Origin of the sequence: Gordonia phosphorivorans, from assembly GCF_042432625.1 — a bacterium.
Classification (GTDB): Bacteria; Actinomycetota; Actinomycetes; order Mycobacteriales; family Mycobacteriaceae; genus Gordonia; species Gordonia phosphorivorans.
Genome location: NZ_JBHLWV010000012.1, coordinates 1 through 56,352, shown reverse-complemented (window position 1 = coordinate 56,352; position 56,352 = coordinate 1). Strand labels below are relative to the sequence as shown.

59 protein-coding genes (1 of these 59 only partly in view) are annotated in these 56,352 nt (G+C 69.1%); 16 read left to right on the top strand and 43 right to left on the bottom strand.

Translation table 11 applies throughout. From position 1 onward, the window contains the following. Positions 1-266 carry the 5' portion of an FtsK/SpoIIIE domain-containing protein gene (locus tag ACFFJD_RS03820; protein WP_382361186.1) on the bottom strand. It extends 2,752 nt beyond the left edge of the window, so the window shows 266 of its 3,018 coding nt (coding positions 1-266); its start codon is at positions 264-266; its stop codon lies off the left edge, out of view. Positions 267-304: 38 nt separating this feature from the next. On the opposite strand from ACFFJD_RS03820, the gene ACFFJD_RS03815 reads away from it, so the two are divergent. The 4 genes from ACFFJD_RS03815 to ACFFJD_RS03800 all read left to right on the top strand — a co-directional run bounded on the left by ACFFJD_RS03815 (position 305) and on the right by ACFFJD_RS03800 (position 3,282). Beyond that, the gene (locus ACFFJD_RS03815; RefSeq protein ID WP_382361183.1) at positions 305-712 is read left to right on the top strand and encodes a phage holin family protein; all 408 of its coding nucleotides are present in this window, start codon (positions 305-307) and stop codon (positions 710-712) included. 99 nt (positions 713-811) lie between these two features. Continuing rightward, positions 812-1,642, top strand: coding sequence for a formate dehydrogenase accessory sulfurtransferase FdhD (fdhD, locus tag ACFFJD_RS03810; protein WP_382361180.1), 831 nt, complete (start codon positions 812-814; stop codon positions 1,640-1,642). A 10-nt stretch (positions 1,643-1,652) separates the two neighbouring features. Further along, a complete protein-coding gene (gene dtd, locus ACFFJD_RS03805; RefSeq protein WP_382361177.1) occupies positions 1,653-2,102 on the top strand; it encodes a D-aminoacyl-tRNA deacylase in 450 nt (149 codons plus the stop codon). A 1-nt stretch (position 2,103) separates the two neighbouring features. Then, a complete protein-coding gene (locus tag ACFFJD_RS03800; RefSeq protein WP_382361174.1) occupies positions 2,104-3,282 on the top strand; it encodes a glycosyltransferase 87 family protein in 1,179 nt (392 codons plus the stop codon). On the opposite strand, the gene map is transcribed toward ACFFJD_RS03800, so the two are convergent. The 9 genes from map to rpsH form a co-directional block, all read right to left on the bottom strand. Beyond that, a complete protein-coding gene (map, locus tag ACFFJD_RS03795) occupies positions 3,266-4,003 on the bottom strand; it encodes a type I methionyl aminopeptidase (RefSeq protein ID WP_382361172.1) in 738 nt (245 codons plus the stop codon). The two genes, ACFFJD_RS03800 and map, sit on opposite strands and share 17 nt — an antisense overlap. A 59-nt stretch (positions 4,004-4,062) precedes the next feature. After that, complete coding sequence (locus tag ACFFJD_RS03790) at positions 4,063-4,608, bottom strand: adenylate kinase (protein WP_382361169.1); 546 nt, start codon at positions 4,606-4,608, stop codon at positions 4,063-4,065. Next, positions 4,605-5,936: a preprotein translocase subunit SecY gene (gene secY / locus ACFFJD_RS03785; protein ID WP_382361167.1), complete on the bottom strand. Its 1,332-nt coding sequence runs from the start codon at positions 5,934-5,936 to the stop codon at positions 4,605-4,607. Before secY ends, ACFFJD_RS03790 begins: the two co-directional genes overlap by 4 nt. Before the next feature lie 218 nt (positions 5,937-6,154). Continuing rightward, positions 6,155-6,598, bottom strand: coding sequence for a 50S ribosomal protein L15 (gene rplO / locus ACFFJD_RS03780; RefSeq protein WP_382361164.1), 444 nt, complete (start codon positions 6,596-6,598; stop codon positions 6,155-6,157). Then, a complete protein-coding gene (gene rpmD / locus ACFFJD_RS03775; protein ID WP_246991849.1) occupies positions 6,595-6,780 on the bottom strand; it encodes a 50S ribosomal protein L30 in 186 nt (61 codons plus the stop codon). Before rpmD ends, rplO begins: the two co-directional genes overlap by 4 nt. Positions 6,781-6,783: 3 nt before the next feature. After that, entirely contained in the window at positions 6,784-7,443 is a 660-nt protein-coding gene (gene rpsE, locus ACFFJD_RS03770; protein ID WP_382361161.1) for a 30S ribosomal protein S5, read from the bottom strand. A 43-nt stretch (positions 7,444-7,486) separates the two neighbouring features. After that, complete coding sequence (rplR, locus tag ACFFJD_RS03765) at positions 7,487-7,882, bottom strand: 50S ribosomal protein L18 (RefSeq protein WP_382361158.1); 396 nt, start codon at positions 7,880-7,882, stop codon at positions 7,487-7,489. A 3-nt stretch (positions 7,883-7,885) separates the two neighbouring features. After that, entirely contained in the window at positions 7,886-8,422 is a 537-nt protein-coding gene (rplF, locus tag ACFFJD_RS03760) for a 50S ribosomal protein L6 (protein WP_382361155.1), read from the bottom strand. Between the two features lie 15 nt (positions 8,423-8,437). Continuing rightward, a complete protein-coding gene (rpsH, locus tag ACFFJD_RS03755; RefSeq protein WP_382361152.1) occupies positions 8,438-8,836 on the bottom strand; it encodes a 30S ribosomal protein S8 in 399 nt (132 codons plus the stop codon). 514 nt (positions 8,837-9,350) lie between these two features. On the opposite strand from rpsH, the gene ACFFJD_RS03750 reads away from it, so the two are divergent. Further along, positions 9,351-12,935: a cadherin-like domain-containing protein gene (locus tag ACFFJD_RS03750; protein ID WP_382361149.1), complete on the top strand. Its 3,585-nt coding sequence runs from the start codon at positions 9,351-9,353 to the stop codon at positions 12,933-12,935. 14 nt (positions 12,936-12,949) lie between these two features. On the opposite strand, the gene ACFFJD_RS03745 is transcribed toward ACFFJD_RS03750, so the two are convergent. Further along, positions 12,950-13,975 (bottom strand): tellurite resistance/C4-dicarboxylate transporter family protein, encoded by a 1,026-nt coding sequence (locus ACFFJD_RS03745; RefSeq protein WP_382361146.1) that lies wholly within the window; start codon positions 13,973-13,975, stop codon positions 12,950-12,952. A gap of 119 nt (positions 13,976-14,094) precedes the next feature. Between ACFFJD_RS03745 and ACFFJD_RS03740 the strand changes: the two genes are divergently transcribed. The 8 genes from ACFFJD_RS03740 to ACFFJD_RS03705 are packed head-to-tail and all read left to right on the top strand — an operon-like array spanning position 14,095 to position 25,324. Beyond that, entirely contained in the window at positions 14,095-17,820 is a 3,726-nt protein-coding gene (locus ACFFJD_RS03740; RefSeq protein ID WP_382361143.1) for a nitrate reductase subunit alpha, read from the top strand. Continuing rightward, on the top strand, positions 17,820-19,481 hold the full coding sequence (gene narH, locus ACFFJD_RS03735; RefSeq protein ID WP_382361140.1) for a nitrate reductase subunit beta: 1,662 nt from the start codon (positions 17,820-17,822) through the stop codon (positions 19,479-19,481). Before ACFFJD_RS03740 ends, narH begins: the two co-directional genes overlap by 1 nt. Beyond that, positions 19,481-20,188 carry a nitrate reductase molybdenum cofactor assembly chaperone gene (gene narJ / locus ACFFJD_RS03730; RefSeq protein ID WP_382361137.1) on the top strand — a complete coding sequence of 236 codons (708 nt, stop codon included), beginning with the start codon at positions 19,481-19,483 and terminating at the stop codon, positions 20,186-20,188. Before narH ends, narJ begins: the two co-directional genes overlap by 1 nt. 7 nt (positions 20,189-20,195) lie before the next feature. After that, on the top strand, positions 20,196-20,948 hold the full coding sequence (gene narI, locus ACFFJD_RS03725) for a respiratory nitrate reductase subunit gamma (RefSeq protein WP_382361134.1): 753 nt from the start codon (positions 20,196-20,198) through the stop codon (positions 20,946-20,948). After that, complete coding sequence (locus ACFFJD_RS03720; RefSeq protein WP_382361131.1) at positions 20,945-22,180, top strand: MFS transporter; 1,236 nt, start codon at positions 20,945-20,947, stop codon at positions 22,178-22,180. The genes narI and ACFFJD_RS03720 overlap by 4 nt, the downstream gene beginning before the upstream one ends. Then, complete coding sequence (locus ACFFJD_RS03715) at positions 22,177-22,509, top strand: cupin domain-containing protein (RefSeq protein WP_382361128.1); 333 nt, start codon at positions 22,177-22,179, stop codon at positions 22,507-22,509. Before ACFFJD_RS03720 ends, ACFFJD_RS03715 begins: the two co-directional genes overlap by 4 nt. Before the next feature lie 23 nt (positions 22,510-22,532). Continuing rightward, complete coding sequence (locus ACFFJD_RS03710; protein WP_382361125.1) at positions 22,533-25,058, top strand: hypothetical protein; 2,526 nt, start codon at positions 22,533-22,535, stop codon at positions 25,056-25,058. A gap of 29 nt (positions 25,059-25,087) precedes the next feature. Further along, positions 25,088-25,324, top strand: coding sequence for a DUF5652 family protein (locus tag ACFFJD_RS03705; protein ID WP_382361122.1), 237 nt, complete (start codon positions 25,088-25,090; stop codon positions 25,322-25,324). Between the two features lie 25 nt (positions 25,325-25,349). Here ACFFJD_RS03705 and ppsA read toward each other — a convergent pair whose 3' ends face one another. The 10 genes from ppsA to ACFFJD_RS03655 all read right to left on the bottom strand — a co-directional run bounded on the left by ppsA (position 25,350) and on the right by ACFFJD_RS03655 (position 35,439). Beyond that, positions 25,350-27,668: a phosphoenolpyruvate synthase gene (ppsA, locus tag ACFFJD_RS03700; RefSeq protein WP_382361119.1), complete on the bottom strand. Its 2,319-nt coding sequence runs from the start codon at positions 27,666-27,668 to the stop codon at positions 25,350-25,352. Positions 27,669-27,776: 108 nt separating this feature from the next. Next, positions 27,777-28,196 (bottom strand): hypothetical protein, encoded by a 420-nt coding sequence (locus tag ACFFJD_RS03695; RefSeq protein ID WP_382361116.1) that lies wholly within the window; start codon positions 28,194-28,196, stop codon positions 27,777-27,779. Positions 28,197-28,308: 112 nt separating this feature from the next. Beyond that, entirely contained in the window at positions 28,309-29,307 is a 999-nt protein-coding gene (gene nadE / locus ACFFJD_RS03690) for an NAD(+) synthase (protein ID WP_382361113.1), read from the bottom strand. Then, positions 29,304-31,307 (bottom strand): asparagine synthase (glutamine-hydrolyzing), encoded by a 2,004-nt coding sequence (gene asnB / locus ACFFJD_RS03685; protein WP_382361110.1) that lies wholly within the window; start codon positions 31,305-31,307, stop codon positions 29,304-29,306. Before asnB ends, nadE begins: the two co-directional genes overlap by 4 nt. Beyond that, entirely contained in the window at positions 31,307-31,537 is a 231-nt protein-coding gene (locus ACFFJD_RS03680) for a hypothetical protein (RefSeq protein ID WP_382361107.1), read from the bottom strand. The genes asnB and ACFFJD_RS03680 overlap by 1 nt, the downstream gene beginning before the upstream one ends. Beyond that, entirely contained in the window at positions 31,534-31,926 is a 393-nt protein-coding gene (acpS, locus tag ACFFJD_RS03675) for a holo-ACP synthase (protein WP_382361104.1), read from the bottom strand. Before acpS ends, ACFFJD_RS03680 begins: the two co-directional genes overlap by 4 nt. Then, entirely contained in the window at positions 31,923-33,500 is a 1,578-nt protein-coding gene (locus tag ACFFJD_RS03670) for a class I adenylate-forming enzyme family protein (RefSeq protein ID WP_382361101.1), read from the bottom strand. Before ACFFJD_RS03670 ends, acpS begins: the two co-directional genes overlap by 4 nt. A gap of 2 nt (positions 33,501-33,502) precedes the next feature. Continuing rightward, complete coding sequence (locus ACFFJD_RS03665; RefSeq protein WP_382361098.1) at positions 33,503-33,754, bottom strand: acyl carrier protein; 252 nt, start codon at positions 33,752-33,754, stop codon at positions 33,503-33,505. Between the two features lie 6 nt (positions 33,755-33,760). Beyond that, the gene (locus tag ACFFJD_RS03660) at positions 33,761-34,981 is read right to left on the bottom strand and encodes a glycosyltransferase (protein ID WP_382361095.1); all 1,221 of its coding nucleotides are present in this window, start codon (positions 34,979-34,981) and stop codon (positions 33,761-33,763) included. Next, positions 34,978-35,439, bottom strand: coding sequence for an acyltransferase (locus ACFFJD_RS03655; protein ID WP_382361092.1), 462 nt, complete (start codon positions 35,437-35,439; stop codon positions 34,978-34,980). The genes ACFFJD_RS03660 and ACFFJD_RS03655 overlap by 4 nt, the downstream gene beginning before the upstream one ends. A 410-nt stretch (positions 35,440-35,849) precedes the next feature. Between ACFFJD_RS03655 and ACFFJD_RS03650 the strand changes: the two genes are divergently transcribed. Further along, positions 35,850-37,316 carry a glycoside hydrolase family 71 protein gene (locus ACFFJD_RS03650; protein ID WP_382361089.1) on the top strand — a complete coding sequence of 489 codons (1,467 nt, stop codon included), beginning with the start codon at positions 35,850-35,852 and terminating at the stop codon, positions 37,314-37,316. Positions 37,317-37,340: 24 nt separating this feature from the next. Here the strand turns inward: ACFFJD_RS03650 and ACFFJD_RS03645 are convergent, their stop codons facing one another. The 16 genes from ACFFJD_RS03645 to ACFFJD_RS03570 form a co-directional block, all read right to left on the bottom strand. Continuing rightward, positions 37,341-38,456, bottom strand: coding sequence for a YveK family protein (locus ACFFJD_RS03645; protein ID WP_382361086.1), 1,116 nt, complete (start codon positions 38,454-38,456; stop codon positions 37,341-37,343). Further along, complete coding sequence (locus tag ACFFJD_RS03640) at positions 38,447-39,685, bottom strand: YveK family protein (protein WP_382361083.1); 1,239 nt, start codon at positions 39,683-39,685, stop codon at positions 38,447-38,449. Before ACFFJD_RS03640 ends, ACFFJD_RS03645 begins: the two co-directional genes overlap by 10 nt. Next, positions 39,682-40,398, bottom strand: a complete 717-nt coding sequence (locus tag ACFFJD_RS03635; protein ID WP_382361081.1) for an SGNH/GDSL hydrolase family protein — start codon at positions 40,396-40,398, stop codon at positions 39,682-39,684. Before ACFFJD_RS03635 ends, ACFFJD_RS03640 begins: the two co-directional genes overlap by 4 nt. Beyond that, the gene (locus ACFFJD_RS03630; RefSeq protein ID WP_382361078.1) at positions 40,395-41,960 is read right to left on the bottom strand and encodes an oligosaccharide repeat unit polymerase; all 1,566 of its coding nucleotides are present in this window, start codon (positions 41,958-41,960) and stop codon (positions 40,395-40,397) included. The genes ACFFJD_RS03635 and ACFFJD_RS03630 overlap by 4 nt, the downstream gene beginning before the upstream one ends. Continuing rightward, entirely contained in the window at positions 41,957-42,832 is an 876-nt protein-coding gene (locus tag ACFFJD_RS03625) for an MATE family efflux transporter (protein WP_382361075.1), read from the bottom strand. The genes ACFFJD_RS03630 and ACFFJD_RS03625 overlap by 4 nt, the downstream gene beginning before the upstream one ends. A gap of 3 nt (positions 42,833-42,835) precedes the next feature. Next, positions 42,836-43,234: an MATE family efflux transporter gene (locus ACFFJD_RS03620; RefSeq protein WP_382361072.1), complete on the bottom strand. Its 399-nt coding sequence runs from the start codon at positions 43,232-43,234 to the stop codon at positions 42,836-42,838. After that, positions 43,224-44,006 carry a hypothetical protein gene (locus ACFFJD_RS03615; RefSeq protein ID WP_382361069.1) on the bottom strand — a complete coding sequence of 261 codons (783 nt, stop codon included), beginning with the start codon at positions 44,004-44,006 and terminating at the stop codon, positions 43,224-43,226. The genes ACFFJD_RS03620 and ACFFJD_RS03615 overlap by 11 nt, the downstream gene beginning before the upstream one ends. Before the next feature lie 8 nt (positions 44,007-44,014). Continuing rightward, positions 44,015-44,848, bottom strand: coding sequence for a hypothetical protein (locus ACFFJD_RS03610; protein WP_382361066.1), 834 nt, complete (start codon positions 44,846-44,848; stop codon positions 44,015-44,017). 97 nt (positions 44,849-44,945) lie between these two features. Beyond that, the gene (locus tag ACFFJD_RS03605) at positions 44,946-45,131 is read right to left on the bottom strand and encodes a type Z 30S ribosomal protein S14 (protein WP_105943221.1); all 186 of its coding nucleotides are present in this window, start codon (positions 45,129-45,131) and stop codon (positions 44,946-44,948) included. Between the two features lies 1 nt (position 45,132). Beyond that, positions 45,133-45,711, bottom strand: coding sequence for a 50S ribosomal protein L5 (gene rplE / locus ACFFJD_RS03600; protein WP_246991903.1), 579 nt, complete (start codon positions 45,709-45,711; stop codon positions 45,133-45,135). Between the two features lies 1 nt (position 45,712). Beyond that, a complete protein-coding gene (gene rplX, locus ACFFJD_RS03595; protein WP_382361062.1) occupies positions 45,713-46,030 on the bottom strand; it encodes a 50S ribosomal protein L24 in 318 nt (105 codons plus the stop codon). Between the two features lie 3 nt (positions 46,031-46,033). Beyond that, positions 46,034-46,402: a 50S ribosomal protein L14 gene (gene rplN / locus ACFFJD_RS03590; protein WP_382361059.1), complete on the bottom strand. Its 369-nt coding sequence runs from the start codon at positions 46,400-46,402 to the stop codon at positions 46,034-46,036. A 214-nt stretch (positions 46,403-46,616) separates the two neighbouring features. Continuing rightward, the gene (locus tag ACFFJD_RS03585) at positions 46,617-46,901 is read right to left on the bottom strand and encodes a response regulator transcription factor (RefSeq protein ID WP_382361619.1); all 285 of its coding nucleotides are present in this window, start codon (positions 46,899-46,901) and stop codon (positions 46,617-46,619) included. A gap of 134 nt (positions 46,902-47,035) precedes the next feature. After that, positions 47,036-48,118 (bottom strand): DUF8320 family protein, encoded by a 1,083-nt coding sequence (locus tag ACFFJD_RS03580; RefSeq protein ID WP_382361056.1) that lies wholly within the window; start codon positions 48,116-48,118, stop codon positions 47,036-47,038. Then, complete coding sequence (locus tag ACFFJD_RS03575; RefSeq protein WP_382361053.1) at positions 48,115-49,383, bottom strand: sensor histidine kinase; 1,269 nt, start codon at positions 49,381-49,383, stop codon at positions 48,115-48,117. Before ACFFJD_RS03575 ends, ACFFJD_RS03580 begins: the two co-directional genes overlap by 4 nt. Continuing rightward, entirely contained in the window at positions 49,367-50,053 is a 687-nt protein-coding gene (locus ACFFJD_RS03570) for a DNA-binding response regulator (protein WP_382361050.1), read from the bottom strand. Before ACFFJD_RS03570 ends, ACFFJD_RS03575 begins: the two co-directional genes overlap by 17 nt. 150 nt (positions 50,054-50,203) lie before the next feature. Between ACFFJD_RS03570 and ACFFJD_RS03565 the strand changes: the two genes are divergently transcribed. Together ACFFJD_RS03565 and ACFFJD_RS03560 are read left to right on the top strand one after the other, a co-directional pair. After that, positions 50,204-50,968, top strand: coding sequence for an acetoacetate decarboxylase family protein (locus tag ACFFJD_RS03565; RefSeq protein WP_382361047.1), 765 nt, complete (start codon positions 50,204-50,206; stop codon positions 50,966-50,968). A 63-nt stretch (positions 50,969-51,031) separates the two neighbouring features. Continuing rightward, on the top strand, positions 51,032-51,544 hold the full coding sequence (locus ACFFJD_RS03560; protein WP_382361044.1) for an MTB12 C-terminal domain-containing protein: 513 nt from the start codon (positions 51,032-51,034) through the stop codon (positions 51,542-51,544). Between the two features lie 29 nt (positions 51,545-51,573). Here ACFFJD_RS03560 and ACFFJD_RS03555 read toward each other — a convergent pair whose 3' ends face one another. The 6 genes from ACFFJD_RS03555 to ACFFJD_RS03530 all read right to left on the bottom strand — a co-directional run. Beyond that, a complete protein-coding gene (locus tag ACFFJD_RS03555; RefSeq protein WP_382361041.1) occupies positions 51,574-52,632 on the bottom strand; it encodes a hypothetical protein in 1,059 nt (352 codons plus the stop codon). Between the two features lie 14 nt (positions 52,633-52,646). Then, on the bottom strand, positions 52,647-53,909 hold the full coding sequence (locus tag ACFFJD_RS03550) for a sensor histidine kinase (protein ID WP_382361038.1): 1,263 nt from the start codon (positions 53,907-53,909) through the stop codon (positions 52,647-52,649). A gap of 295 nt (positions 53,910-54,204) precedes the next feature. After that, the gene (locus ACFFJD_RS03545) at positions 54,205-54,507 is read right to left on the bottom strand and encodes a hypothetical protein (RefSeq protein ID WP_382361035.1); all 303 of its coding nucleotides are present in this window, start codon (positions 54,505-54,507) and stop codon (positions 54,205-54,207) included. Between the two features lie 176 nt (positions 54,508-54,683). Continuing rightward, on the bottom strand, positions 54,684-54,917 hold the full coding sequence (locus tag ACFFJD_RS03540) for an MbtH family protein (RefSeq protein ID WP_382361033.1): 234 nt from the start codon (positions 54,915-54,917) through the stop codon (positions 54,684-54,686). Between the two features lie 45 nt (positions 54,918-54,962). Next, positions 54,963-55,934 (bottom strand): alpha/beta hydrolase, encoded by a 972-nt coding sequence (locus ACFFJD_RS03535; RefSeq protein ID WP_382361030.1) that lies wholly within the window; start codon positions 55,932-55,934, stop codon positions 54,963-54,965. 123 nt (positions 55,935-56,057) lie between these two features. Beyond that, positions 56,058-56,352, bottom strand: a 295-nt coding sequence (locus ACFFJD_RS03530) for a hypothetical protein (RefSeq protein WP_382361028.1), incomplete at its 5' end; no start/stop codon positions are given.

Here is a 56,352-nt window from a genome sequence, read left to right as displayed (position 1 = left end):
GCCCCCGACGTCGGCGATGAGTGAGTGCCCTCAACGCTGGAATACTGCTGCGCGGCCCTGGGCTGCTGCCCCGGAAACGGCGGGCCAGCAGGACCCTCGGAGTACACCCGGCGGATCCCGCGGGACGGTGGCTGCTGCCAACTCATTGCGGGACTCCTCCGGAGAAATCGACAAAATCTTTGCAAGAGTAACCACCGGGATGGATGCTGGGCTATCCCCCATTCGGGGGAAAACAGACTATGCTCGCACTTGCTCGCAACGACCAATCGCCGCCGACCGACCAAGCCTTTGACAGACTGACGCTATGCGTTCCTTCATTCTCCGCACGTTGCTGACCGCGTTCGCCCTCTGGGTGGCGGTGCAGTTGGTTCCCGGCCTCGACTTCGATTTCGGCTCCCTCACCAACTGGTGGGCCAAGTTCGGCGTGGTCCTGCTGATCGCCGTGGTCTTCGGACTGGTCAACGCCATCGTCAAACCGATCGTGCAGATCTTGTCGATTCCGCTCTACATCCTCACGCTGGGCCTGATACACATCATCATCAACGCCTTCATGCTCGAGTTGACCGCCTGGATCACCAACAACCTGACCCACTGGGGACTGCAGGTGGAGGACTTCTTCTGGGCCGCGATCTTCGGGTCCCTGGTGATCTCGGCCGTCAGTTGGCTGGCCGCCGTGCTGCTGCCGGACAAGGTGGAGAATCTGTACAGCTAACGCGGAAGCTGCCGGCGTGGCCGTGCCCCCGCTCGGTCGCAGCGTGAGCAGGCTCGACCTCAACGAGCCCACGCGGCCACCCGCGTAGGATCGCCTGCGATGGGACGAATCACCGCACGACGCCGCGTTCTTCGCGTGCGCCGCGACGGCACCGCCGCGGCACGCGCCGACCTGCTGGCCGTCGAAGAGCCGCTGGAGGTCCGGGTCGACGGCCGCCCGCTGTCGGTCACCATGCGCACCCCCGGGGACGACCTCGAACTGTGCCTGGGCTTCCTGGTGGCCGAGGGCATTCTCGCGGCCGACAGCGACGTCGTCTCCGCCGCCCACAGCAGCGGTTCCGCGGTGGACGTCCGCCTCGCCGAGCACCTCCCGCCGCTGCCGGAAGATCTGTCCCGCCGCGTCACCACCACCAGCGCCTGCGGCCTGTGCGGTAAGACCAGCCTGGCCGCGGTGCACACCACCTCCCGGTTTCGGACCGACACCGATCCGATCCGGGTCGACGCCCAGTTCCTACTCGACCTGCCGGACCGGTTGCGCGAGCGACAGACCGCCTTCGACAAGACCGGCGGTCTGCACGCCGCCGGACTCTTCGACGCGCGCACCGGCGAGCTGTTGACGGTGCGCGAGGACGTCGGCCGCCACAACGCCGTGGACAAGGTCGTCGGCTGGGCACTCACCCAGCAGCGCCTACCGCTGTCGGGCACCGTGCTGCAGGTTTCCGGCCGCGCGAGCTACGAACTGGTCCTCAAGGCCGCGATGGCCGGGATCCCGGTGCTCTCGGCCGTGTCGGCGCCGTCGTCGATGGCCGCCGAACTGGCCGTCGACCACGGCATCACACTGGCCGGCTTCACCCGTGGGGACTCGATGGTCCTGTATTCGAGGGAGGACCGGGTCCTGCTCGAGCACTCCCCCGCCCGGCCGCCCCGGTAGCCTCATCGGGGTGCGAGCGGTCATACAGCGAGTCAGTGCCGGGTCGGTCACCGTCGACGGCGAATGCATCGGGGTCCTGAGCCTGGACGACGGTCGGCTCGGCCTGGTGGCGTTGATCGGGGTGACTCACGACGACGGACCGGCGCAGGCCGCCAAGCTCGCCGACAAGATCTGGGGTCTGCGGATCTTCGACGGCGACGGCGGCCCCGAACGCTCGGCGGCCGACCTGAACGCACCGATCCTGGTGATCAGTCAGTTCACCCTGTACGCCAACACCGACAAGGGCCGCCGCCCCAGCTGGAACGCGGCCGCGCCCGGTCCGGTGGCCGAGCCGCTCGTCGCCACACTGGTCGACGAGCTCCGCAGTCGCGGCGCCACCGTGGCCACCGGCCGCTTCGGCGCCGACATGAAGGTCGCCCTGGTCAACGACGGCCCGGTGACCCTCGTGCTCGAGGTCTGAGGTGACCGCTTCGCGCGGCAGGCTGCTGGTGGCGGCCGCCGCCGCGGCACTCCTGGCGTCGTTGCTGCTCGGCGTGATCGTCGGCTTCGGGCACGGCCACATCGATCTGGACGTCTATCGGGCCGGAGCGCAGGCATTGCTCGACGACGTGGACCTGTACGCGGCCTGGTTCCCGGTGCGCGACATCTATCTGCCGTTCACCTATCCCCCGCTGGCCGCCGTGGTCTTCGCCCCGTTCGCGATGCTGCCGGCCGCCACGGCGGCGGTCGTCATGACGAGCCTGTCGCTGCTGGCGCTGGCCGGCACCGTCTGGCTGGTCCTCAGCCGGCTGCGCCCGACACTCGATCGCACCGTCGCGCTCGGCCTGACGCTGCTCGGCACCGCCGGGGCCGTCCAGCTGGAACCGGTGGCCGAGACCCTCGGCTTCGGTCAGGTGAACCTGATCCTGATGTTCCTGGTGACCGCCGACCTGCTGGTCGACGCCCCGTGGTGGCCGCGCGGACTGCTGATCGGGCTGGCGGCGGCGGTGAAACTCACGCCGGCTGCCTTCGGCCTGTACTTCCTGCTCGCCCGCGATCTTCGGGCGGCGCTCACGCTGGTCGTGACGGCCGCGGGAGCGACCGCGGTGGGCTTCGCCCTGGCGTGGAGCGATTCGCTGCAGTACTGGTTCGGCGGGGTGCTCAGCGGCACCGACCGCATCGGGACGCCGTACTTCTCCTCCAACCAGTCGTGGAAGGGGGTGCTGGCCCGAGTGGCGCCGGACGCCTCCACCGCGCTCTGGCTGATCGGCGCTGTGCTGGCGGTGGTGTCCGCCGCCGTGCTGATGGCCCGACTGCTCCGCGCCGGACGGGCGCCGGAGGCGATGATCGTGAACGCGCTCGCGGTGCTGGTCTGCAGCCCGGTGTCGTGGTCGCACCACTGGGTGTGGATCGTGCCCGCGCTGGTGATCGCGATCGACGCGGCCGTCCGCGGTCCGCACCGGGTGGTGCGCACCGCCGTGACGGCCGCGGTCGCGGTGATCTTCGCCATCGGCCCGCATTGGCAGGTACCGCACCGCGGGCCCGAACTCGACTGGTCGTGGTGGCAGCACCCGATCGGCGACGCCTACTGGCTGATCGCGGTGGCCGTGCTGCTGGCCGGGGTGGCGTGTTACCGCCCGACGGTCACGGCCGCAGCGTGAGAATGCGCGGACCGTCCTCGGTCACCGCGACGGTGTGCTCCCAGTGCGAGGCCCGGGTGCCGTCGTCGGTCACCACGGTCCAGTCGTCGTCGAGGATCGAGGTGTCCGGCCCGCCGAGGGTCAGCATCGGCTCGATGGCGAGGGTGGAACCGATCGCGAGCAGTTCCTTGCCGCGGCCGGGGTTGTCCTCGTTGGCCACGAACGGATCCATGTGCATTTCCCGACCGATGCCGTGGCCGCCGTAGCCCTCGACGATGCCGAAGGAACGACCGAACCGCTTCTCGGCGGCCCGGGTCCCGGCTTCGATGGCCTTGGACACGTCGTTGACGGTGGCCTCGGCGATCATCGCGGCGATGCCCGCCTCCAGCGACATCCGGGTGGCTTCGTTGAGCTCTTCGTCGGCCTTCGACAGCGGGCCCACACCGAAGCTCCACGCGGAGTCGCCGTGCCAACCGTCGAGGATGGCGCCGCAGTCCACCGAGACCAGGTCACCGGGGGCCAGCACCACCGACTTCGCCGGGATGCCGTGCACCACCACCTCGTTGACGGAGCTGCAGATGGAGCCCGGGAACCCGTGGTAACCCTTGAACGAGGGGACGGCGCCAGCCTCACGAATGATCGTCTCGGCGATCTCGTCCAGCTCGGCGGTGCTCACCCCGGGTTTGGCGGCGTCCCGGCAGGCGACCAGCGCGGTACCGACGATGGCACCGGCGGCCGCCATCGCGTCCAGCTCGCCGGGCGAGCGGAACGGGACGACCTTCCGTTTACGAAACCGGACCACTACTTACCGAGCTTGCTCAGCACCTGGCTGTGCACGGCCGTCACTTCGCCCATGCCGTCGATCTCGGTGATCGAACCGGCATAGTGGGTGAGCAACGGTGCGGTCTCCTCGGCGTAGACCTTCATGCGGTTGCGGATCACGTCCTCGGTGTCGTCGGCGCGACCGCGGGCGAGCATGCGCTCGACCACCGCGTCCTCGTCCACCACGAACGACAGCACGCCGTCGAGCTGCAAGCTGGCATCGGCGAGGATGTCGGCCAGTGCCTCGGCCTGCTCCACCGAGCGGGGGAAGCCGTCGAGGATGAAGCCCTTGGCCGCGTCCGGCTCGCTGAGACGCTCGCGCACCATGTTGACGGTGATCTCCGGCGGCACCAGGTTGCCCGCGTCGAGGTACTTCTTGGCCTCGAGACCGATCGGGGTGCCCTGGGAGATGTTCGCGCGGAAGAGATCACCGGTGGAGATGTGCGGAATGCCCAGTGCTTCGGACAGCAGCTCTGCCTGAGTGCCCTTGCCTGCTCCGGGAGGACCGAGAATGACGAGTCTCACTTGAGGAATCCTTCGTATTTGCGTTGCATCAGCTGGCTACTGATCTGCTTCAGAGTATCGAGGCCGACGGCCACCATGATCAGAAGTGCCGTACCGCCGAACGGGAGATTGGCCACACTGCTGCTGTTGCCGATCTCCAGGAACAGGTTCGGCAGGATGGCGATGATGCCCAGGTACAGCGAACCGGGCAGCGTGATTCGGCTCAGCACGAAGCTCAGGTAGTCGGCAGTGGGCTTACCCGGGCGGATACCCGGGATGAAGCCGCCGTAACGCTTCATGTCGTCGGCGCGTTCCTCCGGGTTGAAGGTCACGGCCACGTAGAAGTACGTGAAGAAGATGATGAGCAGGAAGTACGTGGCGATGTGGAACCAGCTGCCCGGATCCACCAGGTTGTCCTGAATCCACAGCTTCCAGCCGGAGACCTCGCCGCCACCCTGCGTGACGCTGATGATCAGCTGCGGGATGTACAGCAACGACGACGCGAAGATCACCGGGATGACGCCGGCGGTGTTGACCTTGATCGGGATGTAGGTGGACGAACCGCCGTACATCTTCCGGCCCACCATGCGCTTGGCGTACTGCACCGGCACCCGGCGCTGGCCCTGCTCGATGAAGACGACGGCCACCAGGATGATCAGCACGGCCAGGCAGACCAGACCGAAGATCAGTCCGCCGCGGCTCTGCAGGATGGTGCGGCCCTCGGCCGGGAGACGCGCGGCGATGCCGGCGAAGATCAGCAGCGACATGCCGTTGCCGACGCCGCGTTCGGTGATCAGCTCGCCGAACCACATCACCAGGCAGGCGCCCGCGGTCATCACCAGGACGATCAGGGTGAGCGACATGATGGACTTGTCCACCAGGATGGCGTCGGAATTACAGTTGGCGCCCGACGACGGCAGCAGGTTGCCCGCGGCGGCCAGGGCGACGATGCCGGTCGACTGCAGCAGTGCCAGCGCCACCGTGAGGTAGCGGGTGTACTGCGTCATCTTGTTCTGGCCGGACTGGCCCTCCTTGCGGAGCTGCTCGAACCGCGGAATCACCACGGTGAGCAGCTGCACGATGATCGACGCCGTGATGTACGGCATGATGCCGATCGCAAAGACCGACAGCTGCAGCAATGCGCCGCCGGAGAACATGTTGATCAGCGAGTACACCTGGCCGGTGTCGCCGGTGGTGGCGGCGTCGACACAGTTGTTGATCTCGCGGAAGTCCACGCCGGGCGACGGCAACGTCGCTCCGAAACGATAGAGAACGAGGATGCCGAGGACAAAGAAGATCTTCTTCCTCAGGTCTGGCGTCCGAAAGGTCGCCACGAGGCTGGAAAGCACTAACTCCTCCTACGACCGCGCGATCTTTCGACCGACAGCGGTGCTCGGCTTCGACTCGTTGAAAGGTACTCGGCGATCGGTTCACACGACCGCCATGCGGGACTGAACCCACAGAACAAAAACTGTAACAGCCCGCTTGATGCGACCGGTCAGGTGCGCCCGCGCTCACCCCTTGTGAGGGACGACGCAGCGAGCGCACCCGACCGGAGAACGCAGACTTACTGCTCGGTGCAGGAACCGCCGGCAGCGGCGATCTTTTCCTTCGCAGCACCGGTGAACTTGTCAGCGGTGACGTCCAGCTTGACGGTCAGTTCGCCGTCGCCCAGGACCTTGACCAGCTGGTTCTTGCGCACGGCGCCGGCGGCGACGAGCTCGGCGACACCGATGGTGCCACCCTGCGGGAACAGCTTGGCCAGATCGCCGACGTTGACGACCTGGTACTCGACCCGGTTGCGGTTCTTGAAGCCCTTGAGCTTCGGGAGACGCATGTGGATCGGCATCTGGCCACCCTCGAAGGCGGCGGGCACGTTCTTGCGTGCCTTGGTGCCCTTGGTGCCGCGACCGGCGGTCTTACCCTTGGAACCCTCACCGCGACCGACGCGGGTCTTCTCGGTCTTCGACCCGGGTGCCGGGCGAAGGTGATGCAGCTTGATAGCGCTCATTCGTTGACCTCTTCAACAGTCACGAGGTGCCGCACGGCCTTGACCAGTCCGCGGTTGATCGGCGTGTCCTCGCGCGTGACGGTCTTGCGGATGCCCTTGAGGCCAAGGGTGCGCAGGCTGTCACGCTGGTTCTTCTTGGTACCGATGGTGCCCTTGATCTGAGTGATCTTCAGCTGTGCCATGGTTTACTTCCCTTCGGTCGCCGCGGCGGCGGCAGCGGCGCGAGCGCGCAGCATGCCGGCCGGTGCGACGTCTTCGACGGGCAGGCCGCGTCGAGCAGCAACCTCTTCAGGCCGCTGAAGCGACTTGAGCGCCTCGACGGTGGCGTGCACCACGTTGATCGCGTTGTCCGAGCCCAGGCTCTTGGCGAGGATGTCGGTGACACCCGCGCACTCGAGGACGGCGCGCACGGCGCCACCGGCGATGACACCGGTACCGGGGCTGGCCGGACGCAGCATGACGACGCCGGCAGCGGCCTCACCCTGAACCGGGTGGGTCACCGTGCCGCCGATCATCGGGACGCGGAAGAAGTTCTTGCGAGCCTCTTCGACGCCCTTCTGGATGGCCGCGGGAACTTCCTTGGCCTTGCCGTAGCCGACACCGACCATGCCCTGGCCGTCGCCGACGACCACGAGAGCGGTGAAGCTGAAGCGGCGGCCGCCCTTGACGACCTTCGAGACGCGGTTGATGGTCACCACGCGCTCGAGGTGGTTGCGCTCTTCACGCTCGTTACGGCCGCCACGGCTGTCGCGACGGTCGCCGCGGCCGCGACGCTCGCCGCGATTGTCGTTGCTGTTGTTGGCGCCGGCAGGTGCGTTTCTGCCGTCACGCGCGGGTCCGGGCATTAGAGATCCCCTCCGGTCATGGTCATGGTCATCACGTTGATCATCAGAACGCCAGGCCTTCCTCGCGGGCGGCGTCGGCCAGGGCCGCGATGCGACCGTGGTAGGCCTTGCCGCCGCGGTCGAAGACCACGGTCTCGATGCCGGCAGCCTTGGCGCGCTGCGCGACGAGCGCGCCGACCTTGGCGGCCTGTGCGCTCTTGTCGCCGCCGGCGCCACGCACGTCGGCCTCGATCGAGCTGGCGGCGGCCAGGGTGTGGCCGGTCAGATCGTCGATCACCTGAACGTGGATGTGACGGCTGCTGCGGTGCACGGCCATGCGCGGACGCTCGGCGGTGCCGTTGACCTTCTTACGCAGGCGGAAGTGGCGACGCTTGGTCGCGGTGCGCCGACGGGTCGACACGTCCTTGCCGATGGGTGTGCGGTCGATTGCTTCACTCATGTCTTACTTACCCGTCTTTCCGACCTTGCGGCGGATCTGCTCACCCTCGTAGCGCACGCCCTTGCCCTTGTAGGGGTCCGGACGACGCAGACGGCGGATATTCGCCGAGATCTGGCCGACTAGCTGCTTGTCGATGCCCGAGACCGAGAACTTGGTCGGGGACTCCACTGCGAAGGTGATGCCTTCCGGAGCCTCGATCGGCACCGGGTGGCTGTAGCCCAGGGCGAACTCGAGGTCCTTACCCTTGGCCTGAACGCGATAACCGACGCCGTAGATCTCCATCTTGGTGGTGTAACCGTTGGTGACACCCTCGACGAGATTGCTGACGAGCGAGCGGTTGAGACCGTGGAGCGCGCGGCTACGACGATCGTCGTCGGGCCGGGTCACCACGATGGTGTTGTCTTCCTGCGCCACCGCGATGGGCTCGGTGACAGTGTGGGTCAGTTCGCCCTTGGGGCCCTTGACCTTCACGTCCTGGCCGGTGATGGTCACCTCGACGCCAGCGGGGATCTGAATGGGGTTCTTACCGATACGCGACATTTTTAACGATCCCCCTTACCAGACGTAGGCGAGGACTTCGCCGCCCACGCCCTGGTTGATGGCCTGGCGATCGGTCAGCAGGCCCGACGACGTGGAGATGATCGCCACGCCGAGGCCGCCCAGCACCTTCGGCAGGTTGGTGGACTTTGCGTACACCCGCAGGCCCGGCTTCGAGACGCGACGGAGACCAGCGATGCTGCGCTCCCGGCTCGGGCCGTACTTGAGGGTGACGGTGAGGCGCTTGCCGACCTCTGCGTCTTCGACGCGGAAGTCGGTGATGTAGCCCTCACGCTTGAGGATCTCGGCGATGTTCACCTTGATCTTCGACGAGGGCAGTGACACCTCGTCGTGGTACGCCGAGTTGGCGTTACGCAGACGCGTCAGAAAGTCTGCGATCGGGTCAGTCATGGTCATGGTTGACCGTCAACCTTTCTCGTAGCGGTTCCCATGCAACACGGATCCAGCGGTTTTCACCCCTGTGACCTGCGGTGGGCCTTCCACGAAGTGGATAGTTGTGCAAGGTTCTTCCCCACCGATGCCGCTGGCTCTTGGCCGGCACCGGGAAGGTATGAAGTTGTGGCTCCCGGGGGCACAGTTCACCCGGGCAACCGCCCAAGTGTAGATAGTCGCAGGCCCGATGGCCAAATCACGGCCCCGGCGGCGGCCGCGTTCGCCGTCGGGGCCCTCTGCAACGCGGGGGCAAACCGGTCGCGCGGTCGACTCCGCTTCGCGCTGTCGGAATCTTCCGACAGCGCGACCGTGATTCGGCAGCGGGAACTGAGTAGTCGCCGGGCGAGTACAGGTAGTGACGCGGCTAGTGACATCCGTGTGGCGCGGAACACAGTGGTGGCACGACCTTCCCGGTCGTCCCGCCCACTCCCTTCGGGCCCCGCCGGTTCGGGGGATCCAGCAGCCAAGGAGCACCGCCATGCACGTCTCGCAGAAGAACCGGGTCCGGCTGGTCGCCGCGGCCGCCGGAATCGGCATCCTGATGAATCCCGGCCAGGCCGGCGCCGACCCCGATCTCGATTCCACCGGCAGCGGCGACACGTCCACCAGCCAGTCGTCCGATCCCGGTGGCGGTGAGGTCGACACCCCACCCGCCGACCCGGACCCGCCCGCCCCCGCACCCCCGGACACGACCGAAGCTCCTGCGGACACCACCGCAACGCCGCCGGCCGAGCCCGCCCCCTCGGACACACCGCCGCACTCGGAGACACCGCCGCAGTCGGACCCGCCGAGTACAACCTCGGCCCCGGAGCCGACCACCCCGCAGATCGATGTGACCCCGGAATCGGCCGGACCGACCATGCTGCTCGACGACGACGACGCGCCCGCGACCGCGCCGCCCGCCACCACCCGCACCCCGATCGAACCGCTCACCGCTCTCGACCGACCCGGCCGGACGGCAGTGCCGAGCATCTTCGACCTGTCCGTACCACCGGCCACCGGCGGCGGGGCCGTCCCGGCAGTCGCCCCGACGGCGATCGCGGCACCGGCGGACGAGGCGCCGGCCCCGAACCGCCCGGCCACCCTCGGGTTCGCCGGTCTGTTGGCCTTGGTCGGCCTGCCCCTGCTCACCGGCACGTCCGGCGCGACCACCGCGGCCGCGCCCGCGCCGTGGACCCTGCTGTGGTTCAGCCGCCGACTGCAGGGCCAGTTCTTCAACACGAGCCCGACGGCCAGCTACCAGCTCAGCCAGACCGACACCGGGCACACCGTCGCGTTGACCACCGCCGACGCCGACGGCGACCCGGTGACCCACACCGTCACCCGCGGGCCGGAGCACGGCACCGTCGTCAAGAACCCGGACGGCACCTACAGCTACACCCGCGCTCCCGGCAGCACCGGCGCCGACCGGTTCACCGTCACCGTCAGCGATGCCTCGGCGGGCAGTCACCAGCACGGCGTCGACTCACTCCGCAGCCTGCTCACCGGCCAGAACCCGCACACCCGCGCCGTCGTCATCGACATCCCGGCGGTATCGGCCCCGGCCAACAACGCCCCGCAGTTCGCCGCTCCGACCGACCAGCAGACCCACCCGACCAGCGGCGCGATGACCGGCCGGGTCAACGCCACCGACCCCGATGCCGGTGACACCCTGCGGTACACCTCGGACTGGAACGGCACCGCCGGCACGTTCGTGCTCGATCCGGCGACCGGCGTCTACACGTTCACCCCGACGGACGAGGCCATGCACGCCGCGGCCGGCAACGACGCCACCGCGGCGCAGCAGAGCGTGACGGTCGACGTCACCGTCACCGACGGGTCCGGCGCCACCGACACCGACCAGCTCGTGTTGAGCCTGCTCCCCCGCAACACCGCCCCGACCCTGTCCGGCACCGATCCGATCGGCGTGGTGCAGACCGCTCCGGGATCGACCTCGGGCACCACGACCGGCGACCTGAGCACGCACGTCACCGACGCCGACGCCGATGACGTGACGTTCACGCTCGACCCGGAGCACGGCCCGGCCCACGGCTCCGTCGTCGTCAACGCCGACGGCACCTTCACCTACACCCCGGATCCCACCGGCGGCGCCGCCACCGACTCCTTCACCGTCGTCCTCGACGACGGGCACGCGAACGGCACGAGCTCCCAGGTCGTCACCGTCCATCGAGCACAGGTGATGCTCGGCGCGGTCGATGCCGAGACCGGCGAGGTGAGCGGGCAACTGCTCGGCCATCAGGCCGGCACGACCTACTCGGTCGACGGCGGCACCGCCACCGGCGCACCGAACACCTTCCTCACCCCGAACGGCGCCACCGTCGTCTTCGACGACAGCAACGGCACGTTCACCTACGCGCCCGACCCGGCGGATCGGTTCTGGGCCGGCGGCGGCGGACCGTCCACCGAACAGTTCACCGTCGTCGCCCAGCAGGGCGGCAATCCGCCGCAGCACACCGTCGTGACGACACCGATCACCGCGACCGACACCGTCACCCTCGACGCCACCGGGCTGGACGCGGTCTCGCCGCGCTACTCCGCCGGGGTCAGCACCGACGGCACCGCGCTGACCGTGCTCGACCGAACCACCGCGCAGACCGCGACCATCGCGCTCCCCGCCGGGCACACCGGATCGACGGTCTCGTTCAGCACCGACGACGCCTACGCGCACGTCACCAATCCCGACGGCACCCTGATCACCGTGGTCGACCTCGCCGACAGCAGCGTGGTCGGCAGCTACGCGATCGCCGACAACGGCGACGGCACCGAAACCCTCACGTGGACCGGTGCTCCGTCGGGCATCCTGCTGATGGCCTTCGACCCGTCGTCGGCTGCGTTGACCGGCACCGACATCGCGGTGACGCCCGACGGAACCTATGCGTTGATCGCGGTGACCGACACCGACGGCACCACGCTGCACTCCGGCAACACCGCGACCGGCACACACACTCAGCTGTCCGTCACTCCGCTGACGGGTCCGGTCGAGGTGTACGTGCTCGGTTCGGGTCGGGTCCTGGCGACCAACGGGGACACGGTCCAGTTCCTCTCCCTCGCCGACGCCGAGATCTTGGCGACGTCGACACCGGCCTACGACGTCGCCACGGAGTATGAATACTCCGCCGACGGCCGCTACGCCTACGGCTACACCGAGGGTTTCGCCGACCCTTCCACGCTGACGATCGTCGACCTGCAGACGGGCGCCGTGGACGTCGTCGAGATCGACCCCAATTGGACGACCGACCCGACCGGCACGTCCGTCTACTGGGCCGCGTCCACGGTCACCGGCGGCCCGGGAGAGGGAGGTGTGTTCCCGGCGACGACCACCGTGACCCGCCTTTCGTTCGCCGATCCGCAGGCCCCCACCTCGTGGACCGTCGACGGCTATTCCGACCAGGACCTGCGCGGCGGGGCCGGCAGGTACAGCTTCGACGAGAACGGGAACTTCCTCATCGCCACCACCGACCCCGTCTTCGACGGCGAGGGTGTCACATTCACGAACAGCAAACTGACCCGCGTCAATCCGGTATCCGGTCCGATCAGCGGCCCCTCGATACCCGCTCCAGACGGCGTAATAGTCTACGTGTCCGCCGCCAGTGACGGCACGCCGTACGTGACCTCCGGGACGCAGTCACAGGAAATTGCCTTGTACGCACTGACCGACGATGGACCCGTGTTCATCGCGGCCAACTCCTTGGGGGTAATGACCGACGACCGAGCCCATATGTTCATCATCACGCCAGACCCGGACGACCCGAGCATTTTCACGGTGAGGGTGCGCGACCTCAATACCGGCGAGATGTCCACGCCGTTCACCGTCACTGCGGATGAGCTCGCCTCCGGCGACATGAGCGCGAGCGAGTACGTCGTCTTCCTAAGCGAGGGCGATGGGGGGTCGACAGTTGTCGAGGTCCTCCTCCAGAGTGGCCAGCGCACCATGCTGACTACTACCGACGACACAGTGTCGGCAGTCGGCTACCTCACCGACGGACTCTTCTACGTCATCACCACCGACGATTTCGCCCGGGAGCACGTGACCATCACCCGGGTCCCGTCGATGGTCGTCTGACCCGAGTCCTCCCGCTAGCCGTGTCCGACCCCTTCCGCATGTGGAAGGGGTCGGACACCGGCGCCCGCCGCCACCGCGGCGAGCGCGACCACTCCGAGCCAGACCGCGAACGCCGCCCACGCCTCCCAGGTGCCGATGTCCACCAGCCAGTCGATCCCGCGCATGTGGCCCAGTTGGCGCGTGGACTCCCCGTACATGCCGATGGGGAACACCATGGACCAGAGCGCGGCACGGTAACCCCGGATCGCCCCCGTGCGGCGACGCTGCCACAGCGTCAGCGCGATGGTCGGCACCAGCATCCACGTCACGAACGCCCACATCGCCATGGCCACCCCGCCGATCAGCAGATCCGGCACCACGAGTTGGTCGGCGCGGACGCCGAGCACCTCGGCGGCGCCCAGGACGCTGATCGCCCCGGACCCCAGGAACACCCAGTACGGCGACACCTCGTCGGTGGGTGCCACCCCCACCAGCAGCAGACGCGCCGCCACCAGCGCGGCGATGATGATCAGTTGCAGCACGCCCAGGCCCCAGGCGAGCGCGGCCAGCGTCGCGCCCACCTCGGAGCCGGTCGCCGTGGCCCACGACCCCAGCGACACCGCGAGCGCCTGCGTGGAGACCACCACCAGGAACCAGGTGCCGTCCATCAGCGCCAGCCCGGGACCGGACTCGGCCGGACCGCGTCGGCTCGCTGCCACCACCGCCGCCGCGAACACGCCGTACTGCAGCACCGCCCACGCCGCCGCGGATACGACGATGAGCACCAGCGCCGCGACGTCCCAGTGCAGCACCACCATCCGCGCGGCCAACACGCCGCCGGCGGCCACGAAGGCCAGGGTGCGCGCGGCGCGACCGGACAGTTCGTCGACGAGTGGGTGCCGCCCGCCGAGCAGGCCGAGCAGCGCGCCGGGCACCAGCACCGCGTACCCGGCCAACGCGATCGCGAAGACGATCTCCGACAACACCGTCGCACCCGTGTTGAGCAGGGCCGTCGACACGATGCCCGTGGCCATCACGAAGGTGAAGTGCTCCAACCGCATCCGCTGCCACCACCCCGACCGTGCGTCCGTTCTCCCGACCATGGTCGTCCCCGAATTCGTCAGCGATTGTTTCGTTTAAATGAACACTATTGCCTTCAATCGGGCATAGGGTCGCAGACATGGCCGCCACTCCGCGAACTCAGGGCGACGCAGCCCAGGCACTGCTCGATGTCGGGCGCTTCTTCAGTCGGTGGGACGAGTCCGACGACAAGCGCGCGGTGTTCCGGGAGGGGGGCCGCACCGGCGACGTCTTCTACCGAGACCGGTGGAGTCACGACAAGATCGTGCGGTCCACCCACGGGGTCAACTGCACCGGCTCGTGCTCCTGGAAGGTGTACGTCAAGGACGGCATCATCACCTGGGAGACGCAGGAGACCGATTACCCGACGGCCGGCCCGGACCGCCCCGAATACGAGCCGCGCGGCTGCCCGCGCGGCGCCGCCTTCTCCTGGTACACCTACTCCCCCACCCGGGTGCGGCATCCGTACGCCCGCGGCGTGCTGGTGGAGATGTACCGGCAGGCCAAGGCCAAGCTCGGCGACCCGGTGCTCGCGTGGGCCGACGTGACCGGCGACCCCGTCCGCCGTCGCGCCTACCAGCAGGCCCGCGGCAAGGGCGGCCTGGTGCGTGTCACCTGGGACGAGGCCATCGAGATCGCCGCCGCCGCGCACGTGCACACCATCAAGACTTACGGCCCCGACCGGTGCGCCGGCTTCTCGCCGATTCCGGCGATGTCCCAGGTGAGCCACTGCGTCGGCACCCGGTTCATTCAGCTGATCGGCGGCGTGATGACGTCGTTCTACGACTGGTACGCCGACCTGCCGGTGGCCAGCCCGCAGGTCTTCGGCGATCAGACCGACGTCCCCGAGTCCGGCGACTGGTGGGACGCCACCTACCTGATGATGTGGGGCTCGAACGTGCCGGTGACCCGCACCCCGGACGCCCACTGGATGGCCGAGGTGCGCTACCGCGGCACCAAGGTGGTCGGGGTGGCCCCGGACTACGCCGACAACATCAAGTTCGCCGACGAATGGGTGCCCGCCCAGGCCGGCACCGACGCCGCCCTCGCCATGGCGATGGGCCACGTGATCCTGAAAGAGTTCTACGTCGACAACGACACCGAGTTCTTCAGCGAGTTCAGCCGCAAGTACACCGACCTGCCGTTCCTCATCGAGCTCGACGAGTTCGACGCCGACGGCACGCCCACGCTGGTGCCCGGCAAATTCCTCACCGCCGAAGCACTGACGGGCACCCCCGACGCTCCCGAGGAGGAGTGGAAGACCGTCCTGATCGACGACGCCACCGGCGAGCCGGTGGTGCCCAAGGGCTCGATCGGCTTCCGCTACTCCGACTCCGGCGAGGGCGACTGGAACCTCGATCTCGAAGGCGTGACGCCGCGCCTGAGCCTGTACGGCACCGAGGGCGCCGAGCCGGTCGCGATCAGCCTGCCCGCCTTCGAGGCCCCCGACGGCAGCGGTTCGATCATGTCCCGCGGCGTCCCCGCTCGCCGCATCGCCGGCCGCCTGGTGACCACCGTCTTCGACCTCATGTTGGCGCAGTACGGCGTGGGCCGCGACGGCCTGCCCGGTCAGTGGGCCGCCGGATACGACGACCCGAACACCCCGTACACCCCGGCCTGGCAGGCCGAGATCACCAGCGTCCCGCCCGAGCAGGCGATCCGCATCGCCCGCGAGTTCGCGGTCAACGCCCGCGAGTCCGGCGGCCGCTCCATGATCATCATGGGCGCCGGCATCTGCCAGTGGTTCCACGGCGACGCCACCTACCGCGCCATCCTCGCGATGCTCAACCTCACCGGCAGCATGGGCCGCAACGGCGGCGGCTGGGCGCATTACGTCGGCCAGGAGAAGTGCCGCCCGATCACCGGCTGGATCTCACTGGCCAACGCCCTGGACTGGTCGCGTCCGCCGCGCACGCAGCCGGGTACGTCGTACTGGTACATGCACACCGATCAGTGGCGCAACGACGGTTACTCCACCACCGCGCTCGCCTCGCCGCTCTCGCGCGGCACGCTCGATCACGCGCACACCGCCGACGCCGTCGCGCAGTCGGCGGCGCTGGGCTGGATGCCGTTCTATCCGCAGTTCACCACCAATCCGCTGCAGGTGGCCGACGACGCGAACGCCGCGGTGGCCGCCGGGACCGCGGCCACCCCCGCCGAGTACGTCGCCAAGGCGCTCTGCGACGGCGACCTCACCCCGGCCATCTCCGACGTCGACGCCCCCGAGAACTGGCCGCGCACCCTGGTGCTGTGGCGGTCCAATCTGCTCGGCAGTTCGGCCAAGGGCGACGAGTACTTCCTGCGGCACCTGCTCGGCACCCACCACAACGTGCTCGGCACCGAGAACCCGAACACCCCGCGTCCCCGAGAGGTGCGCTGGCACGAGCAGGCCCCCGAGGGCAAGCTGGACCTGCTGCTGTCGGCGGACTTCCGCATGACCTCGACGACGCTGCTTAGCGACATCGTGCTCCCGGCGGCCACCTGGTACGAGAAGCACGACCTGAGCTCGACGGACATGCACCCGTTCGTCCACGCCTTCACCCCGGCGATCGATCCGCCGTGGGAGGCCAAGAGCGACTTCGACCTGTTCCACCTGTTGGCGCAGGAACTGTCCCGCCAAGCCGAGAAGCACCTCGGCGTGGTGCACGACCTGGTGAGCGTCCCGGTCCAGCACGACACCCCCGGCGAGATGGCGCAGCCGCACGGCCGGGTGATCGATTGGCGCGAGAGCGGCAACCCGGGCCACCCCGGCAAGAACATGCCGATGTTCACCGTCGTCGAGCGCGACTACACGGCCATCGCCGACAAGCTGGCGTCGGTGGGTCCGCTCGCGGACACCCTGGGCTTCACCGTCAAGAACGTCACCTTCGACATCGCCTCGCAGATCCCGAAGCTGGCCGCCGCGAACGGAGTGATGCTCTCGCCCGGCGGCAGCGTCGCCGACGGCCGCCCCGCGATCGACACCGACGCCAAGATGGCCGAGGCCATCCTGATGTTCTCCGGCACCACCAACGGCGAGCTGGCCGTCGACGGTTTCGAGAAGCTGCAGAAGCGCGTCGGCAAGAAGCTCGTCGATCTGGCGGCCGGCGCCGAGGAGAAGCGCATCTCCTTCGCCGACACCCAGAAGCAGCCGGTGCCGGTGATCACCTCGCCGGAATGGTCCGGCAGCGAGACCGGCGGCCGCCGCTACGCGCCGTTCACCGTCAACATCGAACGCGACAAGCCCTTCCACACCCTCACCGGGCGCATGCACTTCTACCTCGACCACGACTGGATGCTCGACATCGGCGAAGCCCTCCCGCTGTACCGGCCGCCGCTGGACATGCACCGGCTGTTCGGCGAACCCAAGCTGGGGCCGACGGGCGAGAAGGAGATCACCGTCCGGTACCTGACCCCGCACAACAAGTGGTCGATTCACTCGGAGTACCAGGACAACCTGTTCATGCTGTCGCTTTCGCGCGGCGGGCCGACCGCGTGGCTGTCGCCGGAGGACGCCGCGTCGATCGACGTGGTCGACAACGACTGGATCGAGTGCGTCAACACCAACGGCGTCTTCGTGGCCCGCGCGGTGGTCAGCCACCGCATTCCGACCGGCGTGACCTACGTGCACCACGCGCAGGAGCGCACCATCGACGTCCCCAAGTCCGAGGCGACGGGACGGCGCGGCGGTATCCACAACTCGGTGACCCGACTGCTGGTGAAGCCCTCACACCTGATCGGCGGATACGCGCAGCTCTCCTACGCCTTCAACTATCTGGGGCCCACCGGCAATCAACGCGACAACGTCTCCACTATCCGCAAGCGCAGCCAGGAGGTGACCTACTGATGCGAGTCATGGCTCAGGTCGGGATGGTGATGAATCTCGACAAATGCATCGGCTGCCACACCTGCTCGGTGACCTGCAAGCAGGCGTGGACCAATCGCGCCGGCACCGAATACGTGTGGTTCAACAACGTCGAGACCCGCCCGGGACTCGGGTACCCGCGGACCTACGAGGATCAGGAGAAGTGGAAGGGCGGCTGGGAACTCAACCGCAAGGGCGGTCTGCGCCTGCGCACCGGCGGTCGCCTGCAGAAACTGTTCACCATCTTCCACAGCCCCGTGCAGCCCACCCTCGACGACTACTACGAGCCGTGGACCTACGACTACGAGACGCTGGTCAGCGCACCCCTGGGCGACGACTTCCCGGTGGCCCGCCCCAAGTCGTTGATCACCGGCGAGGACATGAAGGTGGAGTGGTCGGCCAACTGGGACGACAACCTCGGCGGCACCACCGCGTTCGGGCACCTCGACCCGATCGTCGCCAAGATCCGCGCCGAATCCGAGGAGAAGATCAAGTTCTCCTTCGAGCAGACGTTCATGTTCTACCTGCCGCGCATCTGCGAGCACTGCCTCAACCCGTCGTGCATGGCCTCGTGCCCGTCGGGCGCGATCTACAAGCGCGAAGAGGACGGCATCGTGCTGGTGGATCAGGACCGCTGCCGCGGCTGGCGCCAGTGCATCACTGGCTGCCCGTACAAGAAGATCTACTTCAACCACCGCTCGGGCAAGGCCGAGAAGTGTACGTTCTGCTATCCGCGCATCGAGGTGGGCCAGCCCACCGTCTGCTCGGAGACCTGCGTGGGCCGCCTGCGCTACATCGGCCTGTTCCTGTACGACGCCGACGCGGTGACCGCGGCCGCGTCCACCCCCGATGAGAAGGATCTGTACGAGGCGCAGCTCGACCTGCTGCTCGATCCCTTCGATCCGGAGGTGATCGCCGCCGCCCGCGCCGAGGGCATCCCGGACGACTGGCTCGACGCCGCGCAACGGTCGCCGGTGTACGCGCTGGCCAAGAAGTACCGCGTCGCGCTGCCGCTGCATCCGGAGTACCGCACCATGCCGATGGTCTGGTACGTCCCGCCGCTGTCGCCGATCGTGGATCTGCTCACCGAGCAAGGCCACGACGGCGAGGGCCACGAGACCCTGTTCGGCGCGATCGAGGCGCTGCGCATTCCGATCGAGTACCTGGCGGAGCTGTTCTCGGCGGGCGACGTGAGCGTGGTCGACGGAGTGCTGCGCAAGCTCGCGGCGATGCGCTCGTACATGCGCGACGTGTCGCTGGGCCGCGAAGCCAATCCGCTGATCCCGGCGTCGGTGGGCATGGACGAGGCGACGCTCTACGAGATGTACCGGCTGATGGCGATCGCCAAGTACGAAGACCGCTACGTGATCCCCACCGCCCACCACGAGCAGGCGCACAACCTGGAGGAGATGGGCTGCTCCCTCGACTTCGACGACGGCCCCGGCATGTACGAGTCCGGGGCGTTCGGCGAGGCCAGCGGTCGGCCCACCCCGGTCTCGGTGGAGACCTTCCAGGCCCTCAAACAACGGCAGACCACCGACCGCCCCGCCGGTGAGCACTCCCTGAAGGGCCGGGTGAATCTGCTCAACTGGGACGGCAACGGCACCCCCGACGGCATGTTCCCCAAGAGCGGGGACAGCTGATGCGCAACCCGTTGACCGCCACGCGCCGTCGAGCCGGGCTCGCCCGCGACGATCACCGCGTCGTCTACCAGGTCGCGTCGTTGTGCCTGGGCTACCCCGACGACGACCTGCTCGCGCGGCTCCCGCTGCTGGCCGCGGCGCTCGACGAGCAGCCCGCCTCGGCGTCGGCGACGGCCCTGCGCCGCGTCGTCGACCACCTGACCGGCGTCGACCCGGCCGTGGCCCGGCAGAACTATGTGGACGTCTTCGATCTGACGCGGCGCCACACGCTGTACCTGACGTACTGGTCCGACGGCGACACCCGACGCCGCGGCACCTCCCTCGGCGGTTTCAAGCAGCGGTACCGCGACTCCGGTTTCCTGGTCGACACCCACGGTGAGCTGCCCGACTACCTGCCGATGGTGCTCGAGTTCGCGGCCCGCGTGGATCCGGCGACCGGGCACACCATGCTGGTGGAGAATCGGCCCGCCCTGGAACTGATCCGGATGGCGCTGGACGAGCGCCACAGCCCGTACGCGGACGTCCTCACCGCGATCTGCGCGACGCTGCCCGGCGCGTCCCCGGCCGACAAGGCCACCGCGCTGTCGCTGGCCACCGCCGGCCCGGCGACCGAGTCGGTCGGCCTGGAGCCGGGCGGACGAAAGCTGCTGCCGCTGTACACGAGCAACGACGACTCCGCCGATCGACTCGGCCCGATCAGATGGTGAGCTGGACATGAACGTCTTTCTGTGGGGCGTCCTGCCCTACCTGGCACTGATCTCGGTGGTCGGCGGCACCATCTGGCGCTACCGCTACGACAAGTTCGGGTGGACCACCCGCTCGTCGGAACTGTACGAATCGCGGCTGCTGCGCATCGGTTCCCCGCTGTTCCACTACGGCATCCTGATGGTGATCGTCGGGCACGCGATCGGCCTGGTGATCCCGGAGTCGTGGACCAACGCGGTCGGGCTCAGCGAGACCGCGTACCACTGGATCGCCGCGGTCGGCGGCATCATCGCCGCCATCGCCACCCTGATCGGGGTGGCGATCCTGATCTATCGGCGCCGGGCGACCGGCCCGGTGTTCGCCGCCACCACCGCCAACGACAAGCTGATGTATCTGGTGCTGGTGTCGGCCCTGGTGGCCGGCACCTACATCACCGTCGTCGGCATGGTCGATCCGCACGGGCCCGGGGTGAACTACCGCGAGACGGTGTCCCCGTGGTTCCGGTCCATCTTCGCGCTGCAGCCGGACATCGACGCGATGGAGCGGGCCCCGCTGCGATTCCACGTCCACGTCGTCATCGGCATGGTGATGTTCATGCTGGTGCCGTTCACCCGGCTGGTGCACATCTTCACCGCGCCGCTGCACTACCTGTTCCGCCCGTACATCGTGTACCGCAGCCGCGATGCACGCACCGCACCCGGCTCGCAGGAGCTGCCGTCGGCGTGGGCGCCGGTGGGTACCGAGGATCGTGACCGCCGATGACCGCCACCACCGCCGCCGCCGTCGTCTATGAGCGCAGCGCACAGACCCGCAACCTGATCCTGGCGACGCTGGCGTTCGCCATCACGTTCTGGGCGTGGAACCTGATCGCCCCGCTCGGGGTGTTCTACGCCGGCCCGAACGAGCTGGACCTGGACTCCACGCAGAAGTCGATTCTGATCGCGGTGCCGATCCTGGTCGGTTCGCTGGGCCGGATCATCGTCGGCGTGCTGACCCCGAAGTACGGCGGACGCGTCATGTTCACCCTGCTCCTGGTGCTCTCCGCCCCGTTCGTGATCCTGGTGGCCGTCGCAGGCAGCCTCAAGTCATATCCGTTCATGCTGGTGGTCGGCTTCTTCCTGGGCATCGCCGGTACCAGTTTCGCGGCCGGCATTCCGTTCCTGAACAACTGGTACGAGGCCGACCGTCGCGGTTTCGCGACCGGCGTGTTCGGTGCCGGCATGGGCGGCACCGCGCTCTCGGCCTTCTTCACTCCGCGGTTCAAGGACTGGTTCGGCTACTTCCCGACGCACCTCATCATGGCCGTGGCGCTGCTGGTGGTGGCGGTGGTGTGTTGGCTGTGGATGCGCGACTCCCCCACCTGGCAGCCGGCCACCGACGCCGCGGTCCCCAAACTCGTCGACGCCCTGAAACTGCCCATCACCTGGCAGATGTCGTTCCTGTACGCGGCGGCCTTCGGCGGCTTCGTCGCCTTCTCCACCTACCTGCCCACCTATCTGAACGACGTCTACGACATCACCGACCTCAAGTCGGCCGGTGCACGCACCGCGGGCTTCGCGGTGGCCGCGGTCATCGCCCGCCCGATCGGCGGAACCCTGTCGGACAAGTTCGGTCCCCGCCTGATCACCGCGATCTCGTGCGGCGGCGCCGCACTGCTGGCGGTGTGGATGATCTTCAAACCGGAGCTGTCCAACGGCCTGGCCGCGGTCGACTTCATCCTGATGGCCGTGATGATGGGCATGGGCGCCGGTTCGGTGTTCGCCTGGGTGGCCGTGGCGGCCCCGGCCGCCCGCGTCGGTGCGGTGACCGGCCTGGTGGGCGCCGCGGGCGGGCTCGGCGGCTTCTTCCCGCCGCTGGTGATGGGCGCGACGTACGACGCCGAGGCCCATTCGTACACCATCGGCCTCGCGCTGCTGGTGGCCTTCGCCGCCGTGGCCTGCCTGTTCACCATCTTCGGGATCGCCCGCACGGGCAGTGAAGAGAAGACGTCATGACGCTGACCAACCTGTCCGAACTCTCCGACGAGCTCCTGTCCGCGGCGCATTCGGCCCGCAGCGGCCGGTCGGCGCGGACCGTCCGCGGCCACAGCGACCATCGGTTGCGGCACACGGTGATCGCGCTGGCCGCCGGACACGACCTCGCCGACCACGAGAGTCCCGGCGAAGCGACCCTGCAGGTCCTGGTGGGTACGGTTCGTCTCACCGTGCCCGACGATCCGGACGAGTTGGAGCTGCACACCGGCGACCTCGTCGACATCCCGCGGGTGCGACACGGCCTCAGCGCCGACACCGACGCCGTCGTTCTGCTCACCGTCGCGTTGTAGCCGACTCGGGAGGGGAGGACGCCGTGGCCACCAGCCCGCTTCCTCCCCGCGTCCTGGAGATCCGCACCCACGGGGTCAGCGGCACGCCGTCCGAGCAGATCCTGGCCCGCCCGCAGGCTCCGGCTCAGGCCGGCGCGCTGGCCGCGGTGCCCGGTTCCACCGACCCCGAGCGAGGGTTCGTCGAGCTCCTCGATCTGCGGGGCGAGCCCGTCGGGGAGAGCGCGAATCCGAACCACCGCGTGTGGGCATACCACTGGGGTGCGATGACCTCCGGCGGCTGGCGGAAGGCACTGTGGGCCGTCCTCCTCCCGTTCGGCCTGATCAACACCGCCTACGCCATGATCCCCGAGCAGGAGGCGGCGCGGCGTGAGCCGGAGCCGGCGTGGGCGGCCCGCCTCGCGAAGGCCGCCATGCACGTGGTGGGCCTGGCGCTCACCGTGCTGTTCACCATCCAGTCGGCCGTACTCGCGGTCGACCTGGTGGCCTACCAGAGCCTCCTGCGGCCGCACGCCCAGGGCGACTCCACCTGGCTGACCCGACTGCCCGGCAGCGGCTGGTTCGCCGGCGACCCGCTCCGGCTGTCGCTCGCCGCGACCGTTCTCCTCGCGCTCGCTCTCGCCCTGATCGGGACCATCACGCGGTTCACCAAGGTCGACGACACCGGTTCGGTCGACGACACCGCCCCGTCGACTCTCGGCGCACAGACCGGGATCTCGGACGCGCCCGACACCATCCTCGAGTCGCAGGACTTCCACGACGGCAACCCCACCGCGACGCTGCTGCGCGGGATTCACGGCGTCGCCGCGCCGAGCGCGCTGCTGCTGGTCCTGCTGGTGGTGCGTTCGACCGGTCCCCTCGGCTACTGGTGGCTGATTCCGCTCGGCGTGCTCGTCGCTCTCGTGACAGCGGTGCTCGTGGTCGACCTCGGCGATCCCGGCCGGGTCGGCACCGTGCTGCGGAACGCGCGCGCGAAGCGCCTCCTGCGCGTGACCAGCTGGTCGTTGAGCCTCGGCGCCCACGCCGGTGCCGTGATCGTCGCCGGGTGGTTCCTCCCCGATCGTCTGCGGTATGCCCCGGATCGCGCCTCCCTGCTGTCGGTGTCCGAACCGATCTGGATCACCCTGCTGGTGTGCGCCGTGTTCTGGCTGCTCCTGTGGGCCGCGATCGGGCGGATCGTCGGTCGCCACCGTGGCTACTGGCAGGGCTTCCCCGCCAGTTATCGGCCGTGGATGAACGGATACTCACCGGTGGCGATCAGCGCGCTCGCGGTGGCGCTCGGAGCGGGCTTCGGCGCGGGGGTGGCCTGGAGCGTCGACGTGATCATCTCGCTGGGGACCGAACTCGGCGACATTCTCCCGGGACTGTGGGACATCGTGATCGGGCGCTCCCCCGCGGACGCGCTGGTGCTCCCGACCACGTACGCCACGCTCAGCCTGCTGTGGGGGATCGTCGCCGCGGTGGCGGTGCTGTTCGGCGCGGCAGGTGTTCTCGCGTTCCTGCGCAGCGGGCGGCGTGACGACTCTCGGTGGCAGCGGGAACTGTCCGACCTGGGCGACCCCGCCCCGGGGCTGGCTCGTCATCGCCGGGCATGGTGGCTCGCCGCACACAACGACCAGGTACCCGTGCTGATCAATCGGCTGTTCTGGATCGTCGTGGTCGCCGCGGCCGTCGCCGCCGCCGTGACGCTTTCCGGGGCCGGATCGGCCGCCCCGGTCCGGATCTTCTCGGCCGTCGGCACCCTCGGACTGCTCCTGGTGGTCCTCGCATCGGCCGTCGCGATTCAGCGAGCGATCCGCCGCCCGGGCCGGGGCCGGACACTCGGGGTGCTGTGGGACGTCGCCTCCTTCTGGCCGCGCGAAGGGCATCCCGTGGTGCCGCCGTCGTATGCCACGGTGGTGATCCACGACATCGTCACCCGCGTCGAGGACGAGCGACGTCGCGACCCCGACCAGAAGATCGTCCTCTGCGGGCACAGCCAGGGCTCGCTGATCATGTACGCCGTCGCCCTGCGGCTGATCAACCGGGAAGGCAGTCAGCAGGTCACGTCACTGGCCGAGCCCACCGACGCCACGACCGAAGCGTCGCTGCGGTGGGCCGATCTGAGCCTGGTGACATACGGGTCGCAGCTCCGGTGGATCTACGGTCGCGCCTTCCCGGCGCACCTGGGCTTCCACTCGCACCACCGCCTGCAGCAGGCCCTGAACTGGCGGTGGCTCAACCTGATCCGCACCTCCGATCCGGTGGGCGGGTCGGTGCTGTCCTGGAACCTCTCCCGCGCCGACGGCCGCACCGGCCTGCAGGTCGACGGTGACGTGCTGGCCCCGAGCGAACCGGGATGGCGTCGGACGTGCGCCGCGCCCATCGACGCCGAGCCGCTACCGGACAGCGGCCCGCCGCGTATCCGCTATCTGCCGCTCGGGTGCGAGATCTGGCTCCCGGATCCACCGCCGGTGGCCGAGTACTCGTTCAGCCGCGGGCACAGCAACTACCCGCGAGATCCGGTCTGGCCGTCGCTCATCGCGGACCTCGTCACGCGCGACTCGCCATAGCGGCCGGGCGGCCGTGGCACTCTAGAGGCATGGCGAAGAAGAAGTGGAGCGACCTGTCCCGCGGCCAGAAGGGTGTCGCCGTCGCGGTGAGCGCCGTCGACGCGGGCCTGCGGGTGTGGGCCGGACAGGACCTGGCGTCCCGATCGGCCGCCGACGTCAACGGACCCAAGTGGGCGTGGGCCACCGGACTGTCCCTGGTCAACTCGATGGGCATCCTGCCGGTGATCTATCTGCTGCGCGGCCGCAAGAACCGCTCGCAGCCGTAGCGTCCCCGACCCGCCCGCGGTGGATTCAGCCGCGGCGGGCGGCGGCCAGGATGATCGCCTGCTCGGCGACGGCGACGTTGTGTCGCGTCCGCGCGGCGGCGTCGGGCGTCACCGAGACCGACGTGATCCCCTGCCGCACCAGATGTTCGGCGAGTTCGGGATACAGCGACACCGCCTGCCCGCACAGTGAAGTGGTGAGCCCGGCCGCCGAGGCCCGCGCGATGATCCGATCGATCGCGTCGAGCACCGCCGGGTCGCGCGTGTCGAACAGGTCCTTGCAGACCTCGGAGTCGCGGTCGACGCCCAGGATGAGCTGGGTGAGGTCGTTGCTGCCGATGGAGACGCCGTCGATGCCGAGCGCGGCGTACTCCTCGAGCCAATAGACCACCGACGGCACCTCGGCCATGATCCAGCGTTTGAGGCCGGTGTCCCGCCCCATCGGATGGTCGTCGAGCAGCGACAGGCATTCGGCCAGTTCCCATTTGGTCCGGACGAACGGGATCATCAGGTGCACGTTGCGGTGGCGGCGACGGACGGTCTCGATCACGTCGAGGTCGAGCCGGAACAGTTCGGGTTCGCGGATGTACCGGTAGCAGCCGCGGTAGCCGATCATCGGGTTGTCCTCCACCGGCTCGACGTCGCCGCCGTCGAGGGCCGCGAACTCGTTGGAGCGCAGGTCGATCGCGCGGTAGACGACGGGACGGTCGCCGAAAGCGGCCGCGATGGTCGACACCCCCGCCGCCATCTTGTCCACGTACTCGCCGCGGCGTCCCTCGGCGAGCAGCTTGGCCGGGTGAAGTCCGTCCAGCGCCTCGGTGATCATGAACTCGGCCCGCAGCAGACCGACTCCGTCGACATCCATGGCGGCCACCTCCTCCGCGGCATCGGGCGTCGCCAGATTCACGTAGACCCGGGTCGCGGTGATCTCCCGGGCCGGCGCGGCGGCGACGGGCTCAGCGGGCGGCAGCGGCCGTACCGCGGCGGCTGCCGGAGCACCCGCCGAGATCGTGCCCGCGCTGCCGTCCACTGTGACAAGGGCGCCCTCGGTGAGGGTGCCGGTGGCTCCGCGCGCCCCGACCACCACCGGTTTGCCCAGTTCGCGTCCGACGATCGCCGCGTGGCAGGTGATCCCGCCGCCGTCGGTCACGATCGCCGACGCGCGCCGCAGCACCGGCAGCCAGTCGGGTCGGGTCATCGGGGCCACCAGGACGTCGCCGTCGTGCAGGCTGCCCGCGTCGGACACCTCGTGCATGATCCGTACGCGGCCACCGGCTACCCCCGGACTGGCCCCGAGCCCGGTCACCAGCACCTGTCCGCCCGCGTCGGCCCCGACGGCGGCGAGCGTCGCGGGCTCCAGCGTGGTGATCGGCCGCGACTGCACGATGTACAGGTCCAGGTCCTCGTCCACGCCGTCGGACGCGGCGGAGTCGGCGGATCGGCAGAACGAGAACTCCATGTCCTGCGGCACCCCGTAGTGCTCCTCGGCGGCGACGCCGAGCTGCGCGACGGCCAGCACCTGCGCGTCGGTCAGCACGCGGCGCCCCCGCTCCGATTCCGGGATCGCCTCGGGCACCTCGTCGGCGCTTTCCCCGGCGACGAACTGGAATTCCTGGGCCCCGAGGTGGGCGCTGAGCACCCGCCGCGGCTCGGTCTTGCTCACCACGTACGTGTCCGGCTCCACCTGCCCTCCGACCACCACTTCGCCCAGACCCCGCGCGGCCTCGATCATGATGCGGTCGGGGTCGGCGGTGAGCGGATCCACGGTGAACATCACCCCGGCGCTCACCGAGTCGACCATCAGCTGGACGACGACGGCGACCGAGGGTTCCTCGGTGACGTGCTGGACCTTGCGGTAGGTCAGGGCACGCGCCGACCACAGCGACATCCAACAACGGACGATCGCACCCAGCAGCTGGTCCGGGCCTTCGATGTCGGTGAAGCTGTCGTGGATGCCGGCGAAGGACGTGTCGGCCGCGTCCTCGGCGGGCGCCGACGAACGCACGGCGACGCGGGGGTCGTCACCGAGGTCCCGATAGGCGGCGACGATCTGGTCGGCGATCTCGGCGGGGATCGTCACCGTCGACACCCGCGCGCGCAGATCCTCGGCCAGGTCGAGCAACTCGTGCTCGGCCATCCCGGCAGGCGGCAGTGCCTGCGCCGCCAATTCGGTGCGCAACCCCGCCGCCTCCATGGCCGCGAGGTAGCTCTCCTTGGTCACGACGAAGCCGCCGGGCACCGGGAATCCGGCGCCGATCAGCTCCCCGAGGTTGGCACCCTTGCCGCCCACCGAGGGCGCGTCGGGCAGCCCCAGTCCGTTCAGTTTCCGAACCCATCGCGGTGCCATCGAGACGCCCCTCCCTCGACTACTCGTCGTGCCTCCAGCTTAGGAACGATGCCGGTCGTCGGCATGAGGCCAAGGTCCCGCACCCGGGACGGATGTCGGCGCGGCGACTCACGCCGGCCGCGCGCGCATCCACTGGCTGCGGGCCAACGCCCACCGGGAGAAATCACCGAGCCGCCCCAGCGGATCCGGGAAGGGCTGCGCCGTGCTCTCCGCGTGCATACCGAGCTCGGTGAGCAGTTCGGGCAGCGTCGCGTCGCCGGCGAGGGCGCCGACCTCGATGCGCTGCAGCGTGAGGTCGGTGAAGCAGAAGTCGGCCAAGGTCTGCAATGCGGCGCTGGCGACTGCCGAATGCTCACGCACCCGGTCGTCGAACCACACGACGGCGGTCGCTCGGGACTTCGCACTCACGTCGAGACCGCAGCGCATTCCCGTCCGGCCGCGGTACTCGACGTCGAAGACGTACGAGCCCCGCGCGGCCCCCGGCGTCCGGCGCAGGACCACCGACGGCAACACGCTGCTGCGGAGCACGAGGCGCCGATCGTCCCCGCCTCCCCGGTGGAAGCACCACCCGCGTCCACCTTTCACTGTCGCCACCTCCAGCGCCGCTCGAGCCCACGCCCACTCTCGGGATCCGGGCAGATCAGTGGGTCGACACCTCGTCGACGGCGACCGGCAGATCGGGCGCCAGATGCAGATACTCGGTGGTCTTGCGCTTCTGGTCGATGTCCCGGTAGACGCGCTGCACCTGGTCCTCGGTCAAGTCCGCGGCCATGGCTACCTGGTCGATCGGCACAGCGTTGTTGAGCCCGTAGAGGCACAGGTCCATCCGCTCGTGCGGCAGCGAGAAGTAGAACTCCTCCTGCGACTGCGGGATCGAATAGGTGTCGGTGGTCGACGGCCGTTCCCGGATCTCCTTCGGGACCCCGAGGTAGGCGGCCAACTGGTAGACCTGCCCCTTGTAGAGGTGCGCGATCGGTTTGACGTCGGCGGAGCCGTCCCCGAGCTTGACGAAGAAGCCCTGGTCGTATTCGAGCCGATTGGGGGTCCCGGTGGTGACGTAGTTGAGCCGATCGGCGTGGTAGTACTCCAGCATCTTGCGCACCCGCTGCTTGAAGTTGGTGGCCGCCACGATGCCCAGATAGGCCTCGGTGGTGAGGCGATGGGTGCTCTGCACTCCGTCCGGGTCCTCGATGACCACCGAGTACAGCCGGAAGCTGTCGGAGTCGACGACGCTGGGCAGGACGATCTTCGACTTGTACCCGGGACCGTAGTCCGGGACGACGAGCCGGATCGCCTCGTCGCGGCGCCGATAGCACCCGGCCGCCTCCAGGATCGGCGACAGCTCTTCCAGCGCCGAATCGATGCCGAGCGAGTCCGAGATCAGTCGGCTGTAGTCGATGGTGTCGGTCGAGGACTCCTTCTCCGGCATGTGCAGCCCGAAGACGCGTTCGGGGCCGAGCGCGTACACGCACAGCGCCGCGGTGACGCTCGAGTCGATTCCCCCGGACAGCGCGACGACGGCACCCTTGCGCCGCACCCGCATGAGATACCGGCGGATCGTCTCGGCGATCCGTTCGGCCTCAGCGGCCGCGTCGATACGGAGGTCGTCGGGTCCGAAGGCCAGTTGGACGTCGGTCATTGTGCGCTCCCTTGCAGTACACCGTGGTTGTTCATCGGTTGCTCTAGTCGATCGACGGCGACGGTGAGCGGCGGGCATCGCGTGCCCAGTCCGTCGAGCCCGCCGGCGATGAAGTCGTGATGGATCAATTGAGTCGAGACGATCGCCAGGACGCGCATGTTGTCGGTGTTGCTCATCCGCCGCCCCTTCGATCGCGCGCATTTGGCGAAGAGGTTCGCCACCATGGCCGGCTCGAAGACGCCCGCCGCGTCGATCGCCGCGACGGAGGTCAGCTCGGCGAACCAGTCCGGGGCGGGACCGGCGAAGAAGCTGGCCGCGTCCGGTGCCCGGTACGGCTGCTTGGGCCGGTGGCGGATCTGCGCCGGAACCAGATCGGTGAACGCCCGCTTGAGCAGGTACTTCTCTTCCAGGCCGAACAGTTTGTGGTGGGCGGGCAGCGCGTTGGCGAAGTCGACGACGTCCGGGTCCAGGTACGGGAAGCGCCCCTCCACCGAATTGGCCATCAGCATCCGGTCGCCCTGGGAGGACAGGATGTACCCGGCCAGCAGCGTCTTGGTCTCCAAATACTGGGCCCGCGCGAGGTCGTCCCACTCCTGGCTGCCGGACGGCAGCAGCCCCGCGTCGTCGCGGATCACCTCGCCCAGCTCCGGGCGGCACATCTGTTTGATCATCGAGGTCGAGTCCCACCGCGGCCGGTGCGACATCAGCGGATCGGCCGCGTCCAGATTGCGGCCGAAGAAACTCTGCGCGAAGGCGGGCGCCGTCGCCGGTGAGCGTTCCATCCACGGATAGAGCAGCTCCAGGGCCCGCGGCCGCAGCGCGGAGTCCGGATTGCGCGCCCAGAACTGCCGCACCCGAGCCTCGGAGAACAGGTCGTAGCCGGCCAGCATCTCGTCGGCGCCCTCACCGGTCACCACCACGCGATAGCCGTCGTCCCGCACCAGTTTCGACAGCAGATACATCGGCGCCGGTCCCGCCCGGACGATCGGCGTCTCGGTGTGCCGGACCACCTCGGGGAACACCTCGACGATGTCGGAGGCGCCGACCACCACGTCCCGGTGCGTGGTGCCGAGCGCGTCGATCATGTCCCGCTGGTAGCGCCCCTCGTCGAACTCGGCGTCGTCGAAGCGAAGCGAGAAGGTGTGTACGGGCACATCGGTGTAGGTCGCGACCACGGCCGCGACGATCGACGAGTCCAGCCCCCCGGAGAGATACGCGCCGACCGGCACATCGCTGCGCAGGAAGCGCAGGCGCGTGGCCTCGATGAGGCGTTCCCGCAGTTCCTGCGCGTTCGTGCGCGCATCGCCGCCGGGTGTGCCGCGCCGGGGAAAGTGCGGCTGCCAGTACGGGCGCACCGTCAGGCCGGTGTCGTCGTAGGCCGCCATGCAGCCCGGTTCGAGTTGCTTGACTCCCCGCAGCACGGTGCGCGGCGCCACCGTCGACCAGTACGTGAAGACCTCGTCGAGACCGGCCGGATCGAAGTCGCGGTCGACGCGGGGATCGGCCAGCAGGGCCTTGATCTCGGAGGCGAACAGCAGGGTGCCGCCGAGATCGGCGTAGTACAGCGGGCAGATGCCCACCCGGTCGCGCGACAGCACCAGTCGGCGGCTGCGGGTGTCCCAGATCGCGATCGCCCACTGCCCGTTGAAGCGTGCGAAGCACTCCGGTCCCCACTCCTGCCACGCCGCGACCACCACCTCGGTGTCGCTCACCGTGCGGAACCGGTGGCCCCGGGCCCGCAGCTGCGCGCGCAGTTCGACGTGGTTGAAGATCTCGCCGTTGAAGCTCACCCAGACCGACGAGTCGGCACTGGCCATCGGCTGCGCTCCGCCGGCCGCGTCGATGATCGCCAGCCGCGTGTGCCCGAGCGCGACCGAATGATCCCGGTAGAAGCCGCTGCCGTCCGGGCCCCGATGGGCGAGGCGGCCGATCATGCCGGTCAGCACCTGCAGGTCCGGCGGGGCCCCGGTGAAGCTCGCGATGCCGCAGAGGCCGCACATCAGGAGGTTCCTTCGGACTGCGGCGGCCGGTGCGCGATCGCCCGCTCGATCGCCGCGCGATCGGTGAGCCCGGCCAGCTCGTCCTCGCCGAAGGTGACGTCGAAGACGTCCTCGAGCATGAGGGCGACGCGCACCGACTCGATCGTCGGGTCTTCGGCCGGGCGGTGCACGGCGTCGAACTCGTCGAGGATCCGGCGGACCCGTTCCGCCTCGATGCGGTCCCCGTTCATGTGCCCGCCGCCTCGTCGCGGGCGAAGGCGATGGCCGTGGCGTAGTCGTCGCAGTGCGACATCGACACTCCGATACCGCCCAGGCCGGCCTGCTGCGCCAGGGCCAGGGGCCGCCCGGCCAATCGGACCGACGGGGCGGCGTCGGACGAGCCGAGGATCTCGATCGCCTTCCAGGCCAGCGGGCCGTCCCAGCCGCTGGGCAGGATCTTGGCGACGGCCTCCTTCGCCGCCATCCGTGCGGCGAAATGCCTGCTCGGCACGGCCTTACCCGTGCAGTAGGCGATCTCCGCGGGCGTGAACCACCGTTGCGTGAACCCGTCACCCGAGCGACGGATCAGTGCGTCGATCCGGGCCACCGAGACGATGTCGATACCCGCCGCGACGGTCATGACTGCCCGGCCGCCGCGTACGCCGCACGCCGCAGGGCGTTCTTGTCCACCTTGCCGTTGGCATTGAGCGGCAGGGTCTGCAGGATCTGCACCGATGCGGGCACCATGTGCTTGGCGAGCAGGCTCCGGCAGTGCGCGAGCACGTCGTCGGGTCCCACGTCACTGCCGGGCCGGATCGTCACGAACAGCGAGATCGCCTCCCCCGCGTCCTCGTCGGGCACCCCGATGGCGGCCGCGGATACGAGTTCGGCCAGGCGCAGGGCCGCGGACTCCACCTCTTGGCTCGACACCCGATAGCCCCACGTCTTGATGAAGTCGTCGATGCGGTCGACGACGAAGATGTAGCCGTCCTCGTCGACGACGGCCAGGTCACCGGTGCGCAGCCCGTACGGGGTGAACTTCGCGGCCGTGCCCTCCCGGTCGCCGAGGTATCCCGGCGAGATGCTCTCGCCCACCGCGTAGATCTCCCCGCGTTCGCCCACCGCGACGGGCTCGCCCGTGGCGGAGCGGACCGTCAACTCGACCCCGGGAATGCCTTTCCCGACCGATCCGCGCTTGGCCTCGAGCATCTCCGGCGGCACGTACGACAGGCGCGCGGTGGCCTCGGTCTGGCCGTACATCACGAAGACGTTCGCGTGCGGCTGGGCCGCGATCAGTTCGTCCACGAGCACCGGAGAGAGCTTGCCGCCGGCCTGCTGCACGATGCGCAGCGACGGCAGGCGACGCTGCGCGAACGTCGTCACCCGCAGCAGCAGCTGGTACGACGACGGAACGCCGGCGAGCACCGTGCACTGCTCCGCGGCGATCTGCTCGACGGCGGTCTCCGGGTACGCGAAGGTGTTGCACAGCACCACCGTCCCGCCGACCCGGAGGTGCGTGTGCAGCAGCGATGCCCCGTAGCAGTAGTAGAAGGGCAGGATCACCAGCACGCGATCGCTGGCGGTGAGACCGAGGTAGGCGATGATCGATTCGGTGTTCGCCATCAGGTTGGCATGGGTGATCCGGACGGCCTTCGGCCTGCTGGTGGTGCCCGAGGTGAACATCAGGACCGCGTCATCGGCCGGGTCGGTGACCCGCTCCGCACGACCGGATGCCGCCGGCACCGCATGACCGGGTGCCGCCGGCACCGCACCGTTCCGGGAGGCACCGTCGAGGGCCGCACCGTCGAGCACGGCGTCATCGATGACCGGGAGCGGGCGGAGCGCGTCGTCGAAGCCGCGGGCGGCGAGCCGGTCGGCCAGCACCGCCCGACACTCCCCCAGTCCCAGATTGCGGGCGATGTCGGCGGGGGTGGCCTTCTCCGAGCACGGCACGGCGACCAGCCCGGCACCGATCACCGCCAGGTAGGCCGCGACCCAGAAGAAGGAGTTGCGGCCGAGGATCGCCACGCGATCACCCTCCCGCAGACCTTCCGCTGCCAGCGCGGCCTCCAGCACGGCGACGGCGTCCCGCAGTTGCGCATAGGTGTGCTCGCCGGCGGCGTCCACCACCGCGACGTCGGCATCGGCGCCCCGTTCGGCGAAGAAGCGGGCCGCGTTGCTCCGGTCGCCGCGCACGGCGGGTCGGGACGACATGATCAGCCCTGTTCCCGCTTGCTCGCCACGAAGCGGGCGAGATTTCCGACGGAATCCAAGTTCTGCGGAATGGTCTCCTGCTCGGCCACCGATATCGCGAACTCGGCCTCCAAGAATTCAATGAGTTCGAGCACCCCGGTCGAATCGATGATGCCGGAGGCCATCAGCGAGGAATCGTCGTCGGCCATTTTCCCGGCGTCGCCGAAAAGGTAATTGTCGACAATGAATTGTCGGATTCTGATCGTTCTCTCCATGACTCCTCACTTTCCTTTCCAGGTGGCGTGGTCGACGCCACCGCTCTGTTGTTTCGGCATTGCCGGATATTCGGTCGGCGCCGCTGCCTGCCGCGCCTGGCTGCCGGTCGGGACACCCGCGTAGCGGCGCTCCAGTTCGTCGGCGACGGCCCCGATGCTGAACCGCTCGGCCACCAGCAGGCGGCCCCGGCGCCCCATCTCCCGCGCCGCGGCCGGATCGTCGAGGAGCCGAGCGATGGCCGCGGTGAGCTCGGCTTCGGCGGCCCCGACCACGATGCCCGCCTCGGCTTTGGCCACCGCGGTGGCGAACCCGCAGCTGTCGGTGACGACGACGGGCAGGCCGAGCGACATCGCCTCGAGCACCGACATCGGCAGCGGCTCGTCCACCGACGCCAGCACGTAGATGCGTGCGCGACGCATCCGGTCGAGCACCCGGTGCGGCGCCTCCGCCGGCTCGCGCGACAGCAGCTGGGCATCGGTGCCGGTCACCGCCGCGAAGGCCTCGTCGACCGCGCCCGCCTCGCCCTCGTCCGGACCGACGACGGTGAACCGCGCGCGGCGGCCCGAGGCGACCAGCGCGGCCGCCGACCGGGCGAAGACTGCCGGGCGTTTACGCGCGTGCAGGCGCCCCAGGAAGAGCACCTCGGGGATCTCCGGCCAGGTCTCCTCGACGGGCTCGGCGGGCACCGCCATGCCGTTGGTGAGATGCCGATACGGGCGCCGATCACCGGCTGCCGCGCGCAACGTGGTCAGTTCGGTGCCGTTGAGGTAGAACACGGATTCGGCCGCGTCGAGGACGGGCCGCACGAGCGCGGCGTCGAACATACGCTGCGGAAGCGCCGCCCGCGGTGCGATCATTCCGTGCGTCTGCACATGCAGGCGGGTCCCGGACATCTGGATGGTTCGCGCGGCCGGGGCCGAGACGAAATCGCGACCCAGGTGCACGTGCGCGACGTCGTAGTCGGCGGCGGACCCTCGCAGCCAGCGCACCATGGTGGGCGCGGCGATCCTGGTCAACGAGCCGCCCGGCCCCACCGGCCGAACCCGGAAGGTCCGCAGGTCCACCCCGACCGGCCCTCGCGGCCGATGCCCGGCGGGTACCGCCGAGGCCAGCGTGACCTGGTGACCGCGCGCGGCCAGTGCGGCGCACTGGTTCATCGCCACGGTCACGGGGCCGCCGTAGGCGGCATCCGGTGACATCAGCGTCACCACCTGCAGGATCTTCACGACGCACCGCGCAGCGACGGCGCCGGCTCGGGAGTCGGATCACCGACGACGTCCTCGCCGGACACCCCCTGAGCGTCCGCGACTCGGAGGGCGGTCATGTCGCGCACCGTCCGCGTCATCCACAGCGGATCCTCGTCGCCGGCCCAGCCGGTCTGGTTGCCCACGTAACGCGCCGGGTTCCCGACGTACAGGCCGCTGCCCATCTCGACGCCCGGCCGGGCCGCCATCATGGTGGCCCCGGCGGCCAGGGTCGACTTGGCCGGCAGCCGGGCGCCGCACAGCATGGTCGCCTGGGTGGCGACCAGACTGTGGTGCCCGACGACGATGCGGCCCACCGTCTGCTCCATGGTCCGAAAGTCCGGCTCGTGACTCTGCAGCAGGCATCGGTTGCCGCCGATGCTGGCGTAGGCCTGGATGATCACCGTTCCCGAGGCGTCGATGTAGCAGCGACTGCCCACGCGAGCCCGGTACCCGACGAACAGTGTTCCGGCACGGGGATCGAGGTCCTGAAAACCCGGATGTGCGGATGCCCAGTTCCAGGATCCGTAATCGGCTTCGTCATCCAACCGAAGGAGGGACAGTCCGCGAAAGACGTTTCCGGGACCCACGAGAGCGCGTTCACCGATTTCGACTTCCCGCACTCCGGAAAGCAATATCGGAGCGATATTCGCACTGAGCGCGACGCGCCTTCCCAAACGATTGAGCACGCGATTCTTCAGTGCCGATGCGGGCCATAGCCACACCAATATCTCGATAAGACTTCGCATCTGTTCAGGCCCTTCACTCGGCGTGAAATAACTGAATCACGATCGCCTGGTTTTTCGCTACAATCATCCCACCACCCCTCGTCGGACTGACAGATTTCTCTATGGCTGCAATAAGAAATGCTCGCACCGCGGTGCTGCTTCCGATCCTGCTGCTGGTCGTCGTGACCGGCGCCTTCGGTATCGCGGCGTTGCGCGACGATGAGCCACCGCCGGCCGACAGACTACCGTTCACGCTGCCCACCGACCCGTCGCCCAAGAAGGTCTTCGCGCACTACATGCCGAATTTCCCGGTGTCCTACGACAACGCAGATCCGGCCACCGACTACTACTCGCGCGAGTTGCTCACCCCGCTGGGCGAGAACGGCAAGCACGCCGAGTACGGCGGCTTCCTGCGGGACCGGCCGCTGCCGCGAGCCCCGCTGGCCGCCGCCGACTGGAAGGCCGTCGATCTGCGCACCGAGTTCGCGCAGGCCCGCGCTGCCGGAATCGACGGCTTCAGCGTCGACGTGATCCTGCCCCGCGCCCAGTCCGCGGTGGTCACCGAGATCCTGGACACCGCCGCGGCCGCCGACTTTCCGATTCTGCCGATCGCCGACATGACCGGACCGCTGCGCGCTCTCGGCGCGGCCCAGTTGGCCGATGAGTTCGCCCCGTATCTGTCGTCGCCGGCCACCGAACGCCTGTCCGACGGCCGTCCCGTGCTCAGCGCCTTCGCCGTCGAACGACGCCCGGCGACCTGGTGGCGCGAAGTGCTGGACCGGTTGGCCCGGCAGCTGGGTCGCACGGTCGCCTTCGTCCCGATCCTGCTCGACGTGCGCCACTTCGACGATTTCCTGCCCATCACGTACGGCCTCAGTGCGTGGGGCGGGCCGCGGACGCCGGGGATGACCGATCCGCAGATCGACGTGCGCGGCAGCCTCGTCGATCTCGCCCGCCGCGCGCACGCCGCGGGCAAGATCTGGATGGCGCCCATCACCTTTCAGGACAGCCGGCCCGCGGGCGGCACCTACGACGAGGCCGGCAATTCGCAGACCCTGCGCAACAGTTGGCAGATCGCCACCGAGACCGATGCCCAGTGGGCACAGATGATCACCTGGAACGACTACGCCGAGACGACGGCGTTCGCGCCGTCGGCGCGGAACGGGACCGCGCTGCTGGCACTGAACGAGTACTTCCTGGCGACCTTCAAGTGGGGTCCCCCGGATATCACCGGGGACACCGTCTTCATCGTCTACCGCACCCAGGCGGCCGACGCCCGGCCCGCGCGGGCCACCGCGCTCCCGATGAGTCCGTCCGAGCACAGCGATCGGCCCACCGACCTCATCGAGCTGGTCGCGCTCACCCGTGCGCCCGCGCAGGGACGGCTCACGATCGACGGCAAGTCGGCGACCTGTGAACTCGCCGAGGGGCTGTCCACCTGCACGTTCCCCCTGTCCCCCGGCGTGGTCACCGCCGAGATCCTGCGCGACGGTCACCCGGTCGCCCATGTCACCGCGACCGAGCCGATCGTCGCACGGCCGGAGGTCCCGGATCTGCAGTACCTCGTCGCCACCAATGCACGGCCGTAGGCCGGCCGCCACGCGCCGCGCGGTTCACCGATAGAGCCCGGACGGGGTGTCCGCCTGTCGGACCCCGGTCACCACGGTCCCGATCAGCCGGGTCGAGAGCAGGTCCAGTTCACGCACCACGTAGCGCAGCCGGGTGCGGGTCTCCGGACCGGACACCACCACGATCGCGGCGTCGGCCCGGGCGACCGCCTCCGCGGTCAACGCCGAGCCGATGTCGGCGGAGGCGACCTCGACCACCACGTCGCGCCCGCGTTCGGCCACCGCCTTGCGCAGCACGTCGGCGACGGCTTCCACGGCACGTTCACGCGAACCCACCACGACGATCATCGATTCGGCCGACTCGATCCGACTGACCGCCGTGACCGCCAGCCGGCCGGTTCGGCCGGACTCCTGCAGATCCGCGTCGGAGATCTCGACGGTGTGCCGACGCCCCGAACCCTGGGCAGAGGCCGCTGCCTCCGGCCCGTCGAGTGACCGATAGGTGGCCAGCACCGGGGCCTGGGAGAGGTCCTCCACCTCGCGCCGGGACCGCACCCGCGGATCGAGCCATTCCAGCAACCACAGCAGCGCGAGGATGATCAGCACGCCCGCCGCCAGCCCGATCGCCGCCAGGAAGGTCGGCCCCATGCCGCTGCTGACGGCGGCGTCGGCCTGAGCCGGTGCGAGCTGGACGGCCAGCGGAGCGATGTCGGGATCCCGGATGTTCTCCATCTCCGCGATGTAGGCGGCCATCTCCTCGCCGTAACCGTTGGCGATGTCGGCCGCGTGCTGCGCATCCGGATCGGTCACCGAGATCTGCAGGAGAACGGTGTCTTGAGCGATCGAGGCCGTCGTCTTGGCGATGAGTTCGCCGGGTGACTCCGGCAGCGACAACCGTTCGATGACCTTCCGCGCGAGCTCCGGGCTCTGCACGAAGTCGACGTAGGTGAGTCCGCGCTGGCGAGTGAACAGGTCGCCCTGATAGGCGCTCGAGCTGCTGTCGGAATCCGGAGACCGGAGGAACAGGGTCGTCGTCGCCGTCATCTTGACCCCCGCGCCCACCGACATGACGGCCACGATGATCGCCACGAGAGCGAACACCGTGACCGGCACGTACCAGCGTCGCCGGAGCACCCAGAGGCCGTGCTTGATCAGTTCCATGTCGCTTCCCGTTTCTCGTGCTGCTCGGCGTTTCGGCCTGGCGGCCCGGCGCGCACCGCCGCGATCCCGTCGTCGCCTCCGCCGCGCCGCGCCGCTCGTTCGACGAGCAGGACGCCGAGCGGTTCGATCCCGCAGGCGGCCAGGTCGGCCTGCGCGGCGGTCAATTCCGCGTCCGCGCAGTCCGGTGCCGCGAGCAACAGCGTCGCCGACGCCGCCCGACCGACGTCGAGCGCCGAGGCACCGCGCCCGACCGGGCGCGTGGCCACCAGGACCTCGTCGTAGTCGTCCGCCGCCGCGCGGAGGCGACTGCGGAAGACCGCCGACCCGTAGTAGCCCGGGGTGCGCGCCGACTCGGCGTCGTCGATCACGCACACCCGGCTCCCGATGTCGGCGAACGCGGCCGCGAGTCGAGACGCGGCCGTGGTCGCATCGGGTCCCGAGTCCACCGGGACCAGCGCCAGGACGCGGACCGTCGATTCCCCGCGATCGCGCGCCACGCGGGCCCGGCACTCGGCGTCGGCGTCCTCGTCCAGGCCGAGGACGCCGAGAACAGGCAGACCGCCGAGCCGCGGGCCTCCGTCGGCGAAGTCCAGGCGGGCCCGGCCCCGGCGACGCAGCACCTCGACGGTGAGCGCCAATGCCAGCCCCAGTGCCGCCCCGGAGGCCAGGACCGCGCCGATGTGCGGCGACGACGCGCGCGCGGGGGCCGTCGCCCCGTTGACCAGGACCGGCTGTATCGGGGAGACGGCGTTCGGGGTGGACCTCTCCAGATCCTCGATCGACTCCACCAGGCGGCGGGCGACCGCGTTGGCCTCATCGGCCGCGCGCTGCGGGTTCGTCTCCCGGGCGGTCACCTCCAGCAGCACGGTGTCGGGAACCAGCCGCGAAGAGATCCGGGCACCGAGCCGCTCGGGGGTCAGCCCGACATCCGCCGCCGCTGGCGTCAGCACCCGCGCCGTCCCGACCAGTTCCTGATAGGTCGGCATGCGTTGCTGGGTGAACTGGTCTCCGTAGGTCGTCGCCGTTTGATCGCCGCCGCCGCCCGCCGTGGCCGTCGAATCGTTCCACTCCGGCGTCGCCATCATCACCCGCGCCTGCGCCACATAGGTGCGGGGCCAGGCTGCGCTGACCACGGCGCCCGCCGCGAGTCCGAGGAGCGCTCCGAGCACGGCGAGGGCGACGATCGGTCGCCAGCGGCGCACCCGCATTCTCCAGTGCGAGAAGGTCACGAGACGGCCCCCCTGTCCGGTGCGATACCCAACCGCACCAGTTCGGCGTAGAGGCGATCCGCGAAGTACGCGTTCCCGGCGGCTTCGAGGTGCACTCCGTCTTGCCAGAGGAGCGGTTCCAGATCACGATTGCGCCACCACCCGTCGGCCACGGGATCGACGACCGCCGCCTCGATGGTCTCGGCGCTCCGTACGATCGCGGTGCGCAGCGCGTCCAGGGTGGGCGGCACGTAGGTCGACACATAGCCGGGCACGATCACGACGATCTCCGCATCCGGGTAGGTCCTTCGCAGTTCCCGCAGGTACTCCCCGATTCTCGGCACGACGATCGCGGGGTCCAGGCTCAAGTCGTTACGGCCGACGTCGACGAGAATGATGTCCGGGTCGAACTGTTCGCGGTCGGCCGGTAGGCGCTCGATGACGGTCGGCTGGTCGGTGTTCGCGTAGCCGCTGCCGCCGACGGAATCCGATCGCGCCACCCACCCGGCGCGCCGGGCGATCAGCGCCCAGTAGATCGGGATGCGCGGGTCCACGCCGCCGCCGAAGCTGTCACTGATCACCAGAAGGCCCGGGGGTCGCGATAGCTCGCCGTATCCGGGATCTGCGGACGTCTGCGACCCGGTGCCCGCGGAACGCTGCACGGCGATCACCGTGGCGATCAGGCTGACGGCGACGAGTACGGCGACGAGAAGGGCGCGCCGGCGCCGGGTCATGACCGGCCTCCGATCGGGGTGGCCGACCGCAGCGAAGGCGGCACCAGGCGCTGCAGAGCCGACGGCGGGCGTTCGACGTCGCGCGACGGTCGACGGCGGACGGCGAGTGCGCACAGGCACAGGATGGTGAGATAGGACATCGCCTGCAGCATCGATCCGCGCAGCAGAATCAGCAGGTAGAACGGCAGAATGCAGCCGAGGACGCTGGGCAGCCCGATCGCTCGGATCTCCCGGTCCAGCTTGGTGTCACGCCGATAGAACCACCAGCCGAGGGCGAGGAAGATCACCACGGTGCCGACGAAGCCTGCGTTCAGGTAGGTCTCCGCCCACAGCGGCGCGGACAGATTGGTGAACGGATAGCCCCGCTGGTCGGCGATCAGGATGCCGGTGTCCATCGGCTTGTCCGGCCAGGCCGCGCGTGGAAACCACCACAGCAGGACGCCGACGAACTGGTGCCCGTAGTGCACTCCCTCCCGACCGACGACCAGCACGGCGTTGTCCACCTGCGCGAACGAGTCGTAGTCGGGCGACAGCAGCGACTCCAGCGGGTTGACCGACCCCAACTCTCCGTCCAGCGAGTAGCGGAAGGCGTCGGCCATCGGGAACAGCACGACGAGGGCACCGACGAACAGGACCGCGACCACCCGAAAACGGTTCGGCGTGGCGAAAGCGCCGGTGGCCGCGCACACCGCCAGGATCGCGGTGCCCGACAGATACCGCGCGTTGGAGATCGGATTGAGCGTGTCGACCAGGAGCACGAGCGCCGGGATCAGCAGCACGGTGACCACCCGGATCCGGCCCCGATTCACCGCCGCGTCCGCGGCCCGCAGGATCTTCCGCATGCGAATCAGCGCCACCACGGCGACCAGGATGATCATGCCCACCGACGAACGGATCAGGATGCCGATCGGCCCCTCACCCCAGACCGCGAGAGCGGTCTCGTAGGCCTGAATGCGGGTCATGCCGAACTGGTTGAAACCCACCCGCTGCAGATAGACGGCATTGAAGGCGATCGCCACGCAGGCCAGGAGCACGACCCGGCCGTAGGACAGGTCCTCGGTGATCGCGTCCGCCGCGGCACGACGCGGTGTGCCGCGCACCACCGTCGCCTCCGGCGCGCGCCGACCGCGAACGGACGCCACGGCCACCCCGGCGAGGTAGGCGAACAGGCCGGCCAGCACCAGCGCGACGGTGGGCCCGACCAGCGTCCAGTCGGTCCGGTTCACGGTGGCGGCCCAGGTGTGCTCGCGAATCTGCGCCATCGGCGCCAGGCCCATGAACACGTACGTGTAGATCCAGAACGTCATCTCGAACAGTCGTCGTTCCCCCGCCGCGACCAGCCAGGCGAATCGGCCGGCGGCGATGACGATGATCAAGAGCGCACCGAACCACCAGCGGTCGCCGTGCGAGCTCGTCGTTCCGGCGAGAACGCTGGGTGTGAGCACACCCATCGCCACGAAGACCCAGACGCCGAGGAGCGCAGAGGCGCTGATCTCGGGGATCGGTACGAGTGCGCGCTCGGTCCGCGGCCGGATCGGCGCCGCGGCCCTGATGGTGGTCATCGCGGCACCTGCGCCCGTGCGTCGACGACCGGCTCCGGGTCGCGGACGGCCGCGGCTGCGCTGGACCGGTCGGGCTCGCGCCAGGGGCGAACCACACCGAGCGCGACCACGAGGAGGATCACGCTCGCCGTGACCAGTCCCAGCGCGACGGCGACGGCGGAGTGGAAGATCAGGGCCGCCAGGGTGGCGCCGGCGACGGTCAACAGCAGGTGCGCACTCTTCAGCCGCACCAGATCGGCGCTGCGCTTCAGTGCTCGCAGATAGGTCGCCAAGCCGTACAGCACGGCCCCGATCGCATACTCGCACGCCATCACGGTCAGCACCGGTCGTGCACCGGCGAAGGTGTCGCCGAGCACCAAGCGACCCACCCATTCGGGAACGAACAGCGCGGCCAGTCCGACGAGGAACACGCTGCCGCCGGTGATCAGCGCGATCTTGAGCAGGACCGCCCACGTCTGATGGCCTTCGCGGCCCTGCCGCTTGCTCTCCGGGATCACCACCAGGGGGATGGCCGCGGTGAGGATCGCGAAGGGCGCGAGCATGGCCGCCGAGCCCCGCAGCGCTCCGGCGCCCGCGTCGTCGATGATGGCCGCGGTGATCAGCAGAACCAACAGCACACCGACCTGTTCCAGCCCGGCGTCGATGCCGAAGAACAGTCGGTGTCGTCCGTCCTCCCGCAGCCACCCGGTGACGCCCCGGAACCGCGGCGTCACCCGCATGGCGACGCCCGCCCCGAAACAGGCCAGGCCCCCCAGTCCCACCCAGCCGGCGACCAGGATCAACGGGGTGATCGAATCGGGCGACGACCAGGTGGCCAACAGCGCCGCTGCGCTGCCGAGGAACCAGAGGCCGTCCCAGATCACCGCCTTCACCGCCTACCCGGCCGCGATCGCCACGTATCGGATGACGTCCTGCACCATCAGCAGCGGCACCCCCAGACCGACCACCCACAGCGCCGAGTCGCGGTCGGCCAGGCCGTAGGCGACGATCGCCGCGCCGACGACCAGGCCGGCCAGCAGAGCCGCCGCCACCGCGTGCCGCCCCTGCGTGCGGACGTACTCCAACCCCCGGTCGGCGACCAGCAGCAGCGGGGTGCCGAGAGCGCCGCGCAGCAGACCGACACCGGCGGCGAACACGGTGAAGACCACCGACAGCTGGCCGAACTCGGCGGCATCGCTCACCACCGCCAGCGCGAGGAGAATCAGTCCGTTGCTCGCGCTGGAGAAGATCTGGTCCAGGGTCCCGGCCGCCGCCTTCCCCCTCTCACCGGCCACTGCGCGCCCACACCGCCTGGAAGGCCCCGCGACTGGCCGTCCCGCCATGCACCGAATAGAGCTCGAAGGTCGCGTAGTTCGCGCGCCACGCACTGATCCGCGAGTCCGTCACGGAGGTGGTCTTCCCGTCGGGCAGTGAGATCGTCGCGGTCGGTCCGTCGATCGACACCTGCACGTCGTACAGCTGCGAGCCGTCCTGAACCAGCCGCTCGGCGAACTGTCCGGCCGCGATCACTTGCAGCGGATCGGTCGCACCCTTGTCGTGGACGGCGAGATTCCAGTTCACCGGGGTCACCACCAGGTGGATCGGCAGCGGGGGGATCACCTGCGGCACACGGTTCTCGGTGCCGGCGGAGACCACCAGCGCGATGGACCCGGCGTCCCCATCCAATTCGGGCCGCTGAGACGACGACGGTTTCTCCGATGCCAGGAAGGTGAACCGTGCACCGATCTGGTCGACGGGCGCCCCCAGATTCGGGGTGCTCAGGTAGGCCTCGGCCGCGTCCGAGGACGTCGGTCGGAACGTCAGCAGGCCGTCGTCCACCCGCATCCGGGTGCCGGGGTCATCGTCGTCGGCCGGTGAGACCATGGTCGCGACACCGGGCGCGAACTCCGCGGGCACCGGTCCGTCGGGCACGCCCCGCACGTCGAGCCGTATCGCCGTCCCGGGCTCGGGCGGCGGGGCCTGATGCCGTTGGATCGCCCAGCCCAGCGTCCCGGCCGCGACCAGCACCGCCACGATCGCGACGATCACTCCGCGGCTACGCGGCATCCGCGGCCTCATCGTCGACTCCCCTCGCACCAGGCCTCGATCAGGTCGAGCGCGTTCTGCAGCGCCGCTTCGATCACCTCGCGGGGGAACGCGCTCCGGTGAAAGTTCACCGAGACACACAGCTGACCGCGCGCCTCCGTCACGTAGACGGCCAGGTGGTTCTCCGACATCGGAGTGGAGGCGACCGCGTGGACCGCTGGACGGGCGGGGTCGGCCAGCCACCGCAACGACTTGAGCACCGGTGCTTGGCTGAAGTCGGAGATCGTCACGGCCGCCGGCTTGCCGGCCCCGCCCGGCTCCGCCGCGGCGTTCATCCGACGGCCCAGCCGGACCAACGGGTACCGCACGGTCAGTGAGGCGAGCAGCTGCGCCAGCGCGTTCTCCCGGCGCACGGCACGACGATAGGTCTCGCCGAAAGCGGCCGGGTCGTCCTCGTCCGGGAGTGGCACCCCCACCACGGCGAAAGCGTTGCCCATGCTGACCCTCGAGGAGTCCCGAGTGTGCTCCCGCACGTCGACCAGGATTCCGATGTCATCGGCCAAGGCCACGCCCGCCGCCTCCAGTCCCCGGCACAGGTGGTATGCGATGACCGCCCCGCGGCCGGCGACCGACGATCGATCGCGGCAGCGGGCATCGATCCGGCTCACCGAGCCCGGTTCCCCCCGGCACACGACCACGTCGGTGCCCGTATCGCCGGAGGCCGCCGCCCGGGCAGCGAGCTCGGCGTTCGGGAACCGCTCCGACGTGCAAGACCGCGGAATACGCGCGGTGACCCATCCGGCGGCTACGCGCGCCAGTGCCCGCGCGAACCGCGCGGGATGTTCCCGGGCGATCGTCCTCACAAAAACACGACGGTCCCGCTCCCCTTGCGGGTAGCGGGACCGTCGTCGTCAGTGCCGTCGGCCACCTTGCGGCAACCGGTTCAGCGCTGAGTGAGGTTTACCAGCTCGACTTCTGCACGCCCGGCAGTTCGCCGGCATGCGCCATCTCGCGCAGGCAGATTCGGCACAGGCCGAACTTGCGGTACACCGAGTGCGGGCGACCGCACTTGTTGCAGCGCGTGTAGCCACGCACCGCGAACTTCGGCTTCTTGGCGGCCTTGATCCGCAGAGCCTTCTTTGCCATGTCAGTTGTCCTTCGCGTTCGAGTCCTTGAACGGGAAGCCCAGGGCACGCAGCAACGCGCGGCCTTCCTCGTCGTTGGTGGCCGAGGTGACGACGGTGATGTCCATGCCGCGGGGGCGATCGATCGAATCGATATCGATCTCGTGGAACATCGACTGCTCGTTCAGGCCGAAGGTGTAGTTGCCGTTGCCGTCGAACTGAGCATCGCTCAGGCCGCGGAAGTCACGGATACGCGGAAGCGCGATCGACACCAGGCGATCCAGGAACTCCCACATGCGGTCACCGCGGAGGGTGGACCGGGCGCCGATCGGCATGCCTTCGCGCAGCTTGAACTGGGCGATGGACTTGCGCGCACGACGAATCTCGGGCTGCTGACCGGTGATCAGGGCCAGGTCGGCCACCGCACCGTTGATCAGCTTGGCGTCGCGAGCGGCGTCACCGACACCCATGTTCACGACGACCTTCACGACACCCGGGATCTGCATCACGTTGTCGTAGTTGAACTCTTCGTTCAGCTTGCCCTTGATCTCCTCGCGGTAGCGAGTCTTCAAACGGGGCTGAGTCTTCTCAGAGGTGGTCATATCAGATGTCCTTCCCGGTCTTGCGCGAGATACGGACGTTCTTGCCGGTCTCTTCGTCGACCCGGTAACCGACGCGCGTCGGGTTGCCGTCGGAGTCCACGACCATCACGTTCGAGACGTGGATGGGGGCTTCCTGGGTCACGATGCCGCCGGACTCGGCGCCACGCTCGTTGGCCGAGGCGGCAGTGTGCTTCTTGATGCGGTTAACGCCTTCGACGAGGACGCGCTCGCGCTTCGGGTAGGCCTCGATGACCTTGCCCTTGGCGCCCTTGTCCTTGCCCGCGATGACGATCACGGTGTCACCCTTGTGAATCTTCATGGGTCAGATCACCTCCGGTGCCAGCGACACGATCTTCATGAACTTCTTGTCACGCAGCTCACGGCTCACCGGTCCGAAGATGCGGGTGCCGCGGGGCTCGGTCTCGTTCTTGAGAATGACGGCTGCGTTCTCGTCGAAACGAATGTACGAGCCGTCCGGGCGACGACGCTCCTTGACGGTGCGCACGATGACCGCCTTGACGATCTCGCCCTTCTTGACGTTGCCGCCGGGGACGGCGTCCTTGACGGTGGCGACGATGACGTCGCCCACGCCGGCGTAGCGACGCGAAGATCCGCCGAGAACACGGATGCAAAGGATTTCCTTCGCACCGGTGTTATCGGCGACCCGCACGCGCGATTCCTGCTGAATCACTGCTGGTCTCCTTGACCTGGTCTGGATGTGTGCCGGATTGCCGACCCGACACACTCGGTCCGCTGCCACCGAAACACGCGCCTGCCTGGGATCTTTCCTCCGAGGAGGGCAGAACCAGTGGGTTCGCGTGCCGATTCGCGGTGCATGCACCGCAGGCAACCGCTCTAGTGTAGGGGTTCGCGCAGACCAGCGGCAAATTCGGCCGAACGCACGGTCACCAACGGTCGAGGTCGGTGTAGCCGTCCTGCAGCGCGCGGGCGAGCAGGTGCGCCTTGGTCGGTGCCGGCCGTCCGGCGGCGTCGTACTTGGCCCGAATACGAGAGATGTGCGTACTGACCGTGGACGCCGAGATGAAGAGACCAGCAGCGGCCTCCTCCTTCGACTCGGCCAGCAACCAGGCGATCAGTACTTCGATCTCGCGCTGCGAGAGTACCGGCCGGTTTTCTCGGTCCCCCAGAATTGCATGGCTCGCAAAGCTCGGCTCTGCACACACAGCCATCAACGTCACCGTTGTCCCCCCTTGAAAATCTCCCGACCACTACGGATGAGCACCGCAGCTATCAGCTTAGGAACGCGGCCGCGCGCCGGGTAGACCCAGAAATGGGGACAATTTTCACGCGCCACCACCGCCCGTCAAGCCTCTGGTCGACCGACACGGTCCCGGTCGGCGGCACGGTCGGCCTCGGTGCGCGCGGCACCGTCCAATCCGAAGTCCTGGCGGCTCTGGCTGTTGTCGCCGACGACGGACAGCGTGGCCAGCAGCGGCCGACCCGGCGGCAGCAATCGCACGGTCACCGCCGTGCCGACACCGGCCCGTCCCAGTGCCGTCACCGCAGCGGCCTGCAGCGGCCGCAGGAGCTCGGTGACGTCGTCGTCGGGGGATCTCCGGTCGTCGAGCAGGACCACCCGCGCTCCGCGCGCCCGCGCCGCCCACACATCGGCGCCGAGGTCCAGCGGTTCCAGACCGGGGGCCCGGATGCGGTCGCGCAACGCCGCTTCGACCAGTCCGCATTCGGTCAGCGTCCGCGGGGCGAGCTCGTCGCCGGCGGCGATCTGTTCCAGCAACGGGCGGGCGCGTTCGTCGAGATAGGCCAGTTGCCGCTCGCGCACCTCCATCGCGCCCTGCGCGGCGGCCTGCGCCACCGCCTGCACCTCGGTACGGCGCCGGAGTGCGTGAATCTGCTCGGCGCGGGGCCGCACCATGACCTCGAAGAAGGTGGCCAGCAGCAGGACCGCGGTGTTGGGCATGACGGCGGCGACCATGGCCGGATCGGGCCCGCCGATCTGCGCCGCCAGCACGGTGACCACCACGCTCAGCAGGAAGCCGGCCCAGGCCGAGGCCAGGCGCCCGCGCAGCAACAGGAACGCCAAGACCGTGACCACGCCGCCGGTCAGGGTCGCATCCGCCACACCGGGTCGCTCGCCGGTTCCGGTGGAGCCGATCAGCAGGGCGACGGCGGGCAGCACGGCGGCCACCGCCGTGGCCCGCCAGTCCATCCGGTCCCCCGGCGCCAGCAGCACCAACGCACCGGCGACGCACAGCAGCACCATGGCCGAGACGTACAGCGCGGGCGAGGTGATGCCGCCGCCGGTCAGCCCCAGCAGCACATAGGCCACCCAGAGGCCGGTCGCCAACAAGCCCGCGCCCGGCGTCTGCATACCGATGATCGCCGAGAGGTCGTTTCGTGCGGGGCGCCGCCACGTCCGCAGACTCATGAGCGTCCGTCCCACCGCAAGCGCACCGTGGTCCCCCGCCCCGGGGCACTGCTGAGCGCGACGCTGCCACCGGGAGTGTCCTCCAGCCGGGCGCGAATGCTGACCTCGATCCCGAGCCGTTCCGGCGGGACGTCCGCGACCTCGAAGCCGACGCCGTTGTCGGCGACGGTGAGCAGGATCGACTCCGCTTCCACCTCCACCAGCGCGGCCCGCTCGGCCTCGGGGCCGGCATGCATGACCGAATTGCGCATGGCCTCACCCATCGCCTCGGCGATCGCACGGATCGCGTACTCGGGGTAGCGCGCCGCGGCTTCGTCCAGACCGTCCTTGTTCACCACACCCAGCGGCACGTCCGCCTCGATCGACGTGGCCATGGTGCGCAGTCGGGCCACTGTCTCGGCGATGGAGAGCACCTCGTGCGCGGAGTCGGGGCCGTCGGCGATGACGGCCAGCTCGTGCAGGGCCGAGCGCGCCTGCTCGGCCAACCGGTGGTCGGGGTGCCGGTCGTTGGCCGCGAGCAGCGTCGCGATCACCTGATCGTGGATCAGCGCGTCGAAACGGGACCGCTCCGAGTTTCGGGCCGCCGCACCGGCCGCCTCCGCGGCCACCTGGATCGCCTCCGCGCGCGTCTGATCGAGTAGACGACCGATCCGCATGACCATGCGGATCGCGACCACGAACGGAATCGTGAAGACGATGCTCCAGAGCGCCTCTTGCGCGAACACTTCCGGCCCCGCCCCGCGGCCGGAGACGATGAGCGCTGCCCGCAGCGCCGAGCACAGCACCAGCACCACCAGCGCATCCCGCAGCCGGTGCAGCGCGACGGCGAGCGCCGGTAGGCCGGCGAAGTTGATCAGCCAGCTGACCTGCTCCGCCGAGGTCGACTCGCCGTTCCACGCGAGGTACCAGAGCCCGCAGGCCGCCAGATAGCCCACCGCGGACAGGTACACCAGCACCGGAATCAGCCGGGCCGCCCGCGCCCGCCACGTCGAGGCCAGCACGAGCACCGCGGGCCCGAAGGCCAGGAACGCGGCCACCGCGGGAAACCAGGAGGCCACCATTCCCGCCGGTTCGTCCAGGACCGGGAGCGCGATCAGAAAGTAGACGGCGAAGCCCGCCGCGACGAAGCGGGTCATCATGGTGAGGAGACGATCGGTCTCCGTACTCCCCACCGAGACCGGCGGCCGCACGGCGGCCACGGTCATCTCGCCATCCCGCCGGTCACGGCGGGAGAGCCGACGGTCGCGCTTATCGTCGGTCACCATCGTCGGTCACCGAACGCCGCGGCATCGGCAGCCAACCGTCCTCGACCGCCCGCTTGAACAGGTCGATCTTGGTGTGGGTGGGACGGCCGACGTCGGCGTACTTCTGACGAATGCGTTTGAGATATTCGTTCACGGTGTCCGGCGCGACACCCAGTTCGGCTCCGACGCTGGCCGACGTTCCGCCGGAGGCATAGAGCGTCAGTACGCGCTGCAGTTGGGGACTGAGGTTCACCGCATCCAGGTTCGGGTCGCCGTCGATCGCCGCGGCCCACTCGGTGGTCAGCACCTCGTGTCCGTGACCGGCCGCCCGCACCGCGGCCACGATCTCCTGTTCCGACGCCGACTTCAGGACCATGCCGAGCGTGCCGGCTCGGGCCGCCGAACGCAGGAGGTCGGGATGCTCACCAGAGGTGTAGACGACGGTGCCGATGTCGTTCTCGTCGAGCAGGCTGACGTTCTCCATCGGCGTGGTTCCGTCGCCGAGACGCAGATCCAGCAGGACCACGTCCAGGTCGCGAGTCTGTTCCAACAGGCCGCGGACGGTGGTCGCCGAAGCCACGAGATCGAGGTCGTCGACGTCCTCCAGGATGCGCTCCACCCCCCACACCGGCGACCGGTGATCGTCGACCATCCCGATCCGCAGCACGGCGCGATCCGCCTCGTCGGGCATGTGCCCCTCCCTCACCTTCCGAGATCATCCGCCTCATCTGGCCCGGTCGCTGCACCGGCCCCGCATGAGTACCCGCGAAGTACACTTACGTCTCACACTATCTGTCGGATACGACAACTCCGACCTTTGTCGCATCTATCGTCGACAGGCATGACCCTTCACGAGACCTACGACATTCTGGGCTCCACCGTGACGCTGCCCGTACAGATTCGCTCCGCGCGGTGTTTCGTCGCCGGCTACACCGCCGACGCCGAAGCGGTCGGGCGCGCCATCGCCGCCGCAGGCACGGCCGGCCTGCGTCCGCTGCAGATCCGGTCCGGACGCGCGCTCTGCATGCTGGTGTTCGTCGAATACCTCGACGGCGACCTGGGCCCGTACCACGAGTTCGGCGTCTGCTTCCTGGTCGAGGACCCGGCCGCACCGGGCACCTCCGGGCTGGGCGCCCTGCGCGCCCTCGGCCGCGGGGACGCGCACGCACTGATTCACCAGCTCCCGGTAGACGGCGAGTTCACGTTGGCCGCCGGGCGCGGGATCTGGGGATTCCCGAAGATCATGGCCGACTTCGACGTCGACCACGCGAGCGCCACCAAACGAGGTCGGGTCAGCGCCGACGGCCGGCTGATCGCCGAGCTCACGGTGCGCAGGGGGATCCCGGTGCCCGGCGCCGGTTCCGAGACGACCCTGCAGTCGTACTCGCAGCTCGACGGCGTCACGCGCCGGACGCCGTGGCGCCTGGGATCCACCGACGGCACCCGCACGCGACTCGGGGGAGCCTCCCTCACGTTGGGCTCCCATCCGATCGCCGACGAGCTGCGGTCCCTGAAACTCTCCCGCCGCGCCCTCACCAGCAGTTCGGTGGCCGACCTCACGATGAGCTTCGACGCTCCGCGGGTCCTCGATACCGCCCGCCCCTAGTGCCGGGCAGAACCGGCACGGTAGGTTAGGTTCACCTGACCAACTCACGAAGGATCTGAAAAGATGCAGAAGACCTTGCGCAAGCCCGTCCTGGCCGTGACGACCCTGGCAGCCGGCGCCGCCATCGCCCTCACCGGGTGCTCCAGCGACTCCGTCGACAGTGCCACCAGCACGGTCAAGTCCGCCGCGGCCTCGGCCACCGATCAGATCAAGGAGGCCGTCGACGGCCTCGACGACGCCCAGGCGCAGGAGATCCTCCGCACCGCCGTCGACCCGGCCACGCCGGCCGATCAGATCGACAGCGTCGTCGACGTCACCGATCCGGCCACCAAGACCGCCATCATCGCCTACGGCAAGGGCTCCAGCGCCGCCGGCTACACCCCGGACGTGTACACGGTGAAGTCGGTGGAGTCCACCGACAAGATCGACGGCAACTCGGCCGCCACGGTGACCGTGGCCGTGAAGTCCCCGCACGTCCCGCAGCCCATCGACCTGACCCTGACCTACGTCGAGGTCGACGGCACCTGGAAGCTCAGCGGCGACGCCGTGACCCAGCTGGCCGGCATGGGTCGCTGACCCACCCCGGAACTCACCGACCGCGTCGATCACCCTCCGGTGGTCGGCGCGGTCGTTCCGTCTGAGCGCACACTCCAGCGGCGCAGAGGCGCATCCTCGGCGTCGACGGTGATCAACGCCGCGGGTTCCCGTCCCGGCGGCAGCACCCGCACCACCATCTTTCCGGCCGGCAGCGCCGCGAGTTCGCCGACCACCAGCTCGGTCACCGACGAGAGCACGGTCTGCGCCTCGCGCTCCGGGAAGGCTGCCAGGCCACCGTCGTCCAGCAGTGTCACCCCGACGCCGCGTTCCCGGGCCCCGCGCACCACGGCGCCGATCTCCGGAGTATCGAGCACAGCTCCGCGGATCCCGTCGCGCAAGCCCAGTTCCAGCAGCCGCGCCTCCCGCAGGTCCTGGGCGGTCAGTTCCCGGCCCTGCGCCACGCGCGACAGGAGCGGACCGACGTCGACGGATAGCCGCTCGATCCGGGCGCTACGGCGACTAGCAGCCGCACGGGCGCTGCGCGTGCGGCTGGCTGCGTCGCGATGCAGCCACTTCAGTGCGCTCAATTCGCCCAGCATTCCGTGCAGGGTGACCGCAGCCGCGGTCACCACGAGGAAGGTGGTGCCCAGTGCCAGCGGGTAGGCGACCCCCAACCACCCGGTGAATCCGAGCGCTCGGGCCACCAACACCACGCTCACCGAAATCCCGCCGAAGCACGCCCAGGCCAACCACGGAGAGCCCCGGAACACCAGCAGCACCAGCGCCAGCACCCCCGCGGAGATCACCGGATAGTGGCTGGTCAACGACGGCGGCATCCCGAGCGCGACGGCCGCCGCAGCCGACCCGGCGGTCCCGACCAGCCCGAACACGGCGATCACCCGCCCGGTCTGCGTGCCGAAGTGATCCCACCAGAACACCAGATACAGCAGCAGCAGCCCCACCACGGCCACCGCCACACCGGTGAGCACCCAGTACGCGGCCGGATACCGAGTGGGTGGGATGGCCACCGGAACCGTGCCCGCGAGCGCGACGAGGGCGACCAGCAGCGACGCCTTGACCAGCTGCCACGGTCGCTCCGGCACGGCCACGGTGCGACCACCCGTCACAGTGCGCCCACCCGTCACGAGACACCCGCCACGGCGCGGTGCCAGGCGAGCCGAACCCGGGTGCCCGCGCCGAGCTCGCTGTCGACGACGGAACTGCCGCCCGGGAGCCTATGCATGCGTTCGCCGATGGCGATCGGCACCCCGATCGCCGTGGGCGGAAGACTCTGGGGTTCGAAACCGACTCCGTCGTCGACCACCTCGACCACCACGTCGTCGGCCCGCACCGCGATCCGCGCCAGGCAGGTGACCGCGGGCCCGCCGTGCAGACGCGCGTTGCGCACGGCTTCCACCGCGGCATCGGAGAGGGCCACCGCGGCCTCGAAGGGATACTCGGCGCCGGGGACTTCCTCGAGGTCGATCTGAACCCCGGAGGCACCACCCAGTTCGGAGACGGCGGTGGCCAGTTTCGTGGAGATCTCCGCCCCGGTCAGCGCCCGTCCCGGCAGTTCGGCGTCGGCGGCACTCTCCCAGTCGGCGAGCTCGTCGAGCACCGACCGCGCCTGTTCTGCGGTGAACGCATCGCTGCGGCCCGAGTCCAGTTCGGCCAGCAGCGCGATGATGCGATCGTGGACCAGGGCGTCCAGGCGCTGCCCTTCCCGATCCCGCGCGATGTACCAACTGCCTCGACGAGCGGCCCGCAGCGCCCGTCGTCGTTCCTGGTCGGTACGGTCGGCAGCCACCATCACCGCGCGCACCAGCGCCAGGTACACGAGGGTCACGCCGATCGACCACAAGGTCGCCATCAGCAGCTCCAGGTCGAGGCGCCCGTAGCTGAGCTGACCCACGCCCACAGCGCCGATTCCCACGCACGAGACCAGGGCCAGCACCGCCCACCCCGAGCGTCGCGCCAGGATCAGCGCGACGGCGGGCAGATGCAAGAAGATGTTCTGCAGGATGGGACGGTCGGCCACTCCGAGGAGATCCAGGTCCGCCCCGTTCCACGCCGGCTGCCAGGACAGCACCGACGCCAGGCACATCGCCCAACTGACGACGGCTGCGGGACCGACCCAGTCCGGCCGGTTCGCCCCGCCCACCACACCCCAGATCGCCGCGCACACCAGGAGACCCGCCAGGTGTGTGCCCGGCCACCAGGGTTCCACCACGCCGCGATAGTGCGGATAGGAGGCCAGCGCGAGCACGGCGAGCATCCCGTACCCGACCGCCAAGGCGAAAGCACCGAAGCGCTGGATCCTTCCGGCCGAGGACACCCCGTGCATCCCGAACCGCCGCGCCGGGGCGCCGGCAGCACGGCGCACGGGGAGGTCGGTGCTGGTCACGGGTTTCTACTCTCCGAATGTGGGGGCGTCGCGGTCACCCTACTCCAGACCGAGAGGGACGCCGAGACGCCGAACGGCCCAACTTTCAGAGATAGTCGGGCCGAGCGCTCACGCTCGCCTGAGACGCGATCTGCGAGGAGTGGATAGGCCACCGGCCCGGGGCTCCGCCGTTGCCCGAGGGAGGCCCCGTCAACGATCGGCGCAGCACGACTGCCGTGCTCGGTGCGGCCCTTCGAGAAGCGCGACGCGACGCGCTCGGCCGATCCCGGTGGCGGCGCCGTCGGGATCTGCCGGACTAGACGGCGGCCGGCAACTGCCCGTCGTCCGCCAAGCCTCGCCCCAACCACATGCATGCGTCGGCGATCCACTGGGCTTGAGTTTGGGCAGGCGCGTGCAGCAGCGCTTCGGGGAGGAGACTCATCAGCGCCGCCGCCAGCGCGGCGCTGTCGGAAAGCTGCTGCTCGCCGACGACGGCACGATACCCGTTCAACTGCTGCGACAGCTCACCGTAGGTCACGGTCCGCCCGCCAAGTCGGACGGCGGTCATCCAGGGCGTCGCCGTGCCTCGCTCGGCAATGCGCCTGAGAAGATCAGTCATGTCGGCACCTATCACTGGCGGGCATTCCCCGCAGTCCGCTCCCCCGTTCGGGGTATTACTGCGCAGTATTCCAAACTGCCGCAGCCCGCGGCAGCCCCACCAATGTGATACCTGTCACCTTCAGTGCATCGACACTCGGCGTCGACCCGTGCCCGGTCGACCCGACCAAGCCCCGGTCAGGTTCCCGCGCGCTCGGCCGCGTCACGCTCCATCGCGTCAATCAGGCTCTGCGGACGCAGGTCGGTCCAGTTCTCTTCCACATAGGCCAGGCACGCCTCGCGACTGTCCTCACCGAACACTTGAGTCCAGCCCGCCGGGATGTCCGCGAAGGTCGGCCACAGTGAGTGCTGGTTCTCGTGATTGACGAGTACGACGAAGCGGCCGTTCTCGTCATCGAAGGGGTTGGTCATGGGGCTTCCTTTCCAAGAGGAGAATCACTGAGGGTCCCGATCGAATCAGCGGAGGTCACGTTCGATCATCGGCCAGGTCTTGTGCAGATCGTCCTGCCAGTAGCCCCACGAATGAGTGCCGTTGGGACGGACGAGCGTGGTCGTCTGCACATTATTGCGCTTGAGGGCCCGGATCATGTCGCTGGTGCACTGGTTCACGACAGCCTCGATGACGCCGCCGACGACGATCTGATTGCCCAGCGCCAGGGGATTCCCCTGCACGTCGGGAGCCTCGAGATTCTCGTGCTTGCCGGGGAGCCCGTTGCCGGTGGAGATGTACACCTTGGTTCCGCGAAGCTTGTGCGCCTGCAGGTAGGGGTCGTTCGCTCGCCAGCCCGGACCGTTCAGCGGTCCCCACATGTTCGTCATGTCGGCGCCACCTCGCCCCTCGACGACCTGGCGAATGTACTCCTGACCGAGCGGGTCACTGGTGCGTGCGCAACCGCTGTATGCGGCCACCGACTCGTACAGCCCCGGCGCGGCGATCGCCAGGTTGAAGACAGACGTCCCCGCCATCGAGATTCCCGCTGCCGACTGCTTTCCGGTGGTGCCGTACGCGGCATCGATCACCGGCGGAAGTTCCTTGGTCAGGAAGGTCTGCCACTTGTTTCGACCCAGCGACCGGTCGTTCCGCTGCCAGTCCGCGTAGTAGGAGTAGGCGCCCTCCTGCGGCGTCACCACATTGACGTGGCGGTTCGCGAAGTACTTCACGTAGTCGGTCTTGTCGCCCCAGCTGGCCTTGTTCTCGGGCCCACTCGCACCGTTGAGCAGGTATAGAGTCGGCGCCGGCCGGCTGGTGTCCTTCGGACGCAGCACGGTAGTCGTGATGTTGCGCCGCATCGAGGGCGAATACACCTCGACGCTGTACTCCTGGGGGCCGACCTGCTTGCTTGAGACGATCGTTGCACTCTGCGCAGCCGCTTTCGGCGCACCGATCAGTGCACTCAGGCCGAGAACAATTGCGCTGGCAACTACCACCGGTCGTCGAAGATATCGCACTGAACAGCCTCCCTAGGAATGACCTCTCCGAGGATAGTACGGGTCTGCGACCGAATCCGACTATCGGCCAATTGAAGGATCAGCGAATTCCAGCGGGAGAAGTCACCCCACACGCAGCCGCACGACTTCCTGGTAGTCGAGCTCACGCCCCAGCCAATCGACGATCCGAGACAACTCGAGCGCCAACGCTTCCGGATCAGCATGGCCGCACAACCGAGGGCAGCAATGCGCCGCCGCCGCGCACAGCGCAGCCTCCTCACGCATGCCGTTCTCGCTCAGCGCGACAGAATAGCCCTCGATCGCCCGCGCAAGGTCCGCGTAGCAAACCTTGCGCCCGGCGTCGCGTACAGCCGTCAGACCAGGCATGAGCCGCGCCTTCTCGACGACATGGTCGGCG

What these genes read in the sequence shown, in the direction of transcription:
- ACFFJD_RS03540 (WP_382361033.1), bottom strand. Translation starts at nt 54,917, where the DNA reads ATGACCAACCCCTTCGATGACGAGAACGGCCGCTTCGTCGTACTCGTC.
- rpsE (WP_382361161.1), bottom strand. Translation starts at nt 7,443, where the DNA reads ATGCCCGGACCCGCGCGTGACGGCAGAAACGCACCTGCCGGCGCCAAC.
- ACFFJD_RS03650 (WP_382361089.1), top strand. Translation starts at nt 35,850, where the DNA reads ATGGCTGCAATAAGAAATGCTCGCACCGCGGTGCTGCTTCCGATCCTG.
- ppsA (WP_382361119.1), bottom strand. Translation starts at nt 27,668, where the DNA reads ATGGCACCGCGATGGGTTCGGAAACTGAACGGACTGGGGCTGCCCGAC.
- asnB (WP_382361110.1), bottom strand. Translation starts at nt 31,307, where the DNA reads ATGTGCGGCCTCTGCGGCATCGCGAGCTTCACCGGGGCCCCGCCGGAC.
- ACFFJD_RS03680 (WP_382361107.1), bottom strand. Translation starts at nt 31,537, where the DNA reads ATGAACGGGGACCGCATCGAGGCGGAACGGGTCCGCCGGATCCTCGAC.
- rpsH (WP_382361152.1), bottom strand. Translation starts at nt 8,836, where the DNA reads ATGACCATGACTGACCCGATCGCAGACTTTCTGACGCGTCTGCGTAAC.
- ACFFJD_RS03605 (WP_105943221.1), bottom strand. Translation starts at nt 45,131, where the DNA reads ATGGCAAAGAAGGCTCTGCGGATCAAGGCCGCCAAGAAGCCGAAGTTC.
- ACFFJD_RS03560 (WP_382361044.1), top strand. Translation starts at nt 51,032, where the DNA reads ATGCAGAAGACCTTGCGCAAGCCCGTCCTGGCCGTGACGACCCTGGCA.
- rplX (WP_382361062.1), bottom strand. Translation starts at nt 46,030, where the DNA reads ATGAAGATTCACAAGGGTGACACCGTGATCGTCATCGCGGGCAAGGAC.
- ACFFJD_RS03815 (WP_382361183.1), top strand. Translation starts at nt 305, where the DNA reads ATGCGTTCCTTCATTCTCCGCACGTTGCTGACCGCGTTCGCCCTCTGG.
- ACFFJD_RS03720 (WP_382361131.1), top strand. Translation starts at nt 20,945, where the DNA reads ATGACCGCCACCACCGCCGCCGCCGTCGTCTATGAGCGCAGCGCACAG.
- ACFFJD_RS03615 (WP_382361069.1), bottom strand. Translation starts at nt 44,006, where the DNA reads ATGCCGCGTAGCCGCGGAGTGATCGTCGCGATCGTGGCGGTGCTGGTC.
- narH (WP_382361140.1), top strand. Translation starts at nt 17,820, where the DNA reads ATGCGAGTCATGGCTCAGGTCGGGATGGTGATGAATCTCGACAAATGC.
- ACFFJD_RS03645 (WP_382361086.1), bottom strand. Translation starts at nt 38,456, where the DNA reads ATGGAACTGATCAAGCACGGCCTCTGGGTGCTCCGGCGACGCTGGTAC.
- ACFFJD_RS03545 (WP_382361035.1), bottom strand. Translation starts at nt 54,507, where the DNA reads ATGACTGATCTTCTCAGGCGCATTGCCGAGCGAGGCACGGCGACGCCC.
- rplF (WP_382361155.1), bottom strand. Translation starts at nt 8,422, where the DNA reads ATGTCGCGTATCGGTAAGAACCCCATTCAGATCCCCGCTGGCGTCGAG.
- ACFFJD_RS03715 (WP_382361128.1), top strand. Translation starts at nt 22,177, where the DNA reads ATGACGCTGACCAACCTGTCCGAACTCTCCGACGAGCTCCTGTCCGCG.
- narJ (WP_382361137.1), top strand. Translation starts at nt 19,481, where the DNA reads ATGCGCAACCCGTTGACCGCCACGCGCCGTCGAGCCGGGCTCGCCCGC.
- ACFFJD_RS03580 (WP_382361056.1), bottom strand. Translation starts at nt 48,118, where the DNA reads ATGAGTCTGCGGACGTGGCGGCGCCCCGCACGAAACGACCTCTCGGCG.
- fdhD (WP_382361180.1), top strand. Translation starts at nt 812, where the DNA reads ATGGGACGAATCACCGCACGACGCCGCGTTCTTCGCGTGCGCCGCGAC.
- ACFFJD_RS03745 (WP_382361146.1), bottom strand. Translation starts at nt 13,975, where the DNA reads ATGCGGTTGGAGCACTTCACCTTCGTGATGGCCACGGGCATCGTGTCG.
- rplE (WP_246991903.1), bottom strand. Translation starts at nt 45,711, where the DNA reads ATGACCACCTCTGAGAAGACTCAGCCCCGTTTGAAGACTCGCTACCGC.
- map (WP_382361172.1), bottom strand. Translation starts at nt 4,003, where the DNA reads ATGGCGGCCGCCGGTGCCATCGTCGGTACCGCGCTGGTCGCCTGCCGG.
- rplO (WP_382361164.1), bottom strand. Translation starts at nt 6,598, where the DNA reads ATGAGCGCTATCAAGCTGCATCACCTTCGCCCGGCACCCGGGTCGAAG.
- ACFFJD_RS03570 (WP_382361050.1), bottom strand. Translation starts at nt 50,053, where the DNA reads ATGCCCGACGAGGCGGATCGCGCCGTGCTGCGGATCGGGATGGTCGAC.
- ACFFJD_RS03665 (WP_382361098.1), bottom strand. Translation starts at nt 33,754, where the DNA reads ATGGAGAGAACGATCAGAATCCGACAATTCATTGTCGACAATTACCTT.
- ACFFJD_RS03585 (WP_382361619.1), bottom strand. Translation starts at nt 46,901, where the DNA reads ATGGCTGTGTGTGCAGAGCCGAGCTTTGCGAGCCATGCAATTCTGGGG.
- ACFFJD_RS03630 (WP_382361078.1), bottom strand. Translation starts at nt 41,960, where the DNA reads ATGACCACCATCAGGGCCGCGGCGCCGATCCGGCCGCGGACCGAGCGC.
- narI (WP_382361134.1), top strand. Translation starts at nt 20,196, where the DNA reads ATGAACGTCTTTCTGTGGGGCGTCCTGCCCTACCTGGCACTGATCTCG.
- ACFFJD_RS03705 (WP_382361122.1), top strand. Translation starts at nt 25,088, where the DNA reads ATGGCGAAGAAGAAGTGGAGCGACCTGTCCCGCGGCCAGAAGGGTGTC.
- acpS (WP_382361104.1), bottom strand. Translation starts at nt 31,926, where the DNA reads ATGACCGTCGCGGCGGGTATCGACATCGTCTCGGTGGCCCGGATCGAC.
- rpmD (WP_246991849.1), bottom strand. Translation starts at nt 6,780, where the DNA reads ATGGCACAGCTGAAGATCACTCAGATCAAGGGCACCATCGGTACCAAG.
- ACFFJD_RS03740 (WP_382361143.1), top strand. Translation starts at nt 14,095, where the DNA reads ATGGCCGCCACTCCGCGAACTCAGGGCGACGCAGCCCAGGCACTGCTC.
- ACFFJD_RS03635 (WP_382361081.1), bottom strand. Translation starts at nt 40,398, where the DNA reads ATGACCCGGCGCCGGCGCGCCCTTCTCGTCGCCGTACTCGTCGCCGTC.
- rplR (WP_382361158.1), bottom strand. Translation starts at nt 7,882, where the DNA reads ATGAGTGAAGCAATCGACCGCACACCCATCGGCAAGGACGTGTCGACC.
- ACFFJD_RS03670 (WP_382361101.1), bottom strand. Translation starts at nt 33,500, where the DNA reads ATGTCGTCCCGACCCGCCGTGCGCGGCGACCGGAGCAACGCGGCCCGC.
- ACFFJD_RS03575 (WP_382361053.1), bottom strand. Translation starts at nt 49,383, where the DNA reads ATGGTGACCGACGATAAGCGCGACCGTCGGCTCTCCCGCCGTGACCGG.
- ACFFJD_RS03565 (WP_382361047.1), top strand. Translation starts at nt 50,204, where the DNA reads ATGACCCTTCACGAGACCTACGACATTCTGGGCTCCACCGTGACGCTG.
- ACFFJD_RS03750 (WP_382361149.1), top strand. Translation starts at nt 9,351, where the DNA reads ATGCACGTCTCGCAGAAGAACCGGGTCCGGCTGGTCGCCGCGGCCGCC.
- nadE (WP_382361113.1), bottom strand. Translation starts at nt 29,307, where the DNA reads ATGACCGACGTCCAACTGGCCTTCGGACCCGACGACCTCCGTATCGAC.